At 53.9% G+C, this 57,158-nt stretch carries 53 protein-coding genes, 1 tRNA gene and 4 rRNA genes (1 of these 58 running past the window's edge); 21 read left to right on the forward strand and 37 right to left on the reverse strand.

Annotated elements, in window-relative coordinates; genetic code table 11:
• The first annotated feature begins 188 nt into the window (after positions 1–188).
• From AC1Z3F_RS00005 to rrf (AC1Z3F_RS00025), 5 genes are all read left to right on the forward strand, one after another.
• Positions 189–1,714 (forward strand): 16S ribosomal RNA (locus AC1Z3F_RS00005).
• A gap of 20 nt (positions 1,715–1,734) precedes the next feature.
• A complete protein-coding gene (locus AC1Z3F_RS00010) occupies positions 1,735–2,061 on the forward strand; it encodes a hypothetical protein (protein ID WP_262198064.1) in 327 nt (108 codons plus the stop codon).
• A 329-nt stretch (positions 2,062–2,390) separates the two neighbouring features.
• Positions 2,391–5,526, forward strand: a 23S ribosomal RNA gene (locus tag AC1Z3F_RS00015).
• A gap of 165 nt (positions 5,527–5,691) precedes the next feature.
• A 5S ribosomal RNA gene (rrf, locus tag AC1Z3F_RS00020) occupies positions 5,692–5,808 on the forward strand.
• Positions 5,809–6,821: 1,013 nt separating this feature from the next.
• A 5S ribosomal RNA gene (rrf, locus tag AC1Z3F_RS00025) occupies positions 6,822–6,938 on the forward strand.
• Together the 16S, 23S and 5S rRNA genes form the textbook arrangement of a ribosomal RNA operon.
• Before the next feature lie 121 nt (positions 6,939–7,059).
• Here the strand turns inward: rrf (AC1Z3F_RS00025) and AC1Z3F_RS00030 are convergent.
• The 3 genes from AC1Z3F_RS00030 to AC1Z3F_RS00040 form a co-directional block, all read right to left on the reverse strand.
• Entirely contained in the window at positions 7,060–8,127 is a 1,068-nt protein-coding gene (locus AC1Z3F_RS00030; RefSeq protein ID WP_131090355.1) for an ABC transporter ATP-binding protein, read from the reverse strand.
• Between the two features lie 65 nt (positions 8,128–8,192).
• The gene (gene otsB / locus AC1Z3F_RS00035; protein ID WP_165477381.1) at positions 8,193–8,978 is read right to left on the reverse strand and encodes a trehalose-phosphatase; all 786 of its coding nucleotides are present in this window, start codon (positions 8,976–8,978) and stop codon (positions 8,193–8,195) included.
• A gap of 34 nt (positions 8,979–9,012) precedes the next feature.
• Positions 9,013–10,476, reverse strand: a complete 1,464-nt coding sequence (locus AC1Z3F_RS00040; RefSeq protein ID WP_131090353.1) for an alpha,alpha-trehalose-phosphate synthase (UDP-forming) — start codon at positions 10,474–10,476, stop codon at positions 9,013–9,015.
• 398 nt (positions 10,477–10,874) lie between these two features.
• Here AC1Z3F_RS00040 and AC1Z3F_RS00045 point away from each other — a divergent pair, with 398 nt between their 5' ends.
• The 6 genes from AC1Z3F_RS00045 to AC1Z3F_RS00070 all read left to right on the forward strand — a co-directional run bounded on the left by AC1Z3F_RS00045 (position 10,875) and on the right by AC1Z3F_RS00070 (position 15,189).
• Positions 10,875–11,741 carry a DsbA family protein gene (locus tag AC1Z3F_RS00045; protein ID WP_483566232.1) on the forward strand — a complete coding sequence of 289 codons (867 nt, stop codon included), beginning with the start codon at positions 10,875–10,877 and terminating at the stop codon, positions 11,739–11,741.
• A gap of 168 nt (positions 11,742–11,909) precedes the next feature.
• Positions 11,910–11,986, forward strand: a tRNA-Thr gene (locus AC1Z3F_RS00050).
• Positions 11,987–12,192: 206 nt separating this feature from the next.
• On the forward strand, positions 12,193–12,441 hold the full coding sequence (locus tag AC1Z3F_RS00055; RefSeq protein ID WP_483566233.1) for a helix-turn-helix transcriptional regulator: 249 nt from the start codon (positions 12,193–12,195) through the stop codon (positions 12,439–12,441).
• A gap of 177 nt (positions 12,442–12,618) precedes the next feature.
• Positions 12,619–13,650 carry a tyrosine-type recombinase/integrase gene (locus AC1Z3F_RS00060; protein WP_483566234.1) on the forward strand — a complete coding sequence of 344 codons (1,032 nt, stop codon included), beginning with the start codon at positions 12,619–12,621 and terminating at the stop codon, positions 13,648–13,650.
• Between the two features lie 233 nt (positions 13,651–13,883).
• A complete protein-coding gene (locus AC1Z3F_RS00065) occupies positions 13,884–14,612 on the forward strand; it encodes a hypothetical protein (protein WP_483566235.1) in 729 nt (242 codons plus the stop codon).
• Positions 14,602–15,189, forward strand: coding sequence for a type II toxin-antitoxin system VapC family toxin (locus AC1Z3F_RS00070; RefSeq protein WP_483566236.1), 588 nt, complete (start codon positions 14,602–14,604; stop codon positions 15,187–15,189). The genes AC1Z3F_RS00065 and AC1Z3F_RS00070 overlap by 11 nt, the downstream gene beginning before the upstream one ends.
• 204 nt (positions 15,190–15,393) lie before the next feature.
• On the opposite strand, the gene AC1Z3F_RS00075 is transcribed toward AC1Z3F_RS00070, so the two are convergent.
• A complete protein-coding gene (locus tag AC1Z3F_RS00075) occupies positions 15,394–16,185 on the reverse strand; it encodes a hypothetical protein (protein ID WP_483566237.1) in 792 nt (263 codons plus the stop codon).
• Positions 16,186–16,391: 206 nt separating this feature from the next.
• On the opposite strand from AC1Z3F_RS00075, the gene AC1Z3F_RS00080 reads away from it, so the two are divergent.
• Positions 16,392–16,955 (forward strand): hypothetical protein, encoded by a 564-nt coding sequence (locus AC1Z3F_RS00080; protein WP_483566238.1) that lies wholly within the window; start codon positions 16,392–16,394, stop codon positions 16,953–16,955.
• 64 nt (positions 16,956–17,019) lie between these two features.
• Here the strand turns inward: AC1Z3F_RS00080 and AC1Z3F_RS00085 are convergent, their stop codons facing one another.
• The 15 genes from AC1Z3F_RS00085 to AC1Z3F_RS00155 form a co-directional block, all read right to left on the reverse strand.
• Positions 17,020–18,039 carry a hypothetical protein gene (locus AC1Z3F_RS00085; protein WP_483566239.1) on the reverse strand — a complete coding sequence of 340 codons (1,020 nt, stop codon included), beginning with the start codon at positions 18,037–18,039 and terminating at the stop codon, positions 17,020–17,022.
• 158 nt (positions 18,040–18,197) lie between these two features.
• On the reverse strand, positions 18,198–19,625 hold the full coding sequence (locus AC1Z3F_RS00090; RefSeq protein ID WP_483566240.1) for a hypothetical protein: 1,428 nt from the start codon (positions 19,623–19,625) through the stop codon (positions 18,198–18,200).
• A 152-nt stretch (positions 19,626–19,777) separates the two neighbouring features.
• A complete protein-coding gene (locus AC1Z3F_RS00095) occupies positions 19,778–20,659 on the reverse strand; it encodes a L,D-transpeptidase (protein WP_483566241.1) in 882 nt (293 codons plus the stop codon).
• A gap of 139 nt (positions 20,660–20,798) precedes the next feature.
• Positions 20,799–21,581: a hypothetical protein gene (locus AC1Z3F_RS00100; protein WP_483566242.1), complete on the reverse strand. Its 783-nt coding sequence runs from the start codon at positions 21,579–21,581 to the stop codon at positions 20,799–20,801.
• Positions 21,582–21,804: 223 nt separating this feature from the next.
• Positions 21,805–22,071 (reverse strand): hypothetical protein, encoded by a 267-nt coding sequence (locus AC1Z3F_RS00105; RefSeq protein ID WP_483566243.1) that lies wholly within the window; start codon positions 22,069–22,071, stop codon positions 21,805–21,807.
• 30 nt (positions 22,072–22,101) lie between these two features.
• On the reverse strand, positions 22,102–22,911 hold the full coding sequence (locus AC1Z3F_RS00110) for a C40 family peptidase (protein ID WP_483566244.1): 810 nt from the start codon (positions 22,909–22,911) through the stop codon (positions 22,102–22,104).
• A 125-nt stretch (positions 22,912–23,036) separates the two neighbouring features.
• Positions 23,037–23,426, reverse strand: coding sequence for a hypothetical protein (locus tag AC1Z3F_RS00115; protein ID WP_483566245.1), 390 nt, complete (start codon positions 23,424–23,426; stop codon positions 23,037–23,039).
• Positions 23,427–23,493: 67 nt separating this feature from the next.
• On the reverse strand, positions 23,494–24,168 hold the full coding sequence (locus AC1Z3F_RS00120; RefSeq protein WP_483566246.1) for a hypothetical protein: 675 nt from the start codon (positions 24,166–24,168) through the stop codon (positions 23,494–23,496).
• A 177-nt stretch (positions 24,169–24,345) separates the two neighbouring features.
• On the reverse strand, positions 24,346–25,941 hold the full coding sequence (locus AC1Z3F_RS00125; protein ID WP_483566247.1) for an FtsK/SpoIIIE domain-containing protein: 1,596 nt from the start codon (positions 25,939–25,941) through the stop codon (positions 24,346–24,348).
• 75 nt (positions 25,942–26,016) lie between these two features.
• Positions 26,017–26,991 carry a hypothetical protein gene (locus AC1Z3F_RS00130; RefSeq protein WP_483566248.1) on the reverse strand — a complete coding sequence of 325 codons (975 nt, stop codon included), beginning with the start codon at positions 26,989–26,991 and terminating at the stop codon, positions 26,017–26,019.
• Positions 26,992–27,160: 169 nt separating this feature from the next.
• Positions 27,161–27,580 (reverse strand): hypothetical protein, encoded by a 420-nt coding sequence (locus tag AC1Z3F_RS00135; RefSeq protein WP_483566249.1) that lies wholly within the window; start codon positions 27,578–27,580, stop codon positions 27,161–27,163.
• A gap of 45 nt (positions 27,581–27,625) precedes the next feature.
• Positions 27,626–28,984, reverse strand: coding sequence for an alternate-type signal peptide domain-containing protein (locus AC1Z3F_RS00140; RefSeq protein WP_483566250.1), 1,359 nt, complete (start codon positions 28,982–28,984; stop codon positions 27,626–27,628).
• Positions 28,985–29,190: 206 nt separating this feature from the next.
• The gene (locus tag AC1Z3F_RS00145; RefSeq protein ID WP_483566251.1) at positions 29,191–29,733 is read right to left on the reverse strand and encodes a signal peptidase I; all 543 of its coding nucleotides are present in this window, start codon (positions 29,731–29,733) and stop codon (positions 29,191–29,193) included.
• 36 nt (positions 29,734–29,769) lie between these two features.
• Complete coding sequence (locus AC1Z3F_RS00150) at positions 29,770–30,399, reverse strand: alternate-type signal peptide domain-containing protein (RefSeq protein WP_483566252.1); 630 nt, start codon at positions 30,397–30,399, stop codon at positions 29,770–29,772.
• 219 nt (positions 30,400–30,618) lie between these two features.
• Positions 30,619–31,476 (reverse strand): competence protein CoiA family protein, encoded by an 858-nt coding sequence (locus AC1Z3F_RS00155; RefSeq protein WP_483566253.1) that lies wholly within the window; start codon positions 31,474–31,476, stop codon positions 30,619–30,621.
• Between the two features lie 187 nt (positions 31,477–31,663).
• On the opposite strand from AC1Z3F_RS00155, the gene AC1Z3F_RS00160 reads away from it, so the two are divergent.
• Positions 31,664–32,419: a hypothetical protein gene (locus AC1Z3F_RS00160; protein WP_483566254.1), complete on the forward strand. Its 756-nt coding sequence runs from the start codon at positions 31,664–31,666 to the stop codon at positions 32,417–32,419.
• A gap of 180 nt (positions 32,420–32,599) precedes the next feature.
• The gene (locus tag AC1Z3F_RS00165; protein WP_483566255.1) at positions 32,600–33,682 is read left to right on the forward strand and encodes a hypothetical protein; all 1,083 of its coding nucleotides are present in this window, start codon (positions 32,600–32,602) and stop codon (positions 33,680–33,682) included.
• Between the two features lie 149 nt (positions 33,683–33,831).
• On the opposite strand, the gene AC1Z3F_RS00170 is transcribed toward AC1Z3F_RS00165, so the two are convergent.
• From AC1Z3F_RS00170 to AC1Z3F_RS00230, 13 genes are all read right to left on the reverse strand, one after another.
• Positions 33,832–34,305: an SHOCT domain-containing protein gene (locus AC1Z3F_RS00170; RefSeq protein WP_483566256.1), complete on the reverse strand. Its 474-nt coding sequence runs from the start codon at positions 34,303–34,305 to the stop codon at positions 33,832–33,834.
• Positions 34,306–34,408: 103 nt separating this feature from the next.
• Positions 34,409–35,044, reverse strand: a complete 636-nt coding sequence (locus AC1Z3F_RS00175; protein WP_483566257.1) for a type IV toxin-antitoxin system AbiEi family antitoxin domain-containing protein — start codon at positions 35,042–35,044, stop codon at positions 34,409–34,411.
• Between the two features lie 59 nt (positions 35,045–35,103).
• Complete coding sequence (locus AC1Z3F_RS00180; protein WP_483566258.1) at positions 35,104–35,475, reverse strand: hypothetical protein; 372 nt, start codon at positions 35,473–35,475, stop codon at positions 35,104–35,106.
• A gap of 70 nt (positions 35,476–35,545) precedes the next feature.
• Positions 35,546–36,301: a hypothetical protein gene (locus tag AC1Z3F_RS00185; protein WP_483566259.1), complete on the reverse strand. Its 756-nt coding sequence runs from the start codon at positions 36,299–36,301 to the stop codon at positions 35,546–35,548.
• A gap of 142 nt (positions 36,302–36,443) precedes the next feature.
• Positions 36,444–36,866: a hypothetical protein gene (locus AC1Z3F_RS00190; RefSeq protein WP_483566260.1), complete on the reverse strand. Its 423-nt coding sequence runs from the start codon at positions 36,864–36,866 to the stop codon at positions 36,444–36,446.
• Between the two features lie 142 nt (positions 36,867–37,008).
• On the reverse strand, positions 37,009–37,761 hold the full coding sequence (locus AC1Z3F_RS00195; RefSeq protein ID WP_483566261.1) for a hypothetical protein: 753 nt from the start codon (positions 37,759–37,761) through the stop codon (positions 37,009–37,011).
• A gap of 12 nt (positions 37,762–37,773) precedes the next feature.
• Positions 37,774–39,570, reverse strand: a complete 1,797-nt coding sequence (locus AC1Z3F_RS00200; protein WP_483566262.1) for a hypothetical protein — start codon at positions 39,568–39,570, stop codon at positions 37,774–37,776.
• Positions 39,571–39,727: 157 nt separating this feature from the next.
• The gene (locus AC1Z3F_RS00205; RefSeq protein ID WP_483566263.1) at positions 39,728–40,933 is read right to left on the reverse strand and encodes a hypothetical protein; all 1,206 of its coding nucleotides are present in this window, start codon (positions 40,931–40,933) and stop codon (positions 39,728–39,730) included.
• 1,637 nt (positions 40,934–42,570) lie between these two features.
• The gene (locus AC1Z3F_RS00210; protein ID WP_483566264.1) at positions 42,571–42,996 is read right to left on the reverse strand and encodes a hypothetical protein; all 426 of its coding nucleotides are present in this window, start codon (positions 42,994–42,996) and stop codon (positions 42,571–42,573) included.
• Between the two features lie 416 nt (positions 42,997–43,412).
• Positions 43,413–43,850, reverse strand: coding sequence for a hypothetical protein (locus tag AC1Z3F_RS00215; RefSeq protein ID WP_483566265.1), 438 nt, complete (start codon positions 43,848–43,850; stop codon positions 43,413–43,415).
• A 63-nt stretch (positions 43,851–43,913) separates the two neighbouring features.
• On the reverse strand, positions 43,914–44,255 hold the full coding sequence (locus AC1Z3F_RS00220; RefSeq protein WP_483566266.1) for a helix-turn-helix domain-containing protein: 342 nt from the start codon (positions 44,253–44,255) through the stop codon (positions 43,914–43,916).
• 145 nt (positions 44,256–44,400) lie between these two features.
• Entirely contained in the window at positions 44,401–44,850 is a 450-nt protein-coding gene (locus AC1Z3F_RS00225) for a hypothetical protein (RefSeq protein ID WP_483566267.1), read from the reverse strand.
• A 160-nt stretch (positions 44,851–45,010) separates the two neighbouring features.
• Positions 45,011–45,427 carry a hypothetical protein gene (locus AC1Z3F_RS00230; protein WP_483566268.1) on the reverse strand — a complete coding sequence of 139 codons (417 nt, stop codon included), beginning with the start codon at positions 45,425–45,427 and terminating at the stop codon, positions 45,011–45,013.
• A 428-nt stretch (positions 45,428–45,855) separates the two neighbouring features.
• Here AC1Z3F_RS00230 and AC1Z3F_RS00235 point away from each other — a divergent pair, with 428 nt between their 5' ends.
• Positions 45,856–46,119, forward strand: a complete 264-nt coding sequence (locus AC1Z3F_RS00235; RefSeq protein WP_483566269.1) for a helix-turn-helix domain-containing protein — start codon at positions 45,856–45,858, stop codon at positions 46,117–46,119.
• Positions 46,120–46,171: 52 nt separating this feature from the next.
• On the opposite strand, the gene AC1Z3F_RS00240 is transcribed toward AC1Z3F_RS00235, so the two are convergent.
• From AC1Z3F_RS00240 to AC1Z3F_RS00250, 3 genes are all read right to left on the reverse strand, one after another.
• The gene (locus AC1Z3F_RS00240; protein ID WP_483566270.1) at positions 46,172–46,681 is read right to left on the reverse strand and encodes a hypothetical protein; all 510 of its coding nucleotides are present in this window, start codon (positions 46,679–46,681) and stop codon (positions 46,172–46,174) included.
• Between the two features lie 525 nt (positions 46,682–47,206).
• The gene (locus AC1Z3F_RS00245; protein WP_483566271.1) at positions 47,207–47,533 is read right to left on the reverse strand and encodes a hypothetical protein; all 327 of its coding nucleotides are present in this window, start codon (positions 47,531–47,533) and stop codon (positions 47,207–47,209) included.
• An 83-nt stretch (positions 47,534–47,616) separates the two neighbouring features.
• Positions 47,617–48,993, reverse strand: coding sequence for a hypothetical protein (locus tag AC1Z3F_RS00250; protein ID WP_483566272.1), 1,377 nt, complete (start codon positions 48,991–48,993; stop codon positions 47,617–47,619).
• A gap of 598 nt (positions 48,994–49,591) precedes the next feature.
• On the opposite strand from AC1Z3F_RS00250, the gene AC1Z3F_RS00255 reads away from it, so the two are divergent.
• From AC1Z3F_RS00255 to AC1Z3F_RS00270, 4 genes are all read left to right on the forward strand, one after another.
• Positions 49,592–50,620 carry a hypothetical protein gene (locus tag AC1Z3F_RS00255; RefSeq protein WP_483566273.1) on the forward strand — a complete coding sequence of 343 codons (1,029 nt, stop codon included), beginning with the start codon at positions 49,592–49,594 and terminating at the stop codon, positions 50,618–50,620.
• Positions 50,621–50,646: 26 nt separating this feature from the next.
• Positions 50,647–51,639 carry a GIY-YIG nuclease family protein gene (locus AC1Z3F_RS00260; protein ID WP_483566274.1) on the forward strand — a complete coding sequence of 331 codons (993 nt, stop codon included), beginning with the start codon at positions 50,647–50,649 and terminating at the stop codon, positions 51,637–51,639.
• Positions 51,640–51,914: 275 nt separating this feature from the next.
• Positions 51,915–52,250, forward strand: a complete 336-nt coding sequence (locus AC1Z3F_RS00265) for a hypothetical protein (RefSeq protein ID WP_483566275.1) — start codon at positions 51,915–51,917, stop codon at positions 52,248–52,250.
• Between the two features lie 43 nt (positions 52,251–52,293).
• Positions 52,294–53,085, forward strand: coding sequence for a metallophosphoesterase family protein (locus AC1Z3F_RS00270; RefSeq protein ID WP_483566276.1), 792 nt, complete (start codon positions 52,294–52,296; stop codon positions 53,083–53,085).
• Between the two features lie 67 nt (positions 53,086–53,152).
• Here AC1Z3F_RS00270 and AC1Z3F_RS00275 read toward each other — a convergent pair whose 3' ends face one another.
• Positions 53,153–53,767 (reverse strand): DUF2637 domain-containing protein, encoded by a 615-nt coding sequence (locus AC1Z3F_RS00275; RefSeq protein WP_483566277.1) that lies wholly within the window; start codon positions 53,765–53,767, stop codon positions 53,153–53,155.
• 153 nt (positions 53,768–53,920) lie between these two features.
• Positions 53,921–54,439, reverse strand: coding sequence for a hypothetical protein (locus tag AC1Z3F_RS00280; protein WP_483566278.1), 519 nt, complete (start codon positions 54,437–54,439; stop codon positions 53,921–53,923).
• A gap of 348 nt (positions 54,440–54,787) precedes the next feature.
• Here AC1Z3F_RS00280 and AC1Z3F_RS00285 point away from each other — a divergent pair, with 348 nt between their 5' ends.
• Entirely contained in the window at positions 54,788–56,305 is a 1,518-nt protein-coding gene (locus tag AC1Z3F_RS00285; RefSeq protein WP_483566279.1) for a type I restriction-modification system subunit M, read from the forward strand.
• On the forward strand, positions 56,295–57,158 hold the 5' portion of the coding sequence (locus tag AC1Z3F_RS00290; RefSeq protein ID WP_483566280.1) for a restriction endonuclease subunit S. It continues 339 nt past the right edge of the window; 864 of the gene's 1,203 nt are visible here — the first part of the coding sequence; it begins with the start codon at positions 56,295–56,297; its stop codon lies off the right edge, out of view. Before AC1Z3F_RS00285 ends, AC1Z3F_RS00290 begins: the two co-directional genes overlap by 11 nt.

A 57,158-nucleotide genomic window follows, 5' to 3' on the forward strand; every position in this document is an offset into this window, starting at 1 on the left:
GTTTGTTGTTTGAGAACTCAATAGTGTGCCAAGTTTGTTGATACCGAATATTTATTTTATTTGGTGAATACATAACATTTGCTTGAGGCATTGCACCCCCGTGTGATGTTCTTGAGTGTTTTTTATTCGCCAGGACTTCATTGGTTTCGCCCTTATTTTCCGAGGGGTTGCTGATGGCTTTTTATTTTTTTATGGAGAGTTTGATCCTGGCTCAGGATGAACGCTGGCGGCGTGCTTAACACATGCAAGTCGAACGATGACCCCGTGCTTGCACGGGTGATTAGTGGCGAACGGGTGAGTAACACGTGAGTAACCTGCCCCCGACTTTGGGATAAGCCCGGGAAACTGGGTCTAATACCGGATATGACTTCTTACCGCATGGTGGGTTGTTGAAAGATTTATCGGTGGGGGATGGACTCGCGGCCTATCAGCTTGTTGGTGAGGTAATGGCTCACCAAGGCGACGACGGGTAGCCGGCCTGAGAGGGTGACCGGCCACACTGGGACTGAGACACGGCCCAGACTCCTACGGGAGGCAGCAGTGGGGAATATTGCACAATGGGCGAAAGCCTGATGCAGCGACGCCGCGTGAGGGATGACGGCCTTCGGGTTGTAAACCTCTTTCAGTAGGGAAGAAGCGAAAGTGACGGTACCTGCAGAAGAAGCGCCGGCTAACTACGTGCCAGCAGCCGCGGTAATACGTAGGGCGCAAGCGTTATCCGGATTTATTGGGCGTAAAGAGCTCGTAGGCGGTTTGTCGCGTCTGCCGTGAAAGTCCGAGGCTCAACCTCGGATCTGCGGTGGGTACGGGCAGACTAGAGTGATGTAGGGGAGACTGGAATTCCTGGTGTAGCGGTGAAATGCGCAGATATCAGGAGGAACACCGATGGCGAAGGCAGGTCTCTGGGCATTTACTGACGCTGAGGAGCGAAAGCATGGGGAGCGAACAGGATTAGATACCCTGGTAGTCCATGCCGTAAACGTTGGGCACTAGGTGTGGGGGACATTCCACGTTTTCCGCGCCGTAGCTAACGCATTAAGTGCCCCGCCTGGGGAGTACGGCCGCAAGGCTAAAACTCAAAGGAATTGACGGGGGCCCGCACAAGCGGCGGAGCATGCGGATTAATTCGATGCAACGCGAAGAACCTTACCAAGGCTTGACATGTGCCAGACCGCCTCAGAGATGGGGTTTCCCTTCGGGGCTGGTTCACAGGTGGTGCATGGTTGTCGTCAGCTCGTGTCGTGAGATGTTGGGTTAAGTCCCGCAACGAGCGCAACCCTCGTTCCATGTTGCCAGCACGTAGTGGTGGGGACTCATGGGAGACTGCCGGGGTCAACTCGGAGGAAGGTGGGGATGACGTCAAATCATCATGCCCCTTATGTCTTGGGCTTCACGCATGCTACAATGGCCGGTACAATGGGTTGCGATACTGTGAGGTGGAGCTAATCCCTAAAAGCCGGTCTCAGTTCGGATTGGGGTCTGCAACTCGACCCCATGAAGTCGGAGTCGCTAGTAATCGCAGATCAGCAACGCTGCGGTGAATACGTTCCCGGGCCTTGTACACACCGCCCGTCAAGTCACGAAAGTTGGTAACACCCGAAGCCGATGGCCTAACCACCTTGTGTGGGGGGAGTCGTCGAAGGTGGGACTGGCGATTGGGACTAAGTCGTAACAAGGTAGCCGTACCGGAAGGTGCGGCTGGATCACCTCCTTTCTAAGGAGCTAACCATTATTATGGTTGCCCATGTCTGTGCACGAGTGTTGTACGGGTGGGTTGCTCATGGGTGGAATATCAATGAACTCAATACTGGAAAACGTGTGCACGCTGGTCCTCATTATGAGTGGTTGGGGTGTGTGTCGGGGTATTGGCTGTGGCTGTATGGTGTTGGTGCTTGCGAGTACGCATTGTTACTTCACATGAATGAATCCGTCCTTTTGGGTGGGTTTGTTGGTGTGTGGTGGTGGTGTTGGAATGTGGGTGTTGATGGTGTGTGGTTTGTATGGTTTGGCATGCTGTTGGGTTTTGAGGCAACAAGCCTCCGTCCCTGGTGGATGATTTGATCAAGTGTTGTGGTGCTGGCCTTTTGGGGTTGGTGTTGTGATGGTTGGTTGATTGTCTTCTTGGGTGGCGGGGTTCTTGGTGTTTCGGTGTTTGTCCTGTGTTTGCTGCAGGCATGCTCGGTACGAGCAATGGTCCTTTTGGGTTGTTGTTGGTGGGTGTGTTTGTGGGGGTGTGGGGTTGTTGTTTGGGAACTGTATAGTGAACGCGAGCATCTTGCAGATGAGATGAGTCTTATGACCCTTTTTCCTTGGGTTGTGGGGTGTTTGAGTCTTGTCTGTGTGATTTTGTTAGATTGTTTTATTGCTCAATTCTGAGAACTTTGTTTTGTGTTGAAGTTTTTAAGGGCGCACGGTGGATGCCTTGGCATCAAGAGCCGATGAAGGACGTGGGAATCTGCGATAAGCCTGGTGGAGTCGATAACCGGACGTTGAGACCAGGATTTCCGAATGGGGGAACCCCGCACCATGTTATGTGGTGTGACCTGCAGCTGAATGTATAGGCTGTGTGGAGGGAACGCGGGGAAGTGAAACATCTCAGTACCCGCAGGAAGAGAAAACAATAGTGATTCCGTTAGTAGTGGCGAGCGAACGCGGATGGGGCTAAACCGGTTGGTGTGTGATAGCGGATAGGCGTTGCATCATCGGGGTTGTGGGGTTGACATGTACCAGCGCTATCTTGCTGGTGGGATGAGGTGCAGGCGTATAGGTGAATCGGTTGGAATGCCGGACCATAGAGGGTGATAGTCCCGTAGGTGTAATGCGTGTCTGCCGTTCTAGTGTTGATACCCGAGTAGCACGGGGCCCGTGAAACCTTGTGTGAATCTGCCAGGACCACCTGGTAAGCCTGAATACTACTTGATGACCGATAGTGAATCAGTACCGTGAGGGAATGGTGAAAAGTACCCCGGGAGGGGAGTGAAATAGTACCTGAAACCGTGCGCTTACAATCCGTTAGAGCCTGGGACTTGTTCCTGGGTGATGGCGTGCCTTTTGAAGAATGAGCCTGCGAGTTAGTGTTACGTCGCGAGGTTAACCCGTGTGGGGAAGCCGTAGCGAAAGCGAGTCTGAATAGGGCGTTTGAGTGGCGTGATCTAGACCCGAAGCGAAGTGATCTACCCATGGCCAGGTTGAAGCGCGTGTAAGAGCGTGTGGAGGACCGAACCCACTTCAGTTGAAAATGGAGGGGATGAGCTGTGGGTAGGGGTGAAAGGCCAATCAAACTTCGTGATAGCTGGTTCTCCCCGAAATGCATTTAGGTGCAGCGTTACGTGTTTCTTACCGGAGGTAGAGCTACTGGATAGCTAATGGGCCCTACAAGGTTACTGACGTTAGCCAAACTCCGAATGCCGGTAAGTGAGAGCGTAGCAGTGAGACTGTGGGGGATAAGCTTCATAGTCGAGAGGGAAACAGCCCAGAACGCCAACTAAGGCCCCTAAGCGTGTGCTAAGTGGGAAAGGATGTGGAGTTGCTTTGACAACCAGGAGGTTGGCTTAGAAGCAGCCACCCTTGAAAGAGTGCGTAATAGCTCACTGGTCAAGTGATTCCGCGCCGATAATGTAGCGGGGCTCAAGCACACCGCCGAAGTTGCGTCATTCAAATATTTGCTTGGTCTTCGGATTGGGCGTTTGGATGGGTAGGGGAGCGTCGTATAGCGGGTGAAGTCGCGGTGTAAACCAGCGGTGGACGCTATACGAGTGAGAATGCAGGCATGAGTAGCGAATGACGGGTGAGAAACCCGTCCGCCGAATGATCAAGGGTTCCAGGGTTAAGCTAATCTGCCCTGGGTTAGTCGGGGCCTAAGGCGAGGCCGACAGGCGTAGTCGATGGATAACGGGTTGATATTCCCGTACCGGCGAAGGACCGCCCATACTGAGCTGTTGATGCTAACCATGATGGATTCCAATTGTTGATGCCTTCGGGTGTTTTTGTTGGTTGATGTGGTGGGAACCGATGCAGTGAGGTCAGCGTATTAACAGGTGTGACGCAGGAAGGTAGCCGAGCCAGGCAATGGAATTGACCTGGTCCAAGGGTGTAGGACGAGTCGTAGGTAAATCCGCGGTTCATGATGTCTGAGACCTGATAGGCGCCCACTTTGGTGGGTGATTCGGTGATCCTATGCTGCCTAGAAAAGCATCGGCGCGAGGTCCCAGCCGCCCGTACCCCAAACCGACACAGGTGATCAGGTAGAGAATACTAAGGCGATCGAGAGAATCATGGTTAAGGAACTCGGCAAAATGCCCCCGTAACTTCGGAAGAAGGGGGGCCTGCCCCGTGATCAGCTCTTGCAGTTGTGAGCGGGTGTGGGCCGCAGAGACCAGGGGGAAGCGACTGTTTACTAAAAACACAGGTCCGTGCGAAGTCGCAAGACGATGTATACGGACTGACTCCTGCCCGGTGCTGGAAGGTTAAGAGGACCGGTTAGCAACTTGTTGCGAAGCTGAGAATTTAAGCCCCAGTAAACGGCGGTGGTAACTATAACCATCCTAAGGTAGCGAAATTCCTTGTCGGGTAAGTTCCGACCTGCACGAATGGAGTAACGACTTCCCCGCTGTCTCAACCATGAACTCGGCGAAATTGCAGTACGAGTAAAGATGCTCGTTACGCGCAGCAGGACGGAAAGACCCCGAGACCTTTACTATAGTTTGGTATTGGTGTTCGGTGCAGCTTGTGTAGGATAGGTGGGAGACTGTGAAGCTTGGACGCTAGTTCAGGTGGAGTCATCGTTGAAATACCACTCTGGCTGTACCGGTCACCTAACTTCGGACCATGATCTGGTTCAGGGACAGTGCCTGATGGGTAGTTTAACTGGGGCGGTTGCCTCCTAAAATGTAACGGAGGCGCCCAAAGGTTCCCTCAGCCTGGTTGGCAATCAGGTGTCGAGTGTAAGTGCACAAGGGAGCTTGACTGTGAGAGTGACAGCTCGAGCAGGGACGAAAGTCGGGACTAGTGATCCGGCGGCACCTCGTGGAAGGGCCGTCGCTCAACGGATAAAAGGTACCTCGGGGATAACAGGCTGATCTTGCCCAAGAGTCCATATCGACGGCATGGTTTGGCACCTCGATGTCGGCTCGTCGCATCCTGGGGCTGGAGTAGGTCCCAAGGGTTGGGCTGTTCGCCCATTAAAGCGGTACGCGAGCTGGGTTTAGAACGTCGTGAGACAGTTCGGTCCCTATCCGCTGCGCGCGTTGGAAATTTGAGAAGGGCTGTCCTTAGTACGAGAGGACCGGGACGGACTAACCTCTGGTGTGTCAGTTGTACTGCCAAGTGCATCGCTGATTAGCTACGTTGGGAAGGGATAACCGCTGAAAGCATCTAAGCGGGAAGCCTGCTTCGAGATGAGATTTCCATGCACCTTGAGTGTGTGAGGCCCCCAGCTAGACCACTGGGTTGATAGGCAGGATGTGGAAGCAAGGACTAAAGACTTGTGTAGCTGACCTGTACTAATAGGCCGATGACTTTCAACACACAATATATACAATAATGACTAATAAGATCATTGCTGTTCGCGTTCACTATGCGGTTACGAGACAACAACTCGACAACCGAAACTAAACATGAGACTTGACAAGTAGTTTTTGTCGCATCGTTTCATACAACACCAGAAAATTGGTTTGTGTGCTTCGTGATTGTTACGGCGGTCATAGCGTGGGGGAAACGCCCGGTCCCATACCGAACCCGGAAGCTAAGGCCCACTGCGCCGATGGTACTGCACTCGTGAGGGTGTGGGAGAGTAGGTCACCGCCGGACTTAACTTAATAAAGATGAATGTTGGTTTGAGGCCCTAACCTTTTGGTTGGGGCCTCACCTGTTTAACCACCAACGGTGGGTTGGTTGCTGATTGTCGGCCGCTGATTGCTGGTTGGTAGGGGGTTGAGCTGAAGCTCGACCCCCTTTTTTCCTGTTTAAAGAACTGGTGACGGCTTCCGGCTACAGCAGCCGACGAGGCTGAGGGGCGTGCACCCACTGCAGACCAGGACGGCACAGGCAGTAGGTGGGTATCGTCCCTGTTGCGATCTATCCTCTGCTGGGATCCATGCAGGCAGGCTGTACACGAGCAGAGATGTTGGATGCACCCACATGCCAGGACCTTGCTGGTTTCGGCGTACGAGGCTGGCCGGTACTGCGCACGGTACTTAGCTAAATCAGCCCTTCGGTAGAGTCGACTTCTTCTCTAAGAGCAATTGAGCTGGCTAGTACCTTCTTGAAGAATCGATGCCGTTACTCTTTCGTTGTTGGCGTGAGCAGCACTTGGAGTGGCTTGCGTACCTTTCCTGGCTGCACCTATCATAGCGAGGCTACGCCGCCATGCGTGAGAGCTGCCCTCTGGTGGGTTTCACTGAGGCGTAGGAGCCTGACGGATGCCATAGGTGTCGCGCGGTGGAACGCATGTCTGGCTAACGCTGTTCGTTTCAGCTTGCCAATCGCCGCAGGAGCCTCTGGGCAGCCGTAGTCTGGCCCGCCTGTCACCACGTTTGTAGTACGGCACTACAGCTAGACTCCAGAGCCGCTATGGTCGCTCCGGATCTAAATGATGCGTGCTGCTAGTTCGTGATTCTCGGGCTGTCCGCGTAGCTTGGCTGCGTGGAGGGCGTCCGTTCGATGAAGTGTGAACAAGATGCCTGCGCCGTCCTGTGGTCAAGGCCACCAAGCCAGGACGGCCTTGAATTGGTACTGCGGCAAACCGGCTGATATAGTTATGGAGTTGTCGCAATCGCGGATGACACCGTAGTTTTCCCATGGTTCGCCATGAGGTATAGAGTTACGGCGATCATAGCGTGGGGGAAACGCCCGGTCCCATACCGAACCCGGAAGCTAAGACCCACAGCGCCGATGGTACTGCACTCGGGAGGGTGTGGGAGAGTAGGTCATCGCCGGGCATAATTTGCCGAAGGCCCCGAATTTGATTCGGGGCCTTCGATGTTTAACTTGGGTTCTTTGCCCAAAAGAAAAGCAGGCGGTAAGAAAGTTTCCTTTCTTACCGCCTGCTTTTCTGATTCTTTAGGCTTCGTCTAGACGAGCGCCACTCTCGGTATCAAAGAGGTGGATGTGCTGCAGACGTGGAGCGATATTTAGTCGCTGCCCACGTGCTGGGGGAGTACGTCCATCAACACGAACCACGACGATCTGCGTTTCGCCAGCAAGTTCTGCCGAACCGTAGATGTACGCGTCAGCGCCGAGCTCTTCAACAACGTCCACGATGATCTCCACGCCCTCGCCGGCGCCGACAATGTCGATGTCTTCGGGACGGAAGCCCAAGGTGGTGCCACCGTTTGCACCGGCAACCTGGATCAGCGCGTTGCCAAAAGCAACCTGTCCGTTTACGGCCTCCAACTTGACCAAGTTCATTGCAGGAGAGCCAATGAAACCAGCAACAAAAACGTTGCGTGGGCGGTCGTAGAGTTCGCGAGGAGTGCCAACCTGCTGCAGTTCGCCGTCCTTGAGAACCGCAACGCGGTCACCCATGGTCAAGGCTTCCACCTGATCGTGAGTCACGTATACGGTCGTAACGCCGAGGCGTCGAGTCAAAGAAGCAATCTGTGTACGAGTCTGTACACGCAACTTGGCGTCCAAGTTAGACAGCGGCTCATCCATCAAGAACACCTGCGGTGAACGAACGATAGCTCGGCCCATGGCCACACGCTGACGCTGACCACCGGAGAGTGCCTTTGGCTTACGGGTCAAGTACTGCTCAAGGTCCAGAAGCTTCGCCGCTTCAAGCACGCGACGGTTGCGCTCTTCCTTGTCCACACCGGCGATCTTCAGGGCAAAGCCCATGTTTTCAGCGACGGTCATATGTGGGTACAACGCATAGTTCTGGAAAACCATTGCGATGTCGCGGTCCTTGGGCGGAACGTTGGTAACGTCCTTATCGCCGATGAGAATCCGACCCGAATCCACTTCTTCCAGTCCTGCAAGCATGCGCAGGGTGGTCGACTTACCGCAGCCTGAAGGGCCAACGAGTACGAGGAATTCCCCGTCTTGGATTTCGAGGTCGATTGCATCTACTGAGGGAACTAGCGCGCCTGGGTAGATACGGGTGGCCTTATCAAAGGTCACAGTTGCCATGATGACAATCCTTTCACGGGCAGGTACGTGCCCGACGATCCATAGTGAAAGTGAGTTAGGACACTTTAGTTTCGCATGGAAATCAGAATTTGCAAAAGATGTGGCAAATCTTGGGGCGTGGCTATACGATGTCGGGCCAATGTTTCGCCTGGACCGACCTTAATGCCGAGATCACTGGACGTCAGAACCCTAAACCCGTTTTCGTCGGTCACATCATCACCCACAAAGAGCACGGCGTCGACGTGTAACAATTCTCGAAGCCACGTTAAGCTCTCGCCTTTATCGCCCTGATGCACTGAAGCTTCCAAGACAGATTTGCCCTCAAGGAGCTTGACCCCGGGGATCGAACTCAAGGCCAACTTGGCTTCTGCAATCGCAGCAATGCCCACCTCGGGCTGTGCGCGACGCACATGGAGAACCGTTGCCGAGGGCTTATATTCCAAGGTGACGTCCTTGTGCATTTGGGCGATCGTCTCTAGCGCAGTGCTCAGCTGCTTCAGCCGATCTAGTTGCACGGCGCTAAGCGGTTGCTCCTCCCAGTCCGCGCTGAATTCTTGAGGCACGCGCCGTTCTGCGCCATGGGAACCAATGCAGATCTCGGGCACCGGTTCTGGATACACGGCCGCGAGGGAGGCAAGATTGCGTCCAGAAACCAAAGCTGCGTAGATCCCGGGGCGCTGGCTAAGGCTCTGGAAAGCTAGCGCAGAGTCGGGCAATGGGCGGGCATCTTCGGGCCGGTCTACCAGCGGAGACATGGTTCCGTCGAAGTCCAACGCCACAAGGACGCGTTCATGGGCGGCAAACGCTGCCAGCGCTGCGCGCAGGTCGTTGTCGATCTCAGGCAAGGTCAAGTTCGTTCCTGTGTTCACCGGAGCTAACTCCGGATTAGCGGGTGCCGGCATTGGCAGAGGTGGTGGCGCTGATTTCGGCGAGCTCGGCGAGGAACACCTCGGACCAGCGGGTTACGTCATTAACCTTTAGGTGTCGGTTCATGCGACGCATCCGCTTTTCCTGTTCGGCCTCGTTCATTTTCACCGCGGCGATGATCTTGTCCTTCATGCCGTCGATGTCGTGAGGGTTCACCAGAACAGCCTGCGTGAGCTGGTCTGCGGCGCCGGTGTATTCGGAGAGCACCAGCACACCGCGGCCATCTTGATGCGCTGCGACGTATTCCTTGGCAACCAAGTTCATACCGTCGCGCAGCGCGGTCACGAGCAGAACGTCGGCGGCCAGATACATCGCGATCATTTCGCGCAACGGGTAGGACTGGTGCAAGTAGCGCAGCGTGGTGTGGCTCAGGGTGTCATGCTGACCGGTGATTTGACCGACCATGAGCTCCACCTGATCACGTAACTCCATGTAGGTGTCCACGTTTTCGCGGCTGGGGCTGGCTACCTGAATTAGGCACACGTCGCCTGCGCGCAATTGTTCGTCGGCTAAAAGTTCGCCGTAGGCCTTGAGCCGGTGACGGATGCCCTTGGTGTAGTCGAGTCGGTCCACGCCAAGAATGACAGTCTTCGGGTTGCCCAGTTCATTACGGATCTGGGCGGCCCTGGCAATGATCTGCGGATCACGGGACAGTTTGGCAATTTGCTCGGTATCGATGGAGATCGGGTGTGCCTTGGCCCGGCACAAGTTCTGCATCTGATTGCTCGCTGAAGGGGTAGCAACGTCGCCCTTGGTTGAGTAGTCAGTGAAACGGCGCAGGCAACGAAGGAAGTTTGACGCATCAGTCTCGCGTTGGAAACCCACGAGGTCCGCTCCGGCGAGGCCCTGCAGGATCTGTGTACGCCAAGGCAACTGTGAGAAGAGGCTAGCGGCCGGGAACGGAATGTGCAGGAAGAAGCCGATCTTCAAATCGGGGCGGGCAACGCGGATCATCTGCGGGACCAGCTGCAGCTGGTAATCGTGGACCCAGACGGTGGCGTTAGGCGCGGCAATTTTTAGCACGGCGTCGGCGAACCGCTGATTGATTTTCTTGTAGCGGTCCCACCAGGTGCGGTGGTACTCCGGCGGGACGATGACGTCGTGGTAAAGCGGCCAAAGGGTGGAGTTGGAGAAGCCCTCATAGTAAAGGGTTAGATCGTCTTCACTTAGTGGCACTGGGGCCAGGTGGATGTTGTCCTTGTCGAAGCTATCTAACTCTTCGTCGACTCCACCATGCCAGCCGACCCATGCTCCATCGGAGGCGGCCATGATGGGAGCTAAAGCGGTGACCAAACCACCGGGCGAACGTCTGAAACCTTGTGACCCGTCCGGATTGGTGATCCGGTCTACGGGTAGTCGGTTGGCTACGACCACTAGGTCGTAATTCTGCTCGGTGTTGTGGTTTGGTTCTGCGGTACCCACTTTAAACCTCCTGGTTTGATCAAACTGCGCACCTTGATGGTGCTGACTCGTCGGTTCTGAGTGAATGACTATGTATTCAGTTTTTCATTGTGCTTAGTAACGACCCTAGTGAAAAGTCGGTCTGATGAAAATCATACTGAAGTTTGGTTAGTTATGTGAGGTGACGCACGTTTCGTGACGTGGCGTAGCGAGGCGTAGATAATGCTCGAGCAGTTCCCCAAGTGACTTGGTTGAATGATCAAGTACAGTGTTTGATACTGCTTTGGGTGCTGTATGCGGAAGTTATGTGAGTCCTGTGAAGGGCGAGCAATCTCCTCTATTCAAGGATATTTGCCTGAAGGATTGGCTAAGCTTGATCCAGATGACCGTTCTCCGCTGACTGAGGAACCACCAAATTTATGTCTACAAATAATCCGCGCCCAACAAAAGCGCAGCGCAACGCGAGTGCACGCGAAAAAGCAGCTCAGCTTCGCGTTACCGAAGAGGCAGCTAAAAAGCGCAAATCGCTGATCGTGAAGCTCGGAGTTTTGGCTGCTGTCATTTTGGTGATTGCGCTAGTAGTTACGTTGATCGTGCGCAACAACAACGGCAAAGTCGCAGACGCTGGTTCGACGCCTCAGGGCGCAACTGCTGCTGGTGGCATTGTTGTCACTTCCTCGGATAAGGTCGCTAAGAAGAGCACTGAAGAAGTGAAGATCGACGAACTGAAGCAGCCTGAGACGGCACCGGAGACCCCAGAGCCACGAGATCTGACCGTGGCCAAGAAGGGTGATCCGATCAATATCACCATGTACGTGGATGCCAACTGTGTTCACTGTGCTGACTTCGAAGCAACCTACGGGGACCAGATCGATGACTGGTTGGCCAGCGGAGATGTAAATATCGAGTACCGCAACGTTGGCTACCTCGATGGTGGATCTCCAACCAACTACTCCTCACGTGGCGCCAACGCCCTAGCTTGTGTTGCTGACGTGAGCCCAACGGCCTACATGAAGTTCGTCAAGGCACTGTGGGGTCACTACCCAGAGGGCGAAATGAAGAACTCCGAGTTGGCTCAGATGGCGATCGACAACGGCGCTGACGAATCGGTGAAAGATTGCATCGACAGCGACAAGTTCCGTCCATTCGTAAAGTACGCGACCACTGCAGGTCAGTACGACGGTGTTAAGGGAACCCCTTCGATTTTCATCCAGGGTAAGGAATTCGTCCTGGGTACCGATGACTTCCTAACCGAGGTCAACGCAGCAATCAAGGCCAACAAGTAATCCCTGTTTGCTCTAGACAACTTGGCGAGATCAGGTAGTATTCGATATTGATCTCGCACCACGATAAAGGGGAAGAAAGCCATAAACGGCTTTCTTCCCCTTTGCGTTGCATCGAGGTAACACCCGATTCGCAGTCCACCGGTGTTTTCGGATATTCTTATCCGGTACGCCCCCTTAGCTCAGCTGGCCAGAGCGTCTGTCTTGTAAACTGAAGGTCACCGGTTCGAATCCGGTAGGGGGCTCCACTAGATCCTCGGATGAATACGCGTTTTACCGCGTGATTCCGGGGATTTTCTGCATCCTCAAACAACTTCACGGCCACTGGTTTTACAGCTATTTTCGGCCCAGGTTGTCTTTTACTTGCCGTTTATTTTTCACAGGTCGACTTTTTGGCCTTCTGAACAGCGTGATTCCACCAGGGGCGAACAAGCCCTCAAAGAGCCGTTTTTGCGTGAACCAGCCTGAAGCACCACCACACAACGTGTTCATGAACGAAAAAATCAGCACCGCGCCTGAGGCGTCCATTCTCCTGAACCGGATCGAAGCAGCCGAAATGCTTCGCGTCGCACCAAAGACCCTGGCCAACTGGCACACGGCCGGCATTGGGCCAAGGTGTAGGAAATCTGGACGAACTGCAGTGTACCTCCGTTCCGAAATTGAAGAGCATATCCGGGCGCTTTTTGAAGGGCAGGCTGCGTAAATGGGGCGCCGACGTCTTGAACCAGGAGAACTGGGCGAAACTTCTTATGACACCATTACGCGCACTGACGGTCGGTCGGTCATCCGAGCCAAGGCAAGGTATCGAGATGCTGGTGGTGTCACCAGGCGCATCAGTGCTGAAGGTAAGACCAAGGCAGCTGCCAAAAACTCTTTGCTGGTGAAGCATCAAGATTTGATGAAGCGGGGTGCTGCCTCAGGTGGTGGCGCACCAACTGTTGCTGATGCGGTGAGGACTTATCTGGCAGGCTTGCAGCTTCAGGCTATGGACACGAGAACGCGCAGCAGTAGGCACGTCACTCAAGGCACCAAGAAGCAATATGAGAACTCAGCAGCGCTCGCGATTAGGTTGCTAGGCGAGGTGCGCCTCAGTGATTTGTCGGTGCCCTATGCTCAGCAACAATTGGAGAGCCTGATCGACCCCGAGACACTTGAAGGAGCAGCAGCAGCCAGGCACGCGAAAGGAATCTTGAACCGTGCTATTGGAAATGCTCAAAGGCTTGGACTCACTGACGTGAATCCGATGGTCGCCGTGAAGCTGTCCACCAAGGGTTCCCGCGCTGTACAAGCACCCTCAACGGAAGAAATCGCTGCCTTGCGTGAAATCTTCGTTTGGTACTTCGACTTACGGGCGTGCCCAACGACAAAACCGATGAGTGAACGCGTGCGGTGGGTGACCGAACTGCTTCTTGCCACCGGCATGCGCATCGGTGAAGCTTTGGCGTTGCGTTGGCAGGACGTAGATTTCGAGTCGCGCCGTGTCAGTATCACCGGCACCGTGGTGGAAGCGAAATCGCTCGAAAGGCAGGGCTATCCGAAAACGCTTTCTTCGAAAGGCTCTCTGGTCTTGACCCAGAAGGCGACTGAGATGTTGAAAGAAATTCACACGACCACTAAATGGGGGCGTCCAAGTGACCCAGTCTTTGCAACCGCCAAAGGAACCTATGTTGCACCTACAGCCATCAGGCGTTCTTTGCGGAGGCTCATCGAGATTTATCCAGAGGACCTGATCAGCTCCCACATCACCCCTCACGCTTTTCGACGCGTGGTTGCCACGAAAATTGCCAACACTTTGGGCATCGAACAGGCCGCGCAACAACTTCGCCATTCATCACCAGCCACTACCATCGCGCACTATATCCAAAGGGAAGAAGACGTTTCCGACTACTCTGGCGTGCTTGAAGGGCTATGAGCTGAGACATGAACAAATGGTGAGTGGAGGACCGCGTTTTGCGCTAACCACAGTGCAGAGTGAGGGTCTTTTTGCGTACTCGCGAGGTAATGGCTGTCTAACTGTGGGTCCAGTTGTGTACGCTGATCGCTATGGAAGCACATGAGGAATTTCAAGTAGGGAGCGTAGCTAGCACGCGCCCTACCCTCGGCGTCCATTTGCGTGGAGATCCAGACAAAATCTCGGCAGAAGCCTTGGAAGCCATTGCCCGTTCACTTCATGACTTGCTAAAAGCATCCGCGAAAGCGCTGCTCCCAGGCGCTGATGAACCAGTGTGGGTCGTTTCGGAACTAGCTTTGAACAGCATCACGGCTGGTTTTAAGCCACGGACAGATTTCACAAATACTGGCAGCCAAGTCATTGATGAAGTATCCGAGGGCTTATCTGCGCTCAAAAATGAAGGAAAGGCCCCAGATAGTTGGGACCATGAGATGCTTGTTGCGCTCCGAAAGGTCACAAAGCTGGACCGCATCTCGGGAGCCGAAGGGGTCGACATTTGGCTTGGAGACACTGGCAACAAACTTTCGATCGACGCACAATTTAGCCGAATAGTCGAAAACGCGCTGTCGACGGAACAACCGCTTTCTCGTGGCAGCGTAACTGGTCACGTTGTTGGCTGGAAAGATGATTTTGGTACTGAGAAGCTCACCATCCATGAGGAATCTTCCAGGAGTCATGTGACTGTTCGGCTTGCCTCTGACGCCGGCCTCACCATCCAACAGGTTGCTGGGTCGAGGGTGCGGGTGTGGGGCGATTTGAAACGGAATATTCAGGGCAAGAAAACCCTGCTTATCATGCGTGGCTTCGAAATCTTGCCGGACAGGGAAGTCGTGAATATTGATCTGATCCGAGGCCTTTGGGCTGACGATGAGGAGCGCGTTGACTCCGTAGACTTCCAGAGGAGACTTCGCGATGAAGAGTAATCAAGAGTTTGTTGTTATTGATACTTGCGTCTATGTTGATGCTCTTTATACTGGGCATGCCCGTGCTTCTGATGTTGACATGGACAGAGTACAGCGAAGCACGAAGTTGCTTGAAGCAATTGATCGTGGTGCCTACTTGGCTGGTTTGCTTCCCATGGTTCTCGTAGAAATCAATTCTTCTCAACAGCTGGGTGATCATCTGGATCCCGGCATGGTAAGGGCGCGCAAGGACAGCATAGATAAGTATTTCAATGGTGTTGGGCATGTTGTGCTGGAGCACGACGAACGAGTCGCATTGCTCGGCGCCATGTTGGCTCGGCAGCAACAGTCAAAGGCTCCCGACATGATCATTGTTGCGAGCGCAGTAGTGCATGAAGCTTCAACGCTTTACTCGTGGGATCGCAAAGTTCTCGGATTAGACGGGAACCCGTTAGTCAAAGGTCTTCGGATTTTAGAACCACCTGAAAATTCTGCAGGGATTTTGAGGACATTGTTTGACGAACTCGCAGAACAGGAAACAAAAGACCGTGCGGAGCTCATCGTCAGAAAGCTAAGGGGCGAACGAACGGAAGATTGAGCGCTGACGGCCGGCACAAAAAGATTCCAACCGTTGTTATTTTCCTAGTGAATCCGGCTATTAGCTTTCATCTCCCAAACTATCTGTAGAGGACGTGGTGAAATGGAGCGAGTGCCATAGCAGATGCCGCCGTGGGGGTAGCCGCTTAAATCAGAATAAGGAGGCTAGCTCGAAGTGCGAGCCGGCCTCCTTGTTGGAAGTCACCTAGTCAATCGGGAATTGCACCACGCCGATACCAGCGTAAGTGGTATTCGCTTCACGGCTGATCATCGTAATGGCGTAGCCGACCGCTGGCGATTCTGAAAGGTTCACGTTCCTAATAGCTTTCTTGGCTTCGCGCATGTCCCACCAGAGCGGGAGACATGCATCGGCCTCTCCAGCCTTGGGCAGGAGGAAGATCTTCGAGGTGTGGTGGAAGTAGCCCTCATCGTAGGACCGGGTGCGGCTGATTGCGTGGGTGAAATACCCCCATCGTGGGCCATCTGAACCGATTGATGAAAAGCCGCTCCGAGCTTTCTTGATGTTTTCGCTGATCGGGTATGGATACTCGTAATCGTCCCAGCACGCCGTCTCGTCAATGAAGGCCGAGTCATCTAGGAACACGATGGTGGGGGCGTTGTACGGCACGACCCCGCTGTTCAGATTGTGGCGGATGTGGTCTACTTTGTCCGCGATGGCTGGGAGGCCTAGGACGAATTCTTCGGCCAGGTTTCGGAAGCGCTCCGAGTCCCCGTTGGGTGAGAGGATCAGCAGCCGGTACCCTTTCCTCTTGGCTTCTTCAAGATAGATCTTGATGAAGGCTTCACGTTGTGCTTCGTAGGGCGCAACGGTGATCACTCTTGGTGTCTCTGCCAAATCTTGGTATGCCGGCGTCTTGTCGTAATGCGCAGGGGTGCCGAAAACAATGTAGTCCGTATTTTCTACATCTTCTTTTACCCATTCGCGCTGCTCAGCGGTCAATGCCTTGTCTTTGTAGAGGTACGTGAAATCGGTCATTTTCGGGCTCCTTGCCTTGGTGAGGAATCCGGGTTGCTCCTCATACCGGTATCCATGCGGCGAAATAGATCAGGGGCTGTCACCAGTGGCGGTCCCACCATTTGTGTCTTGAACTACTGCTTTCAGTCCTGCCTATGAACTGGGTGCCGGGTACCCCACACATAGCTAGTGAAAGCATTTCCCTAGCGCAAAAGGCAACCAACACCATGACGACAAAGACACAAGCAACGTTTTCGATCCGTGACGAACGTGGGCAGGAAATCGCGCAGGTACTGACCAAGCGCCGCTTCACGCACGCAGTAATCGTCAAAGCAGAAACTCATAGTCGGGTATTTGAACGCCACATCAGGCGCTTGGCTGAAGACAATGAACTGCGCACACTTCTGCTGACTGAACTGCAAATGGAACCTGTTGTTCAAACGGCTGGACGCTTTGAAGATCAGATGATCAGCATTCGGATTCCTGAAGCGCTGCGCGGGATCATCGACACCACCTATGCCAAACGTAGTGCTCAGACTGACGCCGTGGAGGCTCACCGCAAGAACATGATGCAAGCTTTGGCTGGCCTGGATGCACGCATCACCGAGAGCGAAGAAACCCTGATGCAACTCGAAGCGGGGAGCTACAACTTTGCGCCAGCTAGGCTCGTGACCTGCCATATTTCGAAGTCGAACGCGCAGGCCGGGGTACGCCAAGTGGTGGCCCTGGAACGCGAGAGCAGCGAGCTGCTAGGGCTTGCGATTACGCCCGTTCATCCTGTGAGCGTGTAGCCATCTGGTGTGGACACGGGTAAAGCCGGCGCCTTGATAGCACCGGCCTTACTTATCTTTTCTTCTAGGCTGCTTGCGCCACGGGGCTGCCACCTTTCTTATCCAACCAGCGCTGCGCCAAAACAACCGGATCCGTACGGCCGTCTTCCGGGATCACGCCTCTCGCCTGGAGAGCATCCACCATTCTCGCGATGGCCTCTTGCGAATCTGGATCCTGTCGATCGCCCATGAGGGTTGCCATTGTGTGCTCCACTACGGGGAGGGGTGCCGTGGTTGACACCATCTCATAGGCTCTGCGGTGCATGGAATCGGACAGCAATGCCATTTTAAGTACGTCCACGCTGTCGCGGTGTTTTTCGCCCATGGCCTGCTGGGTTTCTTGATCCAGTGCTGAGAATGATTTTGCAACTACTTCTTCGGGCAGGAGGTCGACAATTTCTGAATTGGTGTGGCTCTTGATGAACGCATGTGTGCGCTTTGCCTGAGGCGTAGTTAAGTTGCCCGTTTCGCTGTCAAAGTTTTCGAAGCCAAAATCATCGTCATCATCTTCCTCGCCGTAAAGATACGCAGCCTGGGCCTTGAGCTTCTCCAATTTGGCATCTGCCTTTGTCTTCCCATCTTCCGCGCGCTTGGCAATGGTCTCTGGCCGCCAAACCAGGCTGCGTCGCTGGCGAAGACTCAAAGCCTCACCTCTGAGGAGAGCCAAAGCTCGGGGGTCTTGAGGAATCTGGCTCTTCCGGTCAGCCGATGGACGTCCACTAGCCAAAGCTGCACGAAGCTCTGGATCAGAAAGCAGCACGGGGTTCTTTGCCAAAGCCTGCTGAACGGCGACGGATGGATCCTTCATTGCTAGCAGGATCTCGTCTTTGTCGGTAAGTTTTCCCACTGCTGATGCTCGTTCCTTTGCATGTCGTGAAAGCAAACCGCTGGCCTGGAGCTGTTCAACTTTTGCTCGATTTTGCGGCGTGTTTTCGCCAAGAAGCTTCTTAGCAAAAGAGGCGGTACGGCGGTAGGCCGGGCATGTCGAATTCTTGCAGCGCTTGCCTTGGGGATAGTTTGGATTTTCTCCGATTGCGTAGCACACGTATTTGTCTCCTTGATAGGTGGTGGTGACAGAGCGGAAATTTGTCTGTCAATACGTCCCATGCGCTTAACGCTCACCGGCGTTGGTGTCTCACCCTTTTGGGCACAGAAAAGCCCCTCCTCCATTTGGGGGGAGAGGCTCTAACTGTTTCCTTTTTGCTAGCCCATGACGCGTGGGTTCGAAACACCTAGCACTGGCTTGTGCAGGTTAGTGTGTGGGGTGCCGGTGGCTGGTTTCTTCAGCCAATCAGTGATGGTGATATGCGGCTGTGGCTTTGGATCAGCCACTGGCGTGCCGTCAACCACTGGTTTTGGGCCGAATTCGCTCTCTGGCAAGGCTCCGTCACACAGACCCTCACATTCCGATTTGACGTGGGGTTTGTCAGCGTCAGGTGCATCGGTGATCACCTTTTCGTCATCAGTTGGCTTCGGGGCGGCTGGCTTGTCCTCATCCGTTGGCTTAGGATCTACCGATGGAACCGTTGGCTTTGGATCGGTTGCTGGATCGGTTGGCTTAGGAGTTTCAGTTGGCTTTGGAGTCTCGGTCACTGGTTCCTCTTCATCCCCACCTGGTGTTGGATTAGCCCAGCCCAAGGTACGAGTCATCTTTTCGCCCTCGCGGTCAGTGACCGTGACGGCGGCATGCACGCTGGAGAAAGCCGTTGTTGGTGCCGTGAAGCTCAAACCGGTCTCACCTTCTACCTTGCGTCCATCCACGGACCAGGCCACTGTCGGAGCGTTGCCGTAGGTTCCCAACGCCTCGTCAATCGAGAGCGTTACCGTTTCGCCTGCTTTGACACTGGTACCGCTTTGGCTGATCTTCAGGGACAGCGGAATGCTGGCAGGGCATTCGAAGGTGGTGGATCCATATTTGGCCGTGCCATCGGTCTTGTCAGTGTAATACCCACGCAGCTCGACATTTTTTCCATCGAAGAAAGAATTCACGTCATCACAGCGGTACGCGGTGCCTCCTGGCCAAGTGCCCTGGCTCTCACCATCAATGAAGGCTTCCAGCTTCGAGGGATCACGCTCCAAGGTCGCATCCGTAGTCCCCAGATCGTCCTCGTTGTACGACCACGTGGTGTACTTGCCATCGATGCCGAATTGGACCGGCGGCATTACGATTCGTGAGTCGAAGACTGGGGCTGGGAAGGCCTGGAAGGCAGGAACGATCAGTGGTTCATTCAAGGTGATGAGTTTGTCGGCACCCACCAAATTGTCTTTGTGCTTGGCAATGAGCTCTGTGATGACCTGGGGCTGATCCGTAAGAGTCACCTCGAAGGTCCAGGCGGCCGTGTGGTTTGTGTCAGGGCCTGGGCGGTGGAAGATGTTTTCACCGGTCAAGATGTAATCGTCACCTGCGTATTTGCCTGCATCAGTGTCCAGTGTGTAGAGGATACTGGACACGCCGTAGCCAGTGCCTGAGCTCTCAATGACTGACGTGGAAATCGTCTCCAAGTACGACTCGGCTGCGTTGGCGGCTGGTGCAGCGAGGGCCATTGCTGGAAGGCCGAAGCTCGTAAAGGCAATAGTGAAAGAGAGAGCTGCTGCCGACAATCGGCGTGGGGTTGAGGTTGTGGTTTTCATGACTGGGTTTCTCCTTAGCGAGAGTGATGATGGTTGGTGCCAGATCAGGCACTGTTTTTTAGTTTGGTGATGGATGTTGTTGGCTTACATCTCTGTTCCTTTCTCTACTCCTAACCATGCGTAGAGTCCGATGCGAACGCGGAATCGCTTCCTTAGCGCTTGAAGGTGATGGGCGTTCCTGGCTTCACGCGACGCAAAAGCTCCTGCATCGACTGGTCCGAAAGATTGATGCAACCTGACGATCTAGTGGTCTGTGCGCTGACTGCGCGGCATTCTTTGCTCCACCCGTGGATTGCCAGAACGGACGCTCCGTCCACGAATTTGTCAGCCTTCTCGCTTTGAATGCTGGTAGCCAAGGTCTTCTGGGAAGAGCACTTCTGGCCATCCACTGTGAAGTACTGAGAGACTGCAAAACCGCGCAGATTTGCCGGGGTGAGGTCACCGCCATCCAGGACGATGGAGTAGGAGGCGACTTCCTGTCCGTCCTCTTGAAGAGTGACTTCATCAGCGCCCAAGTCCACGCTCAGCTCTGTGGTCTGTTCATGCAGTGCCACATCCGCCTCCGGGAGCCAAGCGGTCGCCCCATTGACGTGCTTGCCGCTGCTTGGCAAATGCAATCGCCCTGGAATCAGCACCTGGAGCCAGCCTGCTTGCTTGCCAATAACCGGCAGATTCGTTTTATCACTCAGCTCCTCCGTGCCGATCAGTGCAAAGGCTGGTCCACCAGGCTTGGTGTAGGCCACCGCGTAGGTGTTGCCTTTCTTCACCGAGGCGATCGTGTTTCTGAATGGGGTGCCTGGATCTGCCTGAATGTCACCGCGGTCATAGACCGTGAAAGTGGACACCCAGGGTAGCTTTTCGAGCTCCTGTTTGCTGAGTTCCACGGCTTGAACGGGTGCATCAATGGTTGTAGTTGACTGGCTGGCAGTTGCTGAGGTTGATGGGGTTGGGGCTGTTGGCTGGCTAGCGGCATTGCATCCGGTCAAAGTGAAGGCCAAGGCCATGGTGGCTGCGAGGGGAAGAAATTTCTTCATGAGGGGTTCTCCTATTTTCTGGGATTCACATATGTCCATGCGGCGAATTCAGACATGGGCCGCACCGATCACGGTGTCGCGTGTCTGACTTGGGGTGCGAATAAGGCACCCCGGCCATAAGCTGAGGTGCCTTGTCGTATTACTTGAAGCTGATCGGTGTGCCCTCCTTCACCAGGCCAGCGAGCTCAGCAAAGTCATCGTGTAAAAGCGAAAGTCCGTAGCCACTCTTGTCTTTGCCAGCTTCGGTGATGCTGACCAGACCATGACCATCAGTGCGTACGGTGGAAGTCAACGCCGTGGACTTGTTCGAATCTGCGATGAAGCCAGCCTTGCCGAAGGATGCATCAGTCAGATGTGAGCCCTTTTGGGTGATCGGGAAGATCCTCACCAGATCCCCGCCGGCCAGTACCGAAACGGTTTTGTCCGTGACATACAGCTGTTCCTCGTTCTTCGTGGTGCTGACAGCATCCTTGTGTACCCACGCGGCCGATGTCTTCTGCTTGCCTGGCAGCAGGATCTTAAGTGATTCCTTGGTCTCGGCAATGACTGGGTAGCCACTGCTTGCTTCATCTGTGATCAGAGTGAACGGCTCGGCTTCTTTGTCTGAAGTGGTGTAGCCAAGGACGAATGCGCTGTCTGCAGGTACCGAGGCGATTCGGTTCATGAAGTTACCTTTGGCGTCAGCCGCTCTCTTGAAGAAAGCCCTTTGGCTTGCGACCTGAAGCCCTGCGGCTTCTTCGGCGCTGACTTCTGCCTTTGCAGGTGCCTTTTCAGTCTGCTCAACTTGAACCGGTTGTGTCGTCTGCGGTGGCTGTTCCGAATAAGTTCCAAGTAGAACGAGCCGCAAAATGTTCAGCGCGATGGCGGCGACATTGAGGACGATCAAAACCGTGATGGCGATGGGGAAAAATCGCTTTTTCATGAGTGCTCCTAGAGAAGGTGATGTGAGGTGTACATACCTCTCCATGCGGCGATCTTCGGCAATCCGGTGCCAGCGCATGCGAACGCCCTGAGGTGTCTGGACTTATCCATAAAGAAAGGGAGGCAACCGGCCGTGCTGGCTAGCTGCCTCCCTCGTACCCCACATCACCAGGAGAAATGAAGCAGTTGTGGAGCCGCTTCATCCTCTCCCATGCGGCGAAGGCTTAGATCGTGCTATCGATTAGCCTCCAAGCCTCAGCATCGGTAGTCGCGTCGTTGGTTCGTACCTCAGCGATTACCTCGAAGTCCATGAAGCTGAAAGCTGTGCCGTGAGCTGCCCATATGCGTGCCCTGTCGCTGCGTAGAGCACTGCGCCCTTCATGAGGTAGACGGACGAGAACTCGACTGGCACCTGCATAATCTCCTGTCAGCTGCAAAGCATAAATATGCTGTTTGACTTGGCCTTCTGATGCAATGATGATTGGAAACATTTTCTTACTCCTAATTGTGAGTGGGTGTGTTTAGAGGACTCGACGGATGACGTCAACGTCGTCGTAGCTGGTGAGTGAACGAATCGAGACGGTGGAGCCTGGACGAGGGGCGTGAATGATCCTGTTGTTGCCCAGATAAATGGCAATGTGAGCCCCGTTTCGCATACCCAACACGTCACCTGGCTTTGCTTCAGCTAGTGATGCGATCCTTGTGCCAACGGTGGCTTGTGCTCGTGCAACTCGGGGGAGTGAGACACCATGTTGTCGGAAGACCAGCTGTGCGAAGCCGCTGCAATCAAGACCAACAGCTGGATTCGTTCCGCCCCACACATACGGAGTGCCCAGATATTTCTTTGCCGTGGTGATTATCGAGGCGTCTGCGGCTTGCTCAGGTACCTCAACTGATGCTGGTGTCTTGGTTGGTGCGACTTTGGTTGTTGCCGCTTCTGGTGCTGCTTTAGTTGGCTCGACTACTTCCGCGGACTGCTTTGGTGCAGGTGCTGACTCAACTGGTGCACTGGTCATCATTTGGCCTGCCCGAATTGCAGATACCTTTGCGGGTGCTGGCTCAGGCGCAACGACCGGCGCTACAACAGCAGTTGGCTCGGGGATCGGTTTGGGCTTCGGCTTGGCTGGTGCAGTGAAAGTGGCTCTTTGAACTTCGAGACTGGCCTTGTCTGGTGCCACAACAGCGGCAGGTGCAAGCGTCAGTTCAGCATGTGCACTGATGGGCTCGGATACGGCTGTTCGTTCCAGGGGTTGTGGGTGTGAAGGCAGCGAGATGGCTCCTGTGGCAGCCCAGATGATGCCGACCAAAATGATTGCGTTTCGTATTCGCATGATTTTTCTCCTTGGTGTCATATACCTCCATACGGCGAACTGGCACCCAGGTGTGTTCGTCCTCAGGTGTCCTCGCCTAGGTAAAGCAATAGCCGCCCAAAGAGTGGATCTTCAGGCGGCTATGCTCACAGCTTCTTGATCGCTTCTCGAAGCCAAGGCGCCTCGGCTTTCAGCAGCATTTCTTGGCGGACTTCGCGTGGCTCTGCTCGCTGTTTGGATACCGGTACCACTCCATCCATTTCTGCCAGTGCCAAGCCAATGCGACGGTTTTCGGTAAAGGCAACTGCTGCGACAAAAATAGGGTCTTGGCTCTTCCGGGCTACGGGCAGGATGCGATACCAGAAACGTCCGTCCACGGCGATGATCTCTAAATCGGTGAGAGGTGTAAAAGCCAGCCGTTTGGCAGCAGCCTCGTAATCGGCCCGTGTGGTGCGTGAGCACATTTGTTCGATGGTGGCTTCGTACCACAGCTGGTTGATGACGTTTTGGGTGGTGGTTTTCGTTTTCGTTTTCATGATGTTGTCTCCTTGGTTGTTTAGTTGTTTAGTTTTTTTGCTAAGGAGCTAATGAGCTAATGAGTGTCTAAATTGCTTCAGCGGCAATCACCTCAGCTTCAACCGTTGCCCAGTGCGCACGGGCCCTGGCCTCATTGCGTTCAGCAGTGTGAAGATCTGGACAGCGAACCTTTGCTCCTTGCAGATGCTCCACCAGCTCTGATGCTGCGGCCTGGGTCCTGTGAAGCGTCTCCATTCGCTTGAGTTGGCTCGGCGTATGCTCGCCATCCATACTGATTTTGTTTTCGATCTTGGCAATGGCTGCTTGTGCCGCACGTGCCTCTTTCTGAGCCTCCTTGAGCAAGGCGTTCCTTCTCTCAACACCGCCTGGATAGGTGGGATCCTTCAAGAGCTCTTTGTCCAAGCAAGCGGTCATGAGGTCATCCGAAGCTTGATCCAGCCTGCGATACGCAGCCTTGATTGTGCGTTCCTTGGCTTCTGCAGCTTCACGCTCTTTTTCTTCCTTAATGGCTGCAATGCGGTCTGCTTCGCGTTGTTCACGCTCTGCCCTGACCGCCGCACGCTTGGCACGTAGCCGAATGAGCTTTCGCTGCACATCCATGGCGGCAGCCCAAAGTTTCTGGAGCCAAGTGGGGGAGAGCTCCCCTGGTGTTTCGGTGACTTCTTCCTCGGGCACTGGTCGGCTAGCTTGAGCGGCAAAATTTTCGACAGCGCCGCCTACCTTGAGCTCTGTGTAGGTCATGGCGCGATGGCAAGCACCACACCCGTCACAACGACGACCGTCCGGCCATTTTTCGCTAGCCCCTTTTTTCAGACACATCGTTCTTCTCCTTAAATGTGAATGGATACCAAGGATGACCCCTTGATATCCATCACCATGCGTGCTTTTTCTCAGCCGTGCGAACGCGGAATCGCTTCTTTAGAAAGGATCATCAGCGTCCGCCCATGCCGGCGTTGGTTCAAAATCAGGCTCTGGCGTCGGCTCGGACACCACTTTTTGAACCTTTGGTACGCCCACTGAATCCAGGTACGGGGCGACCTGCTTAACTTCGTCGGTGTCTTCGATAAGTGCCGCGCGGAAACCTTGCACAGTACCACCCTCCGAGAACACCAGCCCGAACCCGTCCGTGCTGTTGTAAAGGTCCTCCACTTCGGCTGCTGCCGATTGGGACTCCCCGGAAAAGACCATGCCCAGTGCTTCGCGGCTCGGTGGCTTTGCCTTGGGCACCATTTGGATCACGCTGCCTAGTTGTTCACGCACCTGCCCCGGTAGGTCGTTCACATCAGGGCGCTGAGTGAGGATCAGCAAGTGAATACCTGCGGAGCGAGCCTCTCGGGCGATTTTGGCCACCTTGCCCTGAATTCGACTGACAGCTGCCGTGTGAGCCTCCCATTCTTCGATTAGCTCAGCGACTTGTGTCGATTTATTTGGATTTCCTGCCGGCTTTTTATCAACAGAGATCAACCCTGCCCATTCATCGATCACGACCAGCCAGGGGCGTACGGTGCCAGCGGACAGGTCACCCCAATTTTCGGCGTCTGCCCTGTCGATCAGCTCCACACGCCTGCGTACTTCCGCGTATACGATGTCGATGACGTCGGCGGCTTCCTCCACAGAGCTCACTGCCCAGGTGTGAGCGTAAGGGATGAAGCCTTTCTGACCGGCCATCTTCTTAGTAGGGTCTACGGCGATCAGCTCGAAACCTCGGGCTAGCGCACCCGCCATGATGCCACGGCCAGTGACTGACTTGCCGGCACCTGTCCCACCTACTACTAGCATGTGTGGGCCAGCCTTTAAGTTGACTTCCACTAACCCACCAGCCGAATTGCGACCAATAGGGATCTTGCTCCACTGCTCTGGTACTAGCTTCTTGGCGCTCACGCTTTCAAAGGGGACAAGCTCTGGCAAAGCCCTAGGTGCACCATAAATCAGCTCCGCGGTCTGCTCTAGCGGGGACACCTTGATGTCCCACCCTTTAGCTTCTCGCACACCACCTGTCACAAGGACTAGCCACTCGCGCAAAACCTTCTCAGCAGCATCTGCTGGCATTTGCGGGAAGCGGCGAATCGAAATTGAGTCCAGACCATGCTCAGGATCCCACGCTGCGTTCAGATCAATCTCGTGCTCATAAGTTCGCTTCAGCATGAGCGCTAAGCTGCGACGAAGCGTCATGATGGCCGGTGTCAGCGCAGCAGCAATCGCATACCCAGCCTGTGGTTTCAGCTCGACAATGGTGCGTCCTTCTGTAGCCACGTGTGCCTCAAGCGCCTCAGTCATTGGCAGCTTGAAGGATGGGCCGAGCTCAACCTTCACTGGGATGGGTCTGAATGTCGGGCTGGTCGAAGCGATAACAAACTGCTGGCCTGTGGCGTTGTCAGTGACAATCTGTTCGGCCTGCCAAGCACCTTTCAAGCCTTGGTCAGCGGCTGTCTGTGAAAGGACACGGACCAGTTTTACTCGGTTGGCCACCGTGTCTGTGTACCGGGCTCCGATTTTCATTTTGAAGGTTTCCACTTGTACTCCTAAGAAAAGTTTTGGGTGATGAGAGTGGGTGGGGTCATGACGACCCCACCCTGTTGTTTGTTGCGGTTAGAAAACTTCGCCTGGTGCGAACCCCTCTGGAGCTACCCCGAAGATAGGATCTTGCGCGGCTGGTGCTACCTCAGAAGTGCCTGCAACCAATCCGGCGGAGCGTTGAAGCTGCTCACGACGCTCGTTAGTCTCTTCAGTGGCAAAGCCGAGCACAATTCCTTCGGCAGACGCGCGGACAACCTCCCACGCGGGTACGTGCATCTGAATAAGCGTCTCTAGATTCGACAGGCTGCTGACAGCGCCAAAGGGGATCTGACCTGTATGGATTTGCAAGGTGCCTTCGTCTTCGCGTCCAGTGCGGTAGATGTGCATCGATTGCACGGTGGATTCGGTGAGGCCAAGAGCCAAACCAATCACGCGCTGATCAGCCAACATGTTGGCGTTTTCAACCGCATCATCTTGAACCCTCATTCGGCCCAGATGAATCGCTAGCGGGTAGCCGACGACGATGAAAGGAACACCAGCAAGTGCGTTGTCACCAATCAAAGGCAGCCCGGCAGCAGTGATCAGAATGGCGCTCAAGAGCAGAATCGGTTTGCTTGCCCTGCGCAGGCTTGCGAAGACCTGCACCGTAGGGAAGGGAATGGCCCGGCGTGCCGGGATCCTCTTGGCGAGAGCTAGCCAGCAGATGGGTCCGAAGAGGGCAATTGTTGCCGCTTCGATGTCTGGGAAGGCTAGGGCTAGCACCGCGACCATGATGGGAAAAGTGAAGATTCCAAAGGTCTTGAATGGATGATTTTTCGGGCGCTCCGAAGCTGCGTTCTTTTTGACTCCCCATGAGGTGTCAGTCAAAAGGATCCAAAAAGGGCTGAAGAGGATCGCCAGCAGCACGGATGCGATTTTTTCGATGATGACTTCGAATGCGCCCTTTTGCACGTTGCGATTCGGGTGGCCGTAGCCATTGTTGCCGTTGTATCCGTGGCTATCGTTGTAGCCACCTTGTCCACCGTTGTTGTAGTCGTAGTTACTCATTTTCTTTGCCTCCTGGCACGAATTTGAAGAACCGATCAGTTCTCATCACCTTCCATGCGGCGAATTCGTGCGCGTGGCTGTGCGAACGCCCTCGTGTGTCTGAACCAGGTCAAAAGAATCCCCTCCCCAGTACGAAAACCAGGAAGGGGAACGAGGTGACCGTGTTTGGTTACGTCAAGAAGTAGCGTTCGGCGTAGCGACCAGAAGGCAATGCCGTGAGCCGCTTTTCGTAGCGGTTGCTCAAAGCTTCACCACCTCGGACAAGCGTGCGTGGATCCACACCTAAAGCCTTGGCAGCAGCTGAGGCGCTCAAACCAAGATCAGCCCTGTTACGCGTGGATGCTTTGGACTTGCGGCTTCGCTCCAGCCTTGCTGCTCGGGCTTCAGCAAGGCTCTCTTCTGGGCCTACACCAAAACGTGAATAGGCTGAACTGCCTCCAATGCCGAGAGCGGCGCCAATCTGGGCCCAGGACGGACGTTCACCAGGGGGTAGCTGGCGTAGTTCTAGGACGCGGTTGGTTAGGGTTGCTTCGGCTTCGATGACAGCTTCTTTTGCTGCGGTCAGGTCTGACAAATTTGTTGTTGACATGATGATTTCCTTACTTGTTGAGGTTTGTTGGTTGATGTTTCTTGGTTACTTGATGACGTTTGGTACGTGGGCGACTGGTGACCAATCGGTTACCAACGTGTCGGGGGCGCTCAAGTAGTTCAGGCCAGTCAATGTGCGGAGAGGTTCCAGACTCGTTACTTGTGTGCTATCGATTGACAAAGACATCAGATTTTCGAGCCCTGACAGTGGATTAAGGTCGGCGACCTGCGTGTAGGAGGCGTCCAAGGAGTTCAAGCCAGTCAAAGTGCGGAGTGGTTCCAGGCTTGTCACTTGCGTGCCCGAGATTCCCAAATCAGTTAATCTTTCGAGCCCTGACAGTGGGCTAAGGTCGGCGACCTGCGTGTTAACGGCATACAGGCGGTACAAGCCCGTCAAGGTGCGGAGAGGTTCAAGACTTATCACTTGCGTGCCCGAGATGCTCAAAGACGCCAAATTTTCGAGCCCTGCCAGTGGGCTAAGGTCGCCAACCTGCGCGTCAGAGGCGTCCAAGGAGTTCAAGCCAGTCAAAGTGCGGAGTGGTTCCAGGCTTGTCACTTGCGTGCCCGAGATTCCCAAATCAGTCAAATTTTCGAGCCCTGACAGTGGGCTGAGATCGCCAATCTGCGTGTAAGCGGCATACAAAGACGTCAAGTTTGTTGCTTGTTCTAGGCCGTCCAGGCTGACGATTGCTGAGCCGTAGTTAACATCGAGCTCGGTCAAGGAGACTGCATCTTCCAAAGTGAGCTGGTATAGGGCTAAATCTTTGCCAGATAGATCCTGACCGGTTAGCTGCTTCACCACGGCTGCTTTGAGAGCCGGGTCCGGGATTGCCCACCCAAGCTCAGGTGCGCTCTCCACAACATCCGGTTTGATCGTTGAGACAGCCACCTGCACGCCGCTCAGATCCAAAGTCAGCCCTTGCGATGCGTTGTCGCTGCCTGGAGCCATGGAAACGCTGAACGAAACATCATGCTCAACATGATCATCCGCTGCGGTGAGCTGCTTGGCTTCCTGCGCCCCATCCACTGACCAGCTGAGGGACGCTGCAGGTGAGGCGGCCAAAGAACCGGCCACCTTGTCGACATCGTTGAAGTACAACCAACCGGTCAAGGTGTCACCGACAACGCGTGGCGTGGCTTTGCCGGTAAAGGTCACGGTGTCGCCTGGTACCAAACGAACTGACGCTACGTCAGCTACAGGGTTGCCGTTCAGGGTCCAGGTGCCGCTGGTGTTTTCGAGGCTGAGCTCACCGGCCTGGATGGTGCGCTGCTGGGTCACAATCGGAGCATCAGCCTTCCAGATCGCGACAGTGGCAGTAGTACCTAGCAGCAGTGCAGTGCTGACAACTACTGCTGTGACTGCTTTCGGCAACCTGCGCTGCTTCTTGATCGTCTGAGTTTCCATGGTTCTTCTCCTTGATTTGGTTGAGGCATTCACTGGGGGAGTGCCTTCACACAAGTGACCATGCGCCCAATCTCGGCAGGTGGAGTGAACACCGGCTGCGGTGTCTTTTTTCTACCTCTCTGTTGCAGGAGCGCAAGAAAATACCCCCAACCGAACCGGTTGAGGGCAATGTCTGAGTTACTACGCAAGAGGAGGAGGACTAAGCGCTATTCAGAAGCATCACCTGCCTTTGTGCGGGTGCGGCTTTCACGCACGGTTTGAACTACTTGAACACCTGCGTATCCGAGCAGCAGAAGCGCTGCGCTGACCACGATGACTGGCTTTGCTTCACCTGGCATGGCATTGGCAACAAAGCCCAGCTTGGGTACGGAGTAGACCATTTTGCCTGCTACTTGTTTAGCCATTATCGGAGAGTCTGGTGCCCCGTTGGCATCGCCTTTGGTTGTGTAGGTGATGCTGCCGTCAGCAGATTCTTGGCGGTCAATAATTCTGTGCGTAGTCAAGCCTTCGGTGGAATCGGGCTCAGGCAAGTAAGAAACAATGTCGCCCACCTTTGCGGTTTCGCGCTCAGATCCTTCAAGAGGAGCTACCACCACGAGATCACCAGGGCTAAAAGTGCCTTGCATGGAACCCGTCAATACTGTCAGCGGAACCCACCCACGCACTGCCGGGTAGACAGAACCCAAAGTCACGGCCGTTGCGATCAATGTCATGAATAGCCAAAAGAACACTCGGCTGATGATTTTCATGGTGATACCTCCTCTCAAAATGATTGTTTGACTAGGCTATTTAGCGACCTGATCGAGTTCTACCTTGATCTGGCTGAGATCCAGGGTTTGAAGCTGTGCCTCATCGCCATTGACGTAGTCGGGATCCCCGGCTGGTGCCAGGCTCAAGGCCCAAGCGATCGTGTGTGCTGCACCGCTGGTGGCTTCGCTAACCTCAACAGGTGCTTGCGAACCGTCGATCGACCAGCTGACGTCAACAACGGGGCTGTCAAGCAAGGATCCAGCCGTGGCCTGGGCACTCAAGCTCAATTTGGCGGCCAAGTTAGAGCCCTCAAGCGTAGGCGTTGCGGTGCCGGCGTAGACCAGCGAATCGCCTGGGGAAAGTCGAAGAGTGTCAAGATCCGCCTCATCCACTGCGTTGCCATTGAAAGTCCAGCCGAGAGCCTGCGTGTCCAGTGAGAGCTCACCAGTCTGAATCACCGCGTCATCAATCGCGGCCGAGTCATGCCAGCTCGCCAACGTTGAGCCACCAGCCAGCAAAGCGACACCCACAGCAACAGCGGCCACCGTCTTCGCTAGGCGCTTACGCTTCGCATTCTTGCTTTGGGTGTTATCCAAAATGGCCTTGATCTGATCCTTGACGGATGCTTCACCATTTGCTTCTGTCTTCTTCTTGAAAATTTTCATTTCGGTTTCTCCTAAGAAGTGAGGGTGAGACGCCCTGATTGGGAGCCTTCACCAGTGACCATGCGTAGCTTTTTTAGGAGAATGCGTTCCGTCTCGTGCTTCCTTAGCCTTTGAAGGCCAGCGCTTCGAAGACCTGCATGACCCAGGGTGGTAGCGCACCAGTGACCTGAAGGGTGACGATGCTTGCGGCTAAGAAACCTGCGGCGTTGAAGGCTTTCATCATGACCACCTCGCGCTGCTAAAGGTATGGACTACCGGACCTTTGACTCGTCGGGTAGGTACCGCATCCATGGATCGAATCTCGCTTTGGATGTCTTCAGGGATCTGGGTAGGACGTTGGCGCCCCTGGGCCCACAGGCGAAGCACTTCTGGACGCACGGAGCTTCCGTAGCTGAGGATTCGCATGCCCTTTTTGCCACGCAGGTTGTCCTCGACGACGCGATCAATGAACCGAATGCTGGGCTCTGCGTACGGATCGGTTGGGTGAAGATCTACCAACCCCACCACGCAGCCGTATGCGCTCTCTCCTGGCGCACTGGCGGGGGTTTCAAGGCAGGCTTGGAGCAACTCCTGAACCCACACCTTTCGTACCCAGTCATCAGCGCTCACGGTGTCTGCATGAATCAGCCACACGGTTCCTGCGATTCCGGCTGCGCGGTGTGCGGCATGACGCTTCAGCACAGTCTCTTTTTTGATGGGGCTGTACTGGACTTCCAGAGCCACGAGTTTGTCCGAGTTGATCCTCTCCACTGCGACGTCGATGCGCGCACCAGGGATGACAAGCTCGTGATACTTGGCTTCGCCCAAAAGGTCATGCTGTACGAAGGAATGCCACTCCGACATTGGCCCACCCACACTGCAAGCGGTGCCAGAGCCTGGCAGGTGCCTGAAATGTGCACGACGTGCTGCCGATCCACGAACCAGTTGCAATGGTGCAGTGCACTCTGGATCGAGGCAGGTGACTTGGTCGACGATGGCTGTTGCTTGCGCTTCGGTGAGCATTTCGCCTTGGGGGTGACGGCTGCCGGCCAGCTTGCCGATGCGGGTGGTGACTTTGCGGCCCATTACTTCGAACATTTTGATCTCTTTTCAGATGCGTCGTTCAATTTCTGAAAAGAACCATGCGTAGAGGCAAGGTTCGCTCGCGGGTTCGTGTGTCCTTGGCAAGAAATGCTTGACGTAATGAACCAATTTCTTTGGATTTTTAAGCCCAGTTACCGTAGCTTGAACCTTAAAGCAGAGTGATGGGTGAAAGGGTAGTCAGATGGGTCTGGGGAGTCATCTCGACGACGAGGCAATAGCGGAGCTACGCAGACTGGCAGCCGACGAAGTTGCGAAGCCAGTAGCTAAGCCACATGCTGCTGAACCCCAGAAAACGGCGAAGAAGAAACCGCGGCATAAAGCTGCTACTCCCAAGAAGCCGGTGAAGAAGAAGCAAAAGGTTGTTGCTTCCACGTACAGGTCGAGGAAGCGGGCTCGTCCAGTCGTGCAGACGGATGACGATCGCAGGCGCACGCTAACTACGTCGGTCGTGAAAAGCGTCATCTATCCCGAACCCGTTGTCGCACCCAAGAGGGTTGAAAAGGAGCTGGCAAAATTCAAGGTACCAAAAGGCAAAACTTTCCACCCCAAGCCAAATGCAAAAATTGCACTCACCACGGCACAGAGTCGTCTAGCCGTAGAGAAAAAGAGAATCTTGGTACTGTGCCGCGACTTGAATATCGAGATATTTAAGGACGGCAACGTTCCATCAATAGATGGCGCCAGCTTTGAAATTCTTCGTCACCAGGTTGCACTCCTGAATGCGGGAATCGACGATCAGCCCGAAGGTCAGACTTTTGAAGAACGGCTCCGGGGCAAGTACTCTGCCGGCGTGTGGAATGGGGACGGATCACCTTTGGCGAGGTATGACGCCAAGAAGGAGGCTGTCAAAAGGGAATCAGCGCCCAAGACTGGGTCAATTCCTTACATCAAAGTGGTCAGTGGTGGGCTACCTACCCTCGGCAACGGACGTCATTAGCAGCGTTATCGCGTCTACTCCCTGACGAGCCGTGCACTCTGAAATTGGTGTTTCTGTCGGGTATGGGAATCTCTGATTCTATGCGCAAGCGGTCACATTACTGTGACTATCCAGACCGTCCCTTTAGTCGGCTAAAATTTAACCATCAATCATCATTCGCACTTTTTTGTTGGGGGAAAATTGTATAAAAAGCTTACTTCGGTCTTCGCGAGCCTTCTGCTCGCCGTAGGAATGTTGGTCGGTGTTTCCGCGCCTTCGAACGCAGCGGCTCCCGACAAACAGTTGACCTTCAATGTGTACAAGTTAATGTGCGAACCGGGTGATGACCCATGGTTATGCACCGCCTTCGAGTTCAAAGTTGCCATGAAGGAGCTGTTCGGCAACGAAGGAGGACCAGGTGTCTACGAAACAACCTCCGACGTCACCTACAAGATGTACAACGCCAAGGGGTCGCTCGTTGCTGAAGGTTACGGTGAAGCAAACCCGTCCCTGGACGAATACCTCAAACGCCAGAAGTCGAGCTACACCGCCGATGTTTTCCCAGGCGATGAGATGCTGCCAGGTCGATACACTCTTCGAGTGCGCGTAGAAGTTCCGCCCGAAGAAAGAGAATGCGTTTGGTTGTGGAACAGCAACTACACCGACTACCACAACACCTGCCAGTACGAGGATGAAGGACCAAAGTACCCTGGTGAGCGTCACTGGCTAACCTACGAGTTTGATTACAAGGGCAAGACCCTCACCGCGAACCGCAAGTCGTACAAGGCGTCAGCCACCAAGACCGAAACCACGTACACCTCGTACACTGCGACCAAGTCAGCGTCCTACACAGGCAACGCGTCGTACACTTCGAAGCAGACCGCCAAGTACAAGCGCAACGGCAAGACCTACAAGGCCACAGCATCGGCTACCGCCAAAAAGACTCACAAGGTCACCAAAAGCGCCACGGTCAAAGCGAAAAAGCTAAAGAAAACGGCGACAGTCACCGCTAACGTCACCAGCTACTATTCTGCCAAAGACGCGCCAAAGCTCGCGGCATCCACGGCATCTAAGAATGCAAAAGCTAAGGCAACCACCGCTGCGTACGATGCCACCGACAAGAAGGCAAAAGACAAAGCCAAGTCACTGATCACCAAAAAGGTGAAAGCTGAAGCGAAGAGCAAAGCTAAAGCGAAAATCACCAAAAAGGTGAAAACTGAAACGCAAAACAAAGCGTACAAGGCTGCACTCAAGGCAGCTAAGAAAAAAGCTGGAGTGAAATAGTATTCAGCACAACAAAACCCACCAACCATTATTTTGGTTGGTGGGTTTCTTGTTGCTAACCGCTGTTACAGGCTCAGCTTGCCTTTAGGAGGCAAAGATAAGGAGCATGGTACGAATTCCACACTCCTCGTCTCGTTTTGCTGGGCCGGTTACATTTGGCTTAGGAAGTCTTTGCGCTTCGCTTCGTATTCGTCCTCGCTGATCATTCCTTTAGTACGCAAGGCGGCAAGCTCTTCAAGCTTTGCAGTCAAAGATGGAGCGGCAGGGGCTGCAGGTGCGGCCACAACGGTGACTGGCTGCTTTGGTGGCAGATTGCGAATGATCACAGCGGCAACGAGCAGGAGAATTCCCAGCACGATAAAAATCCAAGTGGGTGCCGTGGCTGCGGCAACCTTGGCATTGCACTCGAGGACTGCATCCCCAGGCATGCCATCGAAAGTGTCCAGAAGCTCGGCTACGCGGTGCTGCTGATTGAAAACAGAACCACAGGGTTTGTCTACTTTGCGTGCTCCAACAATGATTCCGATGAGCAGTGAGACAGCGCCTGCACAAGCGAGGATCCACCAAAGGGAACCTTTATCCTCTTTTGCGGAAATGCCCTTAAATTTCGCGGGTGATGACATTTGTGTTTTCTCTATCTGAGCGGAGTGATGATCTTCAAGTCAGATTTTACTTTGTGTTTTTGCTTATCGCTCCCACCGTGCAACTGTATGAATGGCAAGACGCTCAACTGCTCAGCCTGTCCAACAGCGCAGCGCCGTCATGTCTCCTGAAGCCGTTCCGCTCAGCGAGTGGGCTCAGTAGCTCACTTAGACGATCCAGATCAATTGTGTGGGTCCGCATTGCATCATCCAGTGCGTCTGCAACGAGGCTGAGGTCACCGATGTCGTCAACAAGATCGGCGATTGTTCGCTCGACAGTCATGACTGGCAGCCCCTCGACCAAGTTGATGTCCCGAGCCTCGACAATTCGCTGTCTGAAGCGAATCTCCTTGCGCTGACTCTGGCGCCGTGTGAAGCTCACGAAATTATTCTGCTCAGCCCAAAGGTCACCGATCCGGTGGAGGGCAGCGGCTGAGGCGCTTGCTACGACCACGCCTGCCTCACCGTCTCGAATGCGGTCCTCAGCAACCCGTTTCGGTTCCGTGCTCAGCCAAGCTGTTTTCAAATCTTCAAGCTCAGTACTTGGGACACCATTTACTTTGTAGACTCCATGAGCCAGGCGTTCCAAAAGACCTGAGTCAGCAAGCCGGGCGAGGTGAAGCCTAGTGACACCCAGCATGCTCGCCTGAGCCGTGGTGACCATACCCCACTGGGTGGACGTGACAGCCGCTAGGTTTCGTAGCGCTTCGATTGACTTCATTCTTGAAATGTATCTCCCTCAATGATACTTTCCAAGCTAACGCCCCATTCTTGGACCGCTCAAGCTACCCACCGTGCAACCGCTTGCTGAGCATGACGTTCAACCTCTTCAAACTCTTTGTCATCGAGGAGCTGCAAGTAGGTTCGTTGCTGCTGATCTTCCTGGCAGACGGTCTTGAACCATTGCGCGGTAGTGAAAGCGTCGGCCGAGCTGAGTAAGATGCGAGCGATCTTGATGATGTCTTCGCGAACCTTGGCGCCATCGAACTGGAACGCTGGAAAGAGCGTGCGCCCGTCCACTTCAAAGCCGATCAGGTGATGTTTAGCAACGAATTCTGCAATGGCTTCCGGGGTGATGCCCCACATGGATTCAAGGGCGCCAGTCGAGTAGACAGGGCCGACGAGTTGCCCGTAGGACTCAGTAGTAGCCATTGATTGCCTCCAATAAGAAAACTCCCCGACCAGCAAGAAAAGTTCGTTGGGGAGTATCTTATCGTCTGGCTTACTTTGCGTCCTTTTTGCTCTGAATTTTATTGAGCGAATAGGTGGCCTTGAGAGCCTTCCTGATCACAAGTCTGGTCTGTGTGGAGTCCAAGTCTTCAGAGATGCCTGGTCCAGGCACGTATCCCAAATCGACAAGTCGTTGCGCAGCCAAAGCTTGCAGCTCCAAATCTTCACATCGCACCAGGTGTGTCAATGCCAGGACGTCAGCGTATTCCACAATCATCTTGCGGGTACTCGGATGCTTGCTTCGAACCCACGCCGCGGCGAGAAGCCGTGGGCTGGTGCCACGATATTTTTCGAGCAAAGAATCCACGCGCCGAGGTGAGTAGCGACCCATGGCCGCAATGTGGTCATCGACGGTAAAAGCCTCCAGCAGTTCAGGATTTTTCTTCGCAGCCTCAACTACTGCATCGAGATCTTCGCTGGTCCAGGTGTCGCTGGTGCCGTGTGCTTTCAAGAAATCTGCGTAAGGTCCAGCAGGAAGCAGATCGATCGGATCTACTGGTGCTCGCCACGTGCGTGTTTGGCTGGCAACGATTGGTTTCGCTGTCGCACCGGCCAGCGCGTCAAGTACTTCTTGGCGTTTCTCAGACTGCTGCATTTTTGCGGTCAGATCCTTGTGAGCTTGAAAGGTAGGGTTGCCTGCCAAAGCCCAGCGCACTTGGTAGCTGGTGTCTTTGAGCAGAATTTCCATTTCTTCACGATCCTTGGTGCGAGCAGCTAGCGCACCGCGTTCACCACGAAGTTTGCTCAAAGCTCCATCTGGAACAGCATGTTTTTGCACGAGCGCACGGGTTTCAGGGCTGCTATAGCCGTACACTTTTCGGGCCAGGTCCGCGTAATAGCGGCCAAGTCCTGACTGGCACGGGCAGCGGTGGCCACCGTCAGCGATCGAATCACACATTCTTGTCCTCCCGAGTGCTGGTGTTGTTCATGATGTTGATGGACATCGTGGCCAGCCATTCAAGCTCTGAAGCAGCGAGCTTTGTCAGGCGGTCATGGCGAGAGCCACCTTGGCGAGCATCAACGGGTAGGCGTCCCAGCATTTGTGATTGGGCTAGCTGAGCTGCACGCCCGTCAGCGAGGAGGACTGCGGCCAAGAGTTTGGGGTCTTCAGAGGTGAGCGCGTAGGTACGGAAATCTGGTACCCAAAAAAGTAGTAGGTGAGAATCCGAAACGCTGTCGACGCCGTGTTGTTCACATGCTGTCTCGTAGGCGGTGCGGTCAAAAGGATCTTCAGGTAGGCGGTATGCCAGCTGGTCGGATTCTTTTTGGAGGGTTCCTGCGAGCCCTGGAATGGGTGGTGAAAAAATGTCCATGATCTTTCTCCTTGGATCTGTGGGGCTGATGTCCAGATCCATGCGTAGAAATCGTGCAACCGCTGCTGCTGAATGTCGTTATTACGTAGTCTTTAGGTGGGTGCAAGAATGCCCCCAGCTCACACGAGCCAGGGGCAGTTCACTAATCGACTATCTGAATTCTCCTTTGAGTCATCTGCTCGATCACTCGGACACCTTCTGCAAACCCTGGCGGGGGAGTCATTGCTCCATTCCTGGTCCACCACATGAAAACTTCAGCCGACACTGGATCGGAGATTGTGGCAACAACGATCTCATCTCGATCATCTTGAACCTTCATTTGCAGGTCGCCTACAAAGCGGATGGTGCGGTTCTTGTCATCCACAATGCCGAGGCTGACTGGCCATAGCTTTGCAGCGAGCGCCATGCGCAGGAACCCCTGGCACCACATGCCGTAGAGTTCCCCATTTGCGCTCATGATGTTGTTAACCAGCCACAAACTAGCCAGACGGTTCTTTTCGGCGTCGCGTAGAGCTTTCCAAGGCGCTTTCCGCGGACCGGCACTTACCCCAAGATCCCGGACAGCCACGGGGGAGCCGCCGCGGACCTGAACGACCTTGGCGCCCTGCTGACCGACTGGAGCATAGTTGTGTTCGCCGATCAGCTGCCGTGCGATCCACACTCCTACGTGCACCGAGGAGTTGAGGCTGTGCTTGGACTGCCAGCACCCGTTCTTCCAATCCTTGTGGCTGAAGTCGCTACCTGGCCGGTAGACGACAGGCACCGTGCAACCGGGAGTGACGCAATATAGCTCCCCGGTCAGTGCCGAGGCCTCTTCAAACGTCAACTGCTGGCCGAACCACCGACTACCCATAAGGGTCAGAACTTCGCCGCTAGGCATCAATGCTTCCCGCATAGCCGAACCTCCTTATGCTGCTAGTTTTACGGCGGTCAGGTTGGGCGAGGATTCGTCTCTAACGATGTGGCCGCGGCGCTCAAGGTAGGCGTAATCTGGTCGTTTCATTGCGATCCCCCTCATCAAACGAGTCTTGCCAGCCAGAGCCCATCCGCCATACCTTGCCATGGTTGAAGTCGATTCCGCAGCGTAGCGCTCTAGGTACTCCTTAAGTACACGAGGTGGTAGCTGCTTGGTGCCTGTCACCTGGCACCATTCTTTGTAGATCTCTTTCCACACGCCGAACTTCATCGGGAGGTAATCACCCTGAGGATTCGTCTCTACACATTCCTCTAGGAAGTCCGCGAAAGGATCGGCATTGCCTACGTAGCGTGCTGTTTCTTCAGTCATGCGATCGGTGATGCAAAACCCTTCGCGGGTAGCTCCTGCGGTGAGCCAGTCATGGGCTCCCTTCACCAGCCAAGCGAACATCGCGGCCAACCCGTCTGGCTCTCCCATTCGGGTACGAACAGCCTCTTCGATATTCTCGATTTTCGTAGGCAAATTACTGGAAATGAAGCGACGAACGACGCCTGCATCATCGGTAGGAATGCCGATCACGCCATTTCCTGAGAGGACTAGCGTTCCCACCGGGTACCACTGGAAAGCCATTTCACGCTGTGCGCGAGTTGAGATCGGCTCACCGGAGGCCCACTTCTTGAAAAGTTCCCCTAGAAGTCCAGCCTTGTCAGCTTCATCAGCGAAGAGCATTCGCTTCCCACGGTAGTCGTGCAATTTCGTGTCGGCTGCATTGGCATCGCTGTTACTCCGACAGAAAACTTTCGCATCGGCGATAATAGCGTAGCCTGTATTTTTGCTTTCACTCAGGGCCTTAATAGCTGAAAGGATCACTGTGGACTTCCCTGAATCGGGGACTCCATTCTGGTAAAAAACGGTCTTTGCAGCAGGCAGTGCAGTGAGGCCTGAGCCAAGGTAAAGCTGGGTGAAGCGTGCCAGTCCGAGGTGACCGGCTGCGTCAAGACGAGCAATCGCGTTGTCAACGTCAGGGTGTTTGGCACCGGGGATGTAATCGGCGCGGGTGACCTTCGTGACCAGATTGTGTGGGCTTGGCGGTGAGAGCTCCAGCGTCCGCAGGTTGAGTAGCCCCTGTGGCGTGTTGATGCTGGCAGGATCGGCGTCGAAGTCGGTGGCGGGACGCTTCAAAAGGCCTTTAGCAACTTCCAGAGATGCTCTCCAGTGCGAGTCCCCAGTGTTAGAGGTTTTGATGAACTTCAGGTGCTCGGACATGGTTGAGCCTTTGGCACGTGCGATAGCTGCTTCAGCAGCTTTGACTGCCTTGTCGCGGCTTTCTCCGTCGGGGAAACCTTGAGCAATTTGAAGCTTGCGCTGAGCACTGCTGCTCTCATCGGAGTCAGTGCTGATGTAGCCTAGCTCGTCGTTCAATGAGTTGGTTACCTGGACGGCCACCTCTTTGGCGAGCTCACCAGAAGTGTCGCGCTCCCAGATGCCAAGTTTTTCGTTGTACACGTGCCATGCACGTTCACCTGTGAGGTCATCAACGACAAACGCCAGCTGCTCTTTGAAATGCAAAGCGATGCGCTGTCCCAGTCCAGTGTCGTTGGTCTGCTGGCGGGCCGCTTCTTCGAGCCGCTCGGGGTAGGGAACAGACTTCAAGGTGTACGACTTGACTGGTGTTGATGGAACGTAGCCGATGATTTCGCCGGAGAGAACCTCGTCTTCGGTTGGGGTGAAATCGGGCATGACCAATGCTTTACCGTTGATCTCTTCGTGTGCGGACTGCTGCTCCATGAGAGCCTCCTGTGAGTTGTTTTATCCTTCGCCTATCTCTATGCGTGCCTTTTGCCCACGGTTGCGGACAATGACGTTTTTTCGTAGTCCTTCGCTGAGTACAAGAAACCCCGCAACCGAAAAGAGGCTACGGGGTAGTTGTTGCTGCGAACTATGCCTAGTCTTCGACAGGGCTGGTATTGGATGCCTGCTCGATCGCAGTTAGCAAATCGTCACCGGGTTCTGGGAAAGCCTCGGCAATCAGCTCAGCGGCCACCATATCGCCATTCACGGCCAGGAGCAGCAGATCCCAACTGGTGAGATTTGGTCGGTGGAACCCCTCGTCGGCAATGCCCCAGGCTTCCTGTAGCCGTGAGCCATAGACTGCAACACTCTCGACTTTGCCATTTTCACTCCAAGTAGTTTTGCAATGCTGCGTTTCGCTGGTCACCCATCCCGACTCCTGTGGAAGGCACCAACCGTAGCCGATCTCCGACATCATCCAAACCTCTTCCATCAGGAAAGAAACGGGGACTTTTTCTTCGAAGCGTCGAGCGATGCGAGATCGAGCCTGGGCTTGGCGCAGTGATGCCGTTGCACCGGCCGCCGTGACAATTCGTGCTTCCTTCTTCGCCTGACGATCAGGCAGCTGTGGGAGCATGGCATCAAGTTCAGTCAGGGTGTAGCGTTTTTCGGTGCTGACGTATCCCAGCGTGACAGGCTTTGGCGATGATGGGTCCTTGTAGTTGACGGTGCCACTTGGACGCAGGATGCGAGCCGAGTCTGCTGCGATGCCCCGATCGATTCCGAATCCCATTGCGTGAGCTGTAGCGGTTGCGTGGGCATCAAAGCGGCGTAGGATCTTCTGTCCGAAGGATTCCTGGTCCAGCGTCAGTTTGCCGGCACGCTCTGCGAAGCCTGGTTGCAGAAGTTCATCCAAGAGGTAGTAGACATGGACGCCGCCTCCGCTGCGAATGATGAGGCCAGGTTCTCCGATCCTGTGTGCCAGCTCCAGCGCCTGTTCAGTGGTCGGGTGGGGTAAACCTTCCTGCGTGCCAATGAAGGGTTTATGAACGCCATCCTGGGTGTCAATATCCAAGAAGAGGGCAGGGAGTCCAAGTCCGTCCGCGGCAGCGCCACGACTACCTGCGCTGTACTCCTTATTCTGCAGGGGAGAGACGCGATAGTAGGCGTCCTTGCCAGCTTCGGTGAGGCTGAAAAGCTTCTTTTCAATGTCTGCGAGGTCACTCAACGGGAATCGAGCGCTGGGGAAGGAACTAACTTCTTTCCACGAGATTGAGAAGAGTGCATCGGGTGGGTAATGGCCGGCTTCAATGTGGTGGCGGTACAAAACTTCGAGGTGCCTGCGTACTTGAGTCTGCATTTCCATGCTCCTAATAGGTTTTTTGTTGAGCATGATGTTTCTTTGCTCATCTACACCTATGCGCGCTCTTTGCCCACGGATGGAGGTAATGTCGTTTTTTCGTAGTCCTTGAACTGGAGGCGCGATGAGCTGAATGATCTGCAGGAACTGGGAGGGCCAGGATGAGCCAATCGGCACTTGAGAAGCCGCAAGAGGGCGCCAGGAGGGCGAATGGCGCACCAATGGGGACCTGGACTCGACTCAGGAGATAGCGCCCCAGAGGCGATCCTGAGCGAAAGTTTTTTAGTGACAGTCGGCTGCCTGCATCAGCGATTGGTCTTGACCAAGAAGAGGTCAAAGAACTGCGAGCTATGGAGCATCAAAACACCCTCGCAGGTGGTTCGGAAAGCCTCAAAAGAGGGTCCAGCTACATTTTTGCTATAAAATAGGGGCAATATCTACATGGATCTACAAAATGAGAAGTGGGTTTTGTAGCCAAAAAACAGCCCAAAAACCCCGGAATCATGCGGAAGTTGCAGTGCTGGCTACAGAATCTACAAAATAATTGGGGGTACTGGCTACAGATAATTAGTAGTGTGTTCAGACGATGACTTTCATGACGATCATTTTCTAATACAGTCTTACCTCACGTACGGGTCGAAGTTATCCACAGGTTGCTCGCTTGCGCGTAAGGAGAAATGTATACGTAGTAGTGGTAGATATTTTGTAGATTTTGTAGATCTCTTATTATTGACTCTTAAGATCCTTGATTTCTAGGGGTTTTTGGCTCTTCTCCCAGCTACAAAATGGTGTTTCAGTTTTGTAGATTCATGTAGATAAGGGCTGTTTTTTGTAGCAAAAATGTAGCTGCCCTTTGATTTCCACGACTCTTTGCGACGAATCCGCAGTCGAAGCTGTGGATAACTTTGAGGTGTTGCTGAAGAATCAGCCGGTAACTTTCGCTTTGAGCACTTTGATCATTTGGTTGGCCTCGGCATCTAGCCGATCAATCTCTTCCAGCGTCGATTTTGTGTGCTTTCGATGAGCAACAGTTTTTCTTTCCTTGGTGCTATTGAGCGGAGGACAGGGCCTGCATGGTTTGTAAGATCTCTCGACACGCCTCTGCGGACGATTTGAACTTCAAGGTCGAAGATTTCTAGGGCGCTCCTGGCGACAGCAAAAAAAGACCAGTGTTCAAGGCCTCGACCACCGCTGCCCTTGATGCATCGACGGCGAACGCTTTTCGATGGCCCAGACGGCCACACAGTGGGCGTGTGTGCACTAGCATCACATTGGCGTGCAACTGCTCGTCTGATGATTTTGAACGCGTCAAAAGGGCTCTCAGCGTGAGCGATTGTCCGTGGACATCAACCGGCTTTTTTTGGATAAGTGGTCGCCAAAAGTGCGTACTCTTTGAGCCCCTTTCTTAGGAGCGCACTTCGCAGATCTTGTGGCACACGGGCTTGAGATTGAAAAGCTTAGCGGTGGGAGCGCAGCACGAGATGTTGTTGTGAATGACTGAAGGGTGTGACACCGATGGATTACCGATGGCGCACCCTTGCAGTTTGAAACTGGATTATCGTCTAGCCGTTCCAACTTTAAGCGCCCGATTCTTTGGTTCGCATGAGAGGAGGAACGCCAGCTGGGTCGGCAGTGCCTTAGCCAAGATTGCTTGGATTGAGGTACTGGTATTTTTCACGAAGAGCAGCCAAAACATCCATTGACCGTTTACCTCCCCGAGATTCCGCGGAGTCTGGGTCACTTATCATCGGTTCGAAAAATGGACCCATCGCCCATTGACAGATTGGATCTACAACGACGTCGAAAACGCTTTCTGGCGATTTTCCCGCATCCAAGAGGTAAATGACTACCCCTTCAACCCGTGCGGAGAAAAAATCTCCAGCACCAATCACCGTGTCATGAAGGTTTATGCGTCTTTGACGCTCGCCGATCTCTTCCATTAGCTGATTTGCTTCCGGCTCGGAATGCACTTCAATGGGCGTTGGAAGAACAACAGGTTCCTCTACCACCGGTTGTGGACTTGCAACGGGTGGAGCCGTTTTCTTTCTGCTGAAGAGTCCCATGGCCTATTTCTTCCAGAACCCGGCGTGCTCCATGCAAACTCGGCCAGTGTTATGGCACTTGGTGCACGTGAGGCCTGAACGTCCACCACGGCAAGCTTGGCATTCGGCGAGGGTTCGGAAACACTTTTCGCATTGACCCATCGAAGCCACCTCCTTTATTCGCGAATTTCCCCATTACGTCTTCGGAAGTGAAAACGTGAGATTAGGATACCCTCAGAATGCGAAGAAAAATAGAACTATTTTCATCGCTTTAAGTTGTTGAAGAAATGCTGAACAATCTCATGCTTTCGAAGCGTTCAACGCCCTGGGTGCGCGCGTCATTATCGATACTGGTCAGCCCGACAATCGGTGTGCACCGACTTTGCCGTGACGGCTCAAGAGGATTGCGCTTCCTTTCCTCCAGCAACTGGTGGGCTCTACGCCTTGGATCCCTCTGTTTTGGGGTGCTGGTATTTCTTCTGCAAAAGCCTTGCGACCATCCACAAATCTTTAAGGTAACGATCTTCCGCCGCCGATAGCGGCCTCTGATCCGCAGCATCCATTCGCTCCAAAACCCAGTCTTGAATGGGTGCTACAAATCGCTCAAAAACCTTTTCAGGTGTCTGCCCGTCATTAAGAGCGTAGGCGACAACGCCCTCGATCCTATCGCAAACATAATCATCGGCCCCCGCGTACGATCCACCAGATTCAATGCGAATTTGGCGGCTCCTAAGCTCAGCCAAGGCCTGCTCTACTTCCGCCGGGGTGTGCACTTCAAGTGGGAGAGGAAGGGCTACGGTAATGACCCGCGCTGGTACTACAGCGTCGGCCCGGACACCACTTTCATTTGGCCTGCGAGGTGGGGTGTTGTTCATACCTGTCTCTCTCCTTCAAACAGCGAGTCAGTGAGTTGTTGCGAGTAGCGGTTGTTTGCCCTGTCAGAAGTCCAGTCCATCTTCATCTTCGGGCTCCACGTAAACGCGTGAAGGAAGTAGGGCGAGATGCTCTTCGCCTCGGCGCCTCATGACGAGGAGCTCGTGAGGGTCTTCAACGCTGAAGAGTGGAACGCCCAAAATCGCAGCAATATTGAAGACGTTTCCAACACTCACGGAGGCCTCACCATGCTCGATGGCTGACAATGTTTTGCGCGAAATTCCAGCTGTACCGGCAAGGCCTTCCATCGACCAGGCCTTTTGCAGCCGAGCTGTTTTGATTTGCTGGCCCAGGACAACAAGCGCATTCTCTGCAGTGCGTGATAAACCAAGCTGTCGACGTCCCATGAGTAGTACTTTACCCGCAAAGGTTAGCTAAGTGCAGAGTATTACCCATTTCTAGAAAGCGTGAGCGTTTTGGCGTCCATACCGACCGCATAAAGTAGGCCCACACCGTTGTGTTGGTGCAGGCCTACTTGTTGATGAGGTGGGGTTAGCTGGCTAGTGCCTTGATTTCTTGGTCGATGAAATGCTCAATTTTCAGCTCGGTCAACAGCTTCACAACCTCCGCAGCAACTGCCTCACTGGTGAGGATTCCACCACCGCTAAAAATCTTGATGGCATAGTCTTCTTCGCTGACACCGTACTCGATCTGAGCCTCGTCATCAGCTTCAACCTCCGCAATGGTTCGGGCATCAAGGCGAGCATCCAGTTCACGTGTTGCAACTGCGTGAGCTGCTGTCTTGACGAGCTCTATCACCAGGGCACCTGCGTGGTCCTGTCCACATTCGGGTGAAATCATGACTGGGTAACGGGGCCCTCCAAGCAAGGCGCTGAGGTGTACTACCAATCCACACGTCGGGATCGGGCAAGCGTCTTCGATCCTGATGTCTTGTGCGCAGAAGCCGCAAGCTGCTTTGGTGAAAGTGATGTGCTGATCCATGGTGTGCCTCCCGGCGGGTAAGTTGAAGCAAGAACTTCCTGCCTCATATCTGTATCCATGCGTAGAACCCCTACATCCTTGCGTCCCTGGAAATGTGTCTGCGACCAAACAAGAAGTAGGCCCACACCGTTTGGTGCAGACCTACTCCCGGTTGGTGCGGTTAGTTATCGACAGGTACAAAATTCAGACGCTTGCAAGCAAGGAGGGCTTGCGCTGTTTCGTGGCTGATGGCGAGGCCCCAGGGGTTTGGTGCGAACTCGTCAGTGTCAGCGTGCTCGGCCATGAATGTGCACAAGTCGAAGACTGTCAAGCGAGCCTCCATACCGAGGAGCGCTTTTGTTTCGTCATCAAGATCTGAGTAGCTCAGCCCTGAGTACCCAACGAGGAAGAAGGTGGAGTGTTCCTCGCTGGCGTCCCACTTCTTGAGCCTGTCTAGAATTTTGTCGGTTTCTGAGGCGTTGAGGTCAAGAAGAAGATTTGCGAATACAGGTGGCTTACCGGCGCGAGGGATGCGGACAATCTTCCCTAGCGGGAAATCTGCTTCGACTACTGCTGCGGCGTTTTCGGTGATGTTCATGGTGTGCCTCCCGGCGATCAGTGACTCAGGATTTTCCTGGTTCACAGGTATCTATGCGGCGAAGGATCTGACGGCTGCGCGTTCGCGAAATGGTGTCCGCGACCTACTGGCCCAGATGGGTAAATGAGTATCTTTTCAAATGAGTTGTGATCCCAATGAGTGCCGATCTAAATGAGCAATTGAGTGCTTATCCCAATGAGTGTCTATCTCAATGAGTGTCGATCTCAATGGGTAAAAGAGTGGCTATCTCGATGAGTATCTATCCCAATGAGTGTTTATCTTGGCAGTAGGGCTGCACCTGAGCCGTTTTCGAGCCACGATGGTAACTGTTGCATTTGCACCTGTTAAGGCCAAAAACTGCCTTAAAGAGTACAATTGCAATCATTATGCCAACGATTACAGAACTCGAAATGCAGACTGGGCTACTCGTGAAAGAGGCGCGCCTTGGTCGCGATATGAGCCAAATGGAACTCGCCCGTTTGAGCGATATTTCTTTGAGCGCCGTAGCGAAGCTGGAAAGAACCGGCAAAAGCAGCCTGACCAGTTTCCTCAAAGTGCTCCGGGCGCTTGATCGTTTGGATGTTCTCGAATTCTTGGACGAGGGCTACTCTGAACCCAGTCCGATGGAGGCATTGAGGCTGTCCCAGAAAAAGCCTGCACGTCCGCAACGCGCTTCTCGAAGAGTGCGCTAACCCCGTTACACCTGATCATTTTCGTGTCCTGGGGTAAAGCCAAGTTAGGCACTTATTTACCCAATAGGTTCGTGGTTGCCTTCTTGATGGCGAGAAGTCGTTCCTCCTGGCTAAGCACGCCAACAAATGGGGACACCTGGCGAAGATCTTCAGCCTCTTCACTGACTTCCAGCATGGTGCGCTTCAGGGTGTTGACGTCTCCCAAAAGCAGTTGCTCCCATTGATCAGCCCAACGCTTGCTCACTTGGTCGCCTCGCAAACGGCCGCGAATTTCGGCAAGGTTGTCCAGCGCCTTTTCGATGACGGGACCTGGTGTTCGTTCAAGATGCTCTACCAAAGCGCGGTGGAGCTCGAACGTGACCCTGCGTTCGCGACGTTCTTGGTGTGGCCGATCAGCCATGGCCTGGACGATCAAAGCTTCGACCATCTCTGCATCCATTAGCAGCATTTCAGCCAACTCATTAATGCTGTAGCCAAGAGCATGCAAGCCAAAGAGCGCTTCACTCTGCTGAGCGCCCTGGGTCGCTGCTTCGACAAGTAGCCGGGTGTGGAGATTGTCCATAATGCTGAGCATACCTGAGCGAATTGGTGTCCACCTGTTTGGAGAAATAGCTACTCAACTACTCATTTACTCAAGTATGCAACAACTTATTTACTCATTTACTCAAGTATGCAACAACTTATTTACTCATTTACTCAAGTACTCATTTGCTCATCAGCTCAACAACTCATTTACCCAAGTACTCAACAACTCATCTACTCAATGGGAGCAGGTTACCTGTGGCTGTTTTGGAACGTGACTGCCTAGGTTGAAGTTGGTTACTCATCAACTCAAGTACTCATTTACCCAAGTACTCATTTACCCAAGTACTCATCGACTCAGAAGCTCATCAACTCAAGTACTCATTTACCCAAGTACTCATCAACTCAGAAGCTCATCAACTCAAGTACTCATTTACCCAAGTACTCATCGACTCTTCAACTCATCGACTCAAGCACTCCACAACTTGTTTACTCATTTACCCAAGTACTCATTGACTCAACAACTCTTTTACTCAATGAGCTGTTTCGCGTCCAGGATAGGGGCCTATCCTGCGTAGCCACTGACGAACACCTTGGCCGCCGCCGCAACATCCTCAAAGCGCCCTTCACGAATCGCCTTGACAGGCAGTTCACCATCAAGCCGCTCGTTTGATGAGGTGAGCCATGCGGAGGCAACCTCGCGCGACTCGCGTTCCGCAATGAAGTGCGCCTGGTCCAGGAGGAAACGAAGACGCGCAGCAGATGCCTCAGTTGGCTTGAGGGCACCGGTTCGCCACTGCTCTACTAGGCCAGCATCTTGCACACCAGCACTCGAAGCGATCAGTGCCACTGGTAGGAATTCGGTAAGTCTTTCAACCACCTGTTGCATCATTTGGTGCCCCTTGTCTTAAAAGGAAAAGCTCACCCTCAGGATCCCACAATGGGGTTCTAAGAGTGAGCCTTTTTTGGTTTCCATCAAGCAGCTTGCAGTGCCGGCCCCGCAGCCGCCTTGGCGAAGGCACCCGCCAGATTTTCAGGCCAGCCAATCTTCAGCATGTCAGCGTACAACGCGTTGGCCATGACCATACGAAGTGGTGGTTGGCACCGCCCCAGCAAAGGTTCAGCTGCACTGAGGTACATCTTCAAGGCTTCGGTACCTTGCGGCGGTGTTGGCAAAGTGCCAGCCTTGACGTAAAGCTTTGGCACCAATCGGGCAGCTTGCTCATCCAAAGTTTCCCGCCCAGCCAAAGCAGCCTTCTCTTCAGCCTTGCGCATCTTCGCGTCCATCTTCACCGCTTCCTTTTCTTGCGCAGCCTGACGCTTCGACTCGCGCACTGCCATCACCTCCTGGCGACGCTCCTCAGCTGCTTCACGACGGGCAGCTTCGGCAATGTCATAGGTATGGAAAGCACCCACCTCAATGGCGTGCGCGTCCAAAGCTTCGGTAAGACTTTCAGCTGTTCGTTCAGCAGGGGCACCAAGCACCTCGACCAGCTTTTTACGGATACTTGCCAAGCGCGTTTTCTTCACGCCCAAGTTCACCGGATCCACCTCAGCAGTAGCATCAGCTAAAGCGACCAGCCAATGTGTTGGCGACAGCTCAGGGGAGTAGCACCAAGCAGGATGCGCAGCTGAACGGAAGACCGCGGCCAGCAGATCAGTTGGTTCAGCCTGACCAGCAATCTGGCCAACCTGTTCGTAGCGCACCTCACCATCAACTACTGCACCGACGGCGCCAGGCAAACGAGTGAAGCGGATGCGGCTAGGTACACCAGCACGACCACCAGCAACAACTTTGATCCATCCAAGATCGACCACCTGATGGAATTGCCTTTGGGCTGCAAGCCGTTGGACACCTCGCTTCACCGCAAGCCAGGGGTGTGAAGCCATGACAGTTTCTTTGCCTTGCCACGCACCGGCGATTGCCTCCAAGGTCAAGACGGCTGCAGTGTGCCTCGCGACCACTTGTGCGTGACCACCCAAAGGTTTGAGCGTTTTCGTGTCCACCAATTTGCTTTCAGCCAAGCACCTAGCCAACCCACGACGAGCCACCGCCGCCGCAAGCGAAGCGGAGCTCCGCAAATCCTGACTTCGAAGCCACTCACGAGAAGCAGTGCTCAAGGAATTCCAAGCCTCAGATTGGGATACGGCAAGGACATCTTTGCGGGGTGCAAGTCGACTGCGAATCCAAGCTCTGATCAGCTTTGGTGGTATCTGGTGACGGTGCCCTTTAGCCAAGATGGCTAACACTACGCTTTGTGGGGCGGACGTTTTGTGTGCAGCGGAGGTGGGGCCAAGGATGGGATCAAGCTGGTCAAGACTGGTGTACTCAGGGGTTGGCTTGGTAGTCATTTTTATTACTCCTTGGTATACAAGCCTTAAGAGCTTGTATGCCGGTGATAGGTGGATCAAAAACCGGGAATTTTTTCCTGGCACAAGCACCCATGCGGACAACAGAGTTTTGTGGGACTGCGACGAGCCTTCTTACCCTGCGGGCAAGCCGGCCAGCCGACAGCCCACACCAAGGTTGCGGAGAGCACCAGACAAGAACGCGGGTTGTTGTTTAGGACAGCAAGTGCTCTTTGAGGTCATCCAGGTAGCCAATATGGTGCCCATCCTGGAAGGCTTGATGCTGAAACAATTGGAGTTCACCAAGGCCACTCTTCAACCTCTTCAACAGTGCGTTCGTTGATCAGGTAAAGCCATCACCTGTAACGCTAGGAAGCTACCCTTTGAGGCGAAGCCTTCACCGTGTGGTGACCTGCAGAATGGTGGGCTGTGCGTGGTGACGATTCGGACTTCATATTGTTCTTCTTAAAGCCGCCGCCGATTTTGATACTCACAACCCCCTTGATGCGCCCGTGCCACCCTGCTCTGAGTATCCTTTTCTGAACGCTTTGTCCTTCTTGAGCGGCAGCTACTCTTCGGGGCGGACAGCTAGGCTAAAGGCATGAGTGATCCACTTGATTGGCTGCCTGAAGCGCTTGAACCTGTCGCGTTCCGTCTGGCGCGAGCAGATGAAATCGCCTACGAAATTGGTGACATCATCAGCGCTTGGTCCATGAATGATCCAGTGCACTTTCGACAAACGCTCAACGATGGGGTGGTCACATCGATAGTGGACTCTGTTCGACCGATTCCGCCACATGTAGTCATCCTCTTTAGCGAGGCTATTGGCCACATTCGCGCTGCGCTGGACAACGCCATGTGGCATATCGTTACAGAGCAGGCTGGTGAACTGGCTCCGAATGTCGAGCGACTCATCGAGTTTCCCATCACCACTGACGCAGACGCGTTTTCGAAATGGTGCCGCAGGCGCGTCAAAGCTGGATTAGAAATGTTCAGCGAGGATAGCGGCCTGGTTGCCCGGCTGAGGTCCTTGCAATACTGGAATGACGACATTGCGGTGGCTCCATCCGTTTCGCAATCTATGGCCGCCCTTCTGAAAACTCCTTCAGAGAAAGCCAAAGCTCTGCTGTTACTGCAGACGTATTCGAATCACGACAAACACCGGGCGCTCCGGCCTGCCGTCTTCGGAACACCAATCGCAACGTTTGACCTACCGATTCTTGAACAAGACTTGAGTTTTAGAAACTTGGAACCTGGGGCAGTCGTGCGGACAGGAGAGGTTGGTACGTACTCGCTCATTGAATTGCATCCAGCAGTTTTTATTGCTCGACCAGCACCATTCAAAGAAGCAGTAAATCCTACTCGTGAGATCAACCATTTGCGTCAGTACGTGAGCGAAACAGCGATTCCTGTGATGCTTCGAGGATTAGCTTTGGCATATAAGCTGCCGCCAGAAATCGATCTTTCCGACAGCGGACTGACCTCCCGTGAACGTCTGCGGGAAGCTGGCGATCAAGACGCTACGCAGCGGATGCAGCCTTTGCTGAAAAGTCGGATTCAGGATCAGACGAAAGCAGGACACGAAGACGCTCATTTTGTCTCTGACACGTGCGAAGATTTCACCAAGTAATAGCATCAGAATTTATGGGGATCATCATGAGCACAAGCGTGTACGAGCGTACGGGGCTGCATTTCGGGGAGCGGCTACGCGCCAGCAAATATGGCTTGAAGATGAGCCGCGCTACCTACGGCCTACCTTCTCGCAGCCCACACCAGCGATTGCCGTTTCATCCAAGATTTGAAGCCATGTGGAAGTCGGCTGATTGGATGTTCCGAGATGAAGAACACCGACAGCTTTCGGATCGTTTCCTGCTGTTCCAAAGAGACCGCGCACTGATCAATTTCGACGAATCCCTTAAGTATTTTGAGAGCCTGCCGGCGGAAGAGTTTGAGGAGACAGTGCAACTAGCTCTCCGTAAATGTCGTGCGCTGAAGCCCGTCGAAGACCTGACAGACTTCGAAGATGATCGCGGTCTTTATCTAATGGTCTTCGATGAGTACAAGCAAATGTATGTTGGTACAGCGTCGAATCTGCGCAAGAGAATCAAGCAACACTGGACGGGCAAGAAGTCCTTTGATCGCTTGGTTTTCGGGACACCATATGATTCGGTGCTACCCGTCGATGAGCTTAGAGCCTTGGACACCACGCGTCTCTTCGCCGTACGCACCTCCAAAGCCTTTGAATACGAGCAAAAGCTGGTGGCTGCGATAACCTCTCGGTTCCTTTTGAACCGAACTGCTGGCGGCGATATTGACCAGCAAACGGCACTCATTGAGGGCATCACGCGACCTAGACGCCAAATCGTCACGGATTATCAGCAAGCGGATGAGGAAGCCCTCAGCAACGCATTTGATGCGATCCAGCAAATTATTGAAGATACTCGCAAGGCTGAAGGTAGTGGCTCGGTTGGTGCAGCGCTGGCCAAGCTTCCACACACAATTTTCCAGACCCAGCGTAAGGAAAGGGGCGTTGTCTTTTGGTCTTATCGTTTGCTGATCTCGCAGGCTGCGCAAGACGAGGAAATCACCATCGAAGAATACCGCGATTACCTGAGTAGCATTGGTGAGAATCCGGTGATGATTCCGTAGTTGAAATCAGAGCTGGTGATGACAAGCGCCCAGGTTGTTCAGTAGAATCGAAGGGATACAAAGACTTCTAAAAAGGCGAAGATCGGGTGGCGGGAACCGCAGGACCTTCTGGTCAAAAGGCCAACCTATTTAGAGGCCCAGATATCGCCTTACGAAAGCCACGATCGTCGGTGTCCGGTCAAGACTAAGCCGATGGCCGTGGTTTTTCTGCCTTCCAAGAGCAGCCTTCAAGGACTTGCTCCTTGTAGGACACGAAGACGGACAAGGAGCGCATCTTGAATAAGACCGCGCAGGAAACAATCCGCGTCTTACGCACTGTCTTTTCGGGCAGGCCAGAAATCACCCAGGCGATAATCTTTGGCTCATGGGCAGAGCGAGCAAGCGGGGTACCAGGACACGCTCCCAATGATCTGGATGTGCTTGCAATTGGATCGATCCGGCCGCGAGCTGCAGCCGTCTTGGCAATTCAAGCAAACGAAATGCTTGGTGAGAAGGTCACTATCGACATCAATATCATGACCACTTCCGCCGAGGCCCGGGCCGCGCGAGAGGGAATACTCGCGGAAATTGCCCGATGTCCCATGGTGGACTTGGACTTGCCGAAGACTTAGACACAGGTCAACAATGAGAACTGATTGATGGGGAGAGGGAGCCATGACCAAGGTCGGTTTGATTGGTGATCTGCATGGGCAGCTGGGCTGGCTCAAACGCGCCTTTGAGGCCTTTGACCAGGCTGGGGGAGTCGACCTCGTCTTGCAAGCTGGTGACTTTGGCATTGACGCTGATCGCCTCCATAAAGACCCGTACCTTATGGGTGATCATGCAAATATTTTGGCAGAACGCTTCAGCACTCAAATTGTTTTCACACCAGGCAATCACGACAATTGGACTGCTCTCCTGGCGACCCCTGTCGAGCCTGAAGGGTATCGAAAGATCCGCGACCGCATCTGGATGCTTCACGGCAGCGTCATGCCTTACAAAGGCATTCGCATTGCTGCACTTGGTGGCGCCACGAGTAGTGACAGACTTTCGCGCCAGGCTTGGGAAGCGCAAAGTGGTGAGAAGACGTGGTGGCCGGAAGAGAGGGTGGATCCTGTCTTGGCTTCACAGCTAATGGTTCACGTAGGACACGGAAACGTCGATATTCTCCTTACTCATGAGGCGGCTGATGGGCTTCATCCTGAGGTGCCCCCGCGTTATTCTGCTGACCCAACCTATGAGCAGCAAGCTTTGGAAGACCGCAGGATTCTTCGATCCCTTTTTGACTCCGTTGAGCCAAGGCTTATGGTGACTGGTCATCACCACATGCGTGCCAGCTTCACCCCAGATCCAAGTGTCTATCCTCGCAACCCTACTGTCGAAATGATGGCCGAGGCTGGACCTGAAATGGCAGCAATTTGGGATTCAGAAACCGGCCTGACAACCAACGTGGTCGTTGAAGGTTAAAAGGAAGAGGCAGCTGCCGCAAAAGTTTCTTTGCAACAACTGCCTCAAACTGCGGGTTCAAAAAGTCCTATTTGGCTACCTCCTCTTTGGCCCAGGCAGGGTCTTCACCTGCTGGCGTTTTCAAGAGCCGTTGGATGGTAGCTCTTGATGTGTTCAAAGCGATGGCAGCCTGCGCCTGTGTGGCCCCACCATCGATCAGTGCGTGCACTTCGGCAGGGGTTGCTACGGCCCTTTTGACCTTGTCAGGTTTGATTGGAGTCGATTTTTCGACCGCCTCCTGGGCCTCTCTGACGGCCTCTTTTTGAGCGTCCCCTCGTAGGGTGCTTAGCCATGATTCGAGGGAGAGAGCGAGCATTATGGGCGGTGCTGCGTGGACGATTTGAGCCGTCAATCCAAGGCTGGAAGCAACAGTTACATTGGCAGCCACGGAAGCAGACACACCTGTCAAAGTTATGCCCCATCCGAATCGCTTGCTAAGTCCGCGCAACTCACTGTCTAAGACGGTGATTGAGCCGGCCAAAACAAGACCGTCGAGGCATAGCGGTAATAACGAAGCGAGCGGGGGCGCGTACCCGGCCTGGATGCCAAGTCCGCGAACGCCAGCAAAACTGAGGGTGAAGCTGCTGACTACGACAGTCCAGAGGGCGACGAGCATTGCGCGGCGAATAGTTTTTGGTTTCATGAGTACTCCTAGGTGTTGGTGTACCTAGTCCCATGCGGCCGATCAAAAGAAATGATGAGTGCTCGGCCTGTGGTGTCTGATGAGGGGGCAGAACAACACCCCTCCAACCGAATTAGCTGAAGGGGCGTGCGATTCGTCGTTTTCGGGACTGACTTAAACGAAACGCCAGCGCAGCGCGTCGAAGTACTCGCAGATCAAAGCGGTCCAATCCTTAGCCAGGTCATCTGGAGTGATCAAGCCATATTTATAGCCATCGTGCTCACTGCCTTTCAGGTCAATTGTTTCCCCATAGAAATCACCTGTTAGCTCGCCACTCGTGTCACGTGACTCGAAAGCATATCTGGCGTTTTCGCCGCTATCGGAAGTGTGTTGAAGCCAAACGCACCCGATTTTTTCCAGTTCTTTCTGTACTAAAATCTGCGCCGCGCTCGGGTAGGTTTCTAGGTGCTCGTAGAGGGCTTCATACATGCCCTCTGTCAGCCATGGCCGATCAAGGATTTCACTTGACTTCTTGAAGTCATCTTCCCACTTTTCTTGCCCATACACCTGACTGACTGCGTCAGTCACGAGTGCTTCGATTTTTTCTTCGAGCAAGGGGGTTGCAAGGAATTTCTTCAAGGCTTCCTCCCCATATTTTTGATCAGCGGTTGTTGTGGCGTCGTTTGAAAACATTTTTGCCTCCTGGCAAATTTGAAATGAATGAATCTTTTCTTACGCTCTTGTCCATGCGCTCAAAATGATGACCAGATGCAAGCATTGGTGTACACGAAAAGCGGCGTCCTCTTGCTGGAAAACGCCACCATTCGATGCGATGAGTGGAGCGGTCATGCCGAAGGACAGGTGCTACACGCTTACGGTTCTCTAAAATGCAAGCGTGTAGTTCCAAATCCGTCGAGCCTGACGTATTGATGTATGTGCTGAAATCCCAGTGGTTCACGGAGGCTCAAGTCGTCTGCACCACATGATTGAATTGGTTTAACCGCGCATAGCGGTTTGGAACCTTTGAGAAATGGAACTGACTTGACGCTCACACCGTTATCACCTGGACACATCACCCAACAACAGTTGGAATCGACGCTGTGGTCTGCTGCCAATTCGTTGCGCGGACCCGTTGACCCAGGTGATTTCAAGGCCTACGTCTTCCCAGTCATGTTCTTCAAGTGGATCAGCGACAACTGGGACTACGAGCACGCACAAGCAGTAGAAATCTACGGCGACAATCTCACCCCAGAAGTTGAAGCTGACCGCCACGCTTTCGTCGTACCCGACGGCTGTCACTGGAAAGACGTTTTCGAGACCACCAAGCAGACCGGCTCAAAGCTGGACCAAGCGTTGGAACAGCTTCAGCTAGCCAACCCTGATTCGTTGCGTAACGTCTTCGGTGACGTGAACTGGGCTAACCAGGATCGTCTCCCACAAACAGCGTTGAAAGCTTTGCTCAACTCATTCCATGCCGTGCGCTTTGACCCTGACTCTGTCAGCGGCGACATGCTGGGCTCAGCGTACGAATACTTGCTTCGTGAGTTCGCTGAAGCATCAGGGAAGAAAGCGGGAGAGTTCTTCACTCCACGTCACGTGGTGCATTTGATCGTCAAGCTCCTTGAACCTAAACCAGGTGAGAGCATTGCTGATCCTGCCTGTGGATCTGGCGGCATGCTGGTCGAAACAGTGAACGCTGTGAAGCAAGCTGGCGGTAACCCATTGACGTTGCAGTTGTACGGCCAAGAGGTCAATCTGACCACCAGTGCTATCGCCAAAATGAACTTGTTCCTGCACGGGCTCGAAGACTTCACTATCGCGCGTGGTGACACGTTCCGCACTCCAAAACTGCTGGAGAACGACGGTTTGATGAAGCTGGATATGGTCATCGCCAACCCTCCATTCTCACTCCAAAATTGGGGCGCTGATTCCTGGGCAACAGATCCGTACGGTCGAAGCAAGTATGGTGTGCCACCAGCTAAGAATGGTGACTGGGCGTGGATCGAACACATGATCGCATCCATGAAGGAAGACACTGGACGTGTCGGTGTGGTGATGCCTCACGGAACCTTGTTCCGTGGTGGTGCTGAAGCCAGGATCCGTGAAGCAGTCTTGCGCGACAACGTTCTTGAAGCGGTGATCGGCTTGCCCAACAACTTGTTCTACTCGACGAGCATCCCTGTCGCAGTGCTGGTCTTCCGCAAGAATAAGAAGGCTGAACGCAACGGCAAGGTGTTGATCATTGATGCCAGCCAACGATTCAAGTCCGGTAAAAACCAGAACACCATGTCCGACGAAGACATCAACGTCATTGATACTGCCTACAAGCTTGGTGAAGACATTGACGGTGAAAACGGTCTAAGCCTGCGTCTCGTTGACCTGGAAGAAATCGAACAAAACGGTTTCGACCTCAACATTGGACGGTACATCAAAAACGAAACCGTAGCTGAGGCGAACGTTGAAGAAGCACTAATCAACTACAAAGAGTCTCGCGAACGCCTAGCCTCGGCTGAAGAAGTGTTGGCATTGAAGCTAAAGGCGGCCGGCTATGACTTCTAAGTGGAAAACTGTACGGCTGGGTGAGGTTGCAAAACAGTTTGTTGACCCTTTTACGGTTGACCCTTCTGAAACATACATGAACTTAGGTGTTAAGTGGTATGCAGAAGGCGTCTTTGCTAGGAAGCCGAAGATTGGTGAGGAAATAAAGGCCACCCGGCTATTCAATGTCAAGCCAAGGCAATTTATTTACAACAGGTTGTTTGCGACCGAGGGGTCCTTCGCACTGGTTCCTGAGAGTCTAGCAAGTGGTGTCGTTTCGAATGAGTTCCCGGTTTTCGATCTAGACCCATCACTGGTTGTCGCTGAGTATTTGGCATTGCATTTCAAGCAGAAGCATGTTTGGGAATATGTGTCCCAAGAATGTGTTGGTACAACCAAGAGCCGTAGTCGATGGAAAGAAGACAGATTCCTCGCTTATCAAATATCCCTTCCGCCGCTTGCCGAGCAGCGTCGTATTGTTGACCTGATCGGTGCACTGGATGATGCCGTCGAAGAATCAGTATCAAACCTTGAAGCTTGTAAAGATGTTGAAATTAGCTTCCGAACCGAAGCTATGGTTAAGGCTTATGCCTCCGACACTGTGCACCTTGGTAAGGTTGCGAGCTCTAGGCTTGGAAAAATGCTGTCGGCAACTACGGCCACTGATGACCATCCAGCCCCCTACGTTCGGAACGCCAACGTCCAATGGGGTGAGCTTAATCTTCACGATCTAAAGGAGATGCCTTTTAGCGAGGGTGACAGGGTTGAGTTTTCACTAAAAAAGGACGATGTGCTGATATGTGAAGGTGGAGAAATTGGGCGCACAGTAGTTCTGGACTCTGACCTTCCAGGGCTTTATTTTCAGAAAGCTTTG

Source organism: Glutamicibacter sp. MOO4 (assembly GCF_056934395.1).

What these genes read in the sequence shown, in the direction of transcription:
- AC1Z3F_RS00010 (WP_262198064.1), top strand. Translation starts at nt 1,735, where the DNA reads ATGGTTGCCCATGTCTGTGCACGAGTGTTGTACGGGTGGGTTGCTCAT.
- AC1Z3F_RS00030 (WP_131090355.1), bottom strand. Translation starts at nt 8,127, where the DNA reads ATGGCAACTGTGACCTTTGATAAGGCCACCCGTATCTACCCAGGCGCG.
- AC1Z3F_RS00045 (WP_483566232.1), top strand. Translation starts at nt 10,875, where the DNA reads ATGTCTACAAATAATCCGCGCCCAACAAAAGCGCAGCGCAACGCGAGT.
- AC1Z3F_RS00070 (WP_483566236.1), top strand. Translation starts at nt 14,602, where the DNA reads ATGAAGAGTAATCAAGAGTTTGTTGTTATTGATACTTGCGTCTATGTT.
- AC1Z3F_RS00075 (WP_483566237.1), bottom strand. Translation starts at nt 16,185, where the DNA reads ATGACCGATTTCACGTACCTCTACAAAGACAAGGCATTGACCGCTGAG.
- AC1Z3F_RS00080 (WP_483566238.1), top strand. Translation starts at nt 16,392, where the DNA reads ATGACGACAAAGACACAAGCAACGTTTTCGATCCGTGACGAACGTGGG.
- AC1Z3F_RS00090 (WP_483566240.1), bottom strand. Translation starts at nt 19,625, where the DNA reads ATGAAAACCACAACCTCAACCCCACGCCGATTGTCGGCAGCAGCTCTC.
- AC1Z3F_RS00095 (WP_483566241.1), bottom strand. Translation starts at nt 20,659, where the DNA reads ATGAAGAAATTTCTTCCCCTCGCAGCCACCATGGCCTTGGCCTTCACT.
- AC1Z3F_RS00100 (WP_483566242.1), bottom strand. Translation starts at nt 21,581, where the DNA reads ATGAAAAAGCGATTTTTCCCCATCGCCATCACGGTTTTGATCGTCCTC.
- AC1Z3F_RS00105 (WP_483566243.1), bottom strand. Translation starts at nt 22,071, where the DNA reads ATGTTTCCAATCATCATTGCATCAGAAGGCCAAGTCAAACAGCATATT.
- AC1Z3F_RS00110 (WP_483566244.1), bottom strand. Translation starts at nt 22,911, where the DNA reads ATGCGAATACGAAACGCAATCATTTTGGTCGGCATCATCTGGGCTGCC.
- AC1Z3F_RS00115 (WP_483566245.1), bottom strand. Translation starts at nt 23,426, where the DNA reads ATGAAAACGAAAACGAAAACCACCACCCAAAACGTCATCAACCAGCTG.
- AC1Z3F_RS00120 (WP_483566246.1), bottom strand. Translation starts at nt 24,168, where the DNA reads ATGACCTACACAGAGCTCAAGGTAGGCGGCGCTGTCGAAAATTTTGCC.
- AC1Z3F_RS00130 (WP_483566248.1), bottom strand. Translation starts at nt 26,991, where the DNA reads ATGAGTAACTACGACTACAACAACGGTGGACAAGGTGGCTACAACGAT.
- AC1Z3F_RS00135 (WP_483566249.1), bottom strand. Translation starts at nt 27,580, where the DNA reads ATGTCAACAACAAATTTGTCAGACCTGACCGCAGCAAAAGAAGCTGTC.
- AC1Z3F_RS00140 (WP_483566250.1), bottom strand. Translation starts at nt 28,984, where the DNA reads ATGGAAACTCAGACGATCAAGAAGCAGCGCAGGTTGCCGAAAGCAGTC.
- AC1Z3F_RS00145 (WP_483566251.1), bottom strand. Translation starts at nt 29,733, where the DNA reads ATGAAAATCATCAGCCGAGTGTTCTTTTGGCTATTCATGACATTGATC.
- AC1Z3F_RS00150 (WP_483566252.1), bottom strand. Translation starts at nt 30,399, where the DNA reads ATGAAAATTTTCAAGAAGAAGACAGAAGCAAATGGTGAAGCATCCGTC.
- AC1Z3F_RS00155 (WP_483566253.1), bottom strand. Translation starts at nt 31,476, where the DNA reads ATGTTCGAAGTAATGGGCCGCAAAGTCACCACCCGCATCGGCAAGCTG.
- AC1Z3F_RS00160 (WP_483566254.1), top strand. Translation starts at nt 31,664, where the DNA reads ATGGGTCTGGGGAGTCATCTCGACGACGAGGCAATAGCGGAGCTACGC.
- AC1Z3F_RS00170 (WP_483566256.1), bottom strand. Translation starts at nt 34,305, where the DNA reads ATGTCATCACCCGCGAAATTTAAGGGCATTTCCGCAAAAGAGGATAAA.
- AC1Z3F_RS00175 (WP_483566257.1), bottom strand. Translation starts at nt 35,044, where the DNA reads ATGAAGTCAATCGAAGCGCTACGAAACCTAGCGGCTGTCACGTCCACC.
- AC1Z3F_RS00180 (WP_483566258.1), bottom strand. Translation starts at nt 35,475, where the DNA reads ATGGCTACTACTGAGTCCTACGGGCAACTCGTCGGCCCTGTCTACTCG.
- AC1Z3F_RS00190 (WP_483566260.1), bottom strand. Translation starts at nt 36,866, where the DNA reads ATGGACATTTTTTCACCACCCATTCCAGGGCTCGCAGGAACCCTCCAA.
- AC1Z3F_RS00195 (WP_483566261.1), bottom strand. Translation starts at nt 37,761, where the DNA reads ATGCGGGAAGCATTGATGCCTAGCGGCGAAGTTCTGACCCTTATGGGT.
- AC1Z3F_RS00200 (WP_483566262.1), bottom strand. Translation starts at nt 39,570, where the DNA reads ATGGAGCAGCAGTCCGCACACGAAGAGATCAACGGTAAAGCATTGGTC.
- AC1Z3F_RS00205 (WP_483566263.1), bottom strand. Translation starts at nt 40,933, where the DNA reads ATGCAGACTCAAGTACGCAGGCACCTCGAAGTTTTGTACCGCCACCAC.
- AC1Z3F_RS00210 (WP_483566264.1), bottom strand. Translation starts at nt 42,996, where the DNA reads ATGGGACTCTTCAGCAGAAAGAAAACGGCTCCACCCGTTGCAAGTCCA.
- AC1Z3F_RS00215 (WP_483566265.1), bottom strand. Translation starts at nt 43,850, where the DNA reads ATGAACAACACCCCACCTCGCAGGCCAAATGAAAGTGGTGTCCGGGCC.
- AC1Z3F_RS00220 (WP_483566266.1), bottom strand. Translation starts at nt 44,255, where the DNA reads ATGGGACGTCGACAGCTTGGTTTATCACGCACTGCAGAGAATGCGCTT.
- AC1Z3F_RS00225 (WP_483566267.1), bottom strand. Translation starts at nt 44,850, where the DNA reads ATGGATCAGCACATCACTTTCACCAAAGCAGCTTGCGGCTTCTGCGCA.
- AC1Z3F_RS00230 (WP_483566268.1), bottom strand. Translation starts at nt 45,427, where the DNA reads ATGAACATCACCGAAAACGCCGCAGCAGTAGTCGAAGCAGATTTCCCG.
- AC1Z3F_RS00240 (WP_483566270.1), bottom strand. Translation starts at nt 46,681, where the DNA reads ATGGACAATCTCCACACCCGGCTACTTGTCGAAGCAGCGACCCAGGGC.
- AC1Z3F_RS00245 (WP_483566271.1), bottom strand. Translation starts at nt 47,533, where the DNA reads ATGATGCAACAGGTGGTTGAAAGACTTACCGAATTCCTACCAGTGGCA.
- AC1Z3F_RS00250 (WP_483566272.1), bottom strand. Translation starts at nt 48,993, where the DNA reads ATGACTACCAAGCCAACCCCTGAGTACACCAGTCTTGACCAGCTTGAT.
- AC1Z3F_RS00255 (WP_483566273.1), top strand. Translation starts at nt 49,592, where the DNA reads ATGAGTGATCCACTTGATTGGCTGCCTGAAGCGCTTGAACCTGTCGCG.
- AC1Z3F_RS00260 (WP_483566274.1), top strand. Translation starts at nt 50,647, where the DNA reads ATGAGCACAAGCGTGTACGAGCGTACGGGGCTGCATTTCGGGGAGCGG.
- AC1Z3F_RS00270 (WP_483566276.1), top strand. Translation starts at nt 52,294, where the DNA reads ATGACCAAGGTCGGTTTGATTGGTGATCTGCATGGGCAGCTGGGCTGG.
- AC1Z3F_RS00275 (WP_483566277.1), bottom strand. Translation starts at nt 53,767, where the DNA reads ATGAAACCAAAAACTATTCGCCGCGCAATGCTCGTCGCCCTCTGGACT.
- AC1Z3F_RS00280 (WP_483566278.1), bottom strand. Translation starts at nt 54,439, where the DNA reads ATGTTTTCAAACGACGCCACAACAACCGCTGATCAAAAATATGGGGAG.